Raw genomic sequence first — 57,369 nt, forward strand, 5'->3', positions numbered from 1 at the left:
CAGGGCACTCGAAGACTTCATTTGCCCATGTCACGCCCCTCGCCTTGACATCGATGTCCCCACCCAAAATCACCACGTCAAAGGCATTGGATATGGGTTGATAGGACGAAAACTCGTTATGCAGATCTGAGAGCACATGAAGCTTGATCAATGGCCTGATCTCGATTTACAGCTAAATTGAAGGAGCGGACACAGGGACGGGGCCGGATTTCGCAAGCCGTCAACGGATGCAGAGAACCGATACCGCCACCTATATAAATATATAGATTTGAGTGGCGGATGGCAAACGGGGCATACAACTCTGTTTTAACGGAACGGAAAAATGTCTGTGCGCACCGCCTTCGCCGCAGCGCTAAAGGTCTTGAGAAAAAAGCGAGGACTCACGCAGGTAGCATTGAGTGGAAATATCACTCAATCACATGTGAGCCAAATCGAAAATGGGAAAACCTCGCCCAGCCTTGCAGCCATCATCGAACTCGCAAGAGTGATGGAGCTCAGCCCTGTCGCGCTTATGGCCCTCGTGTGCGCGGCGCAGGATGAGCTGACGGCCAGCGAAGTCCTGGAGCTCGCCAAAGAAGATCTTCAGTCAATCTCACTACTCAACGCAGCCATTCCAATGGAGGTCGAGGCAAAACCGCACCCCGGTGTCACTGCAGCGGCAAAAACCCGAGAGAAAGTCCAAGCGTTGAAGAAAAAAGGTTTTTCGCAAGCGGATATCGCACGAGAACTGGAGATGGCGGAATCGACGGTTCGGCGCCATTGGCATCGTCAGAGCTGATCGCCCTCATCCAGGCATTACGAGGTGATTGTCGCTGCTTTCTAAGCATTGGGTACTCGGGATGCAGCACTTGGCCGCAGCCGGAGAGCGCTGCTTTAAAAATGAATTTGATTTGAACAGAGATGACTGCGACGCTTTTCTCAGGCATGGACAAGTGCTTTCGCGGACAGATGATGACGGAGATACGCTCGGCCTCCAGCGGTTACGGCATGAGTGCATTGGCTTGAAAGTTGACGGTCTATCCATGTCGCAAAATCACACAATCAAGATTGCTGTAATCTCGGATGGATTGCATTTGCCAGTGCTCACCCGCGCTCGGCCTAGGCGAGCTCAAGATCAGCGTCAGTAACCGATCTGAAATGCGTAGGCTCCATTTTTCTACAACAGCCTCCAATTACGGCCAATGAGCCTGACTTGGGAGAAAGGATTCAAAGGACTTATCAAGGTAGAGCATGAGAACGATTGAAGATCTGAAACTGGCCATTGCTATCCTCGCCCAAAATATTGCGACGAAGAAACCGCACGAAAGGCTCGTAAGTTCGACCTATCTTTTTATCGCATGGCAGACAGCGCCTGATGGAGCGTTTGTCACCACGCTCATAGATAGAATTGAACGCCCTTCCCTGATATCGCGATTCGACGCATTGCGTAACACGTGCAGCCAGACTGTGTTATTGGTCGAATCAGACACTGTCCGGGAGACCCTTGACACTCACTCTCTGAGCGACGGTGCTATCAGAATTTTGATAACAGAATCCGGCTTCAGAGGACTCATCACCCGTTCCACCCTTTCGCCTCCAGACCGCGCGCGCACCATCAAAAGGAATGGACGCTTAGAAGATACACGCTGGTGGTTACAAGAGCCTGGAGAGGCACATCCACGTCAGAAAGTTGTAACTCGGCGACCAACCATGGACTCAAGGGATCTGCCGGGCTCTCATTCCCCACCTGCCCCGCATAGGCGACACCCCGCGCTTGTTGACGACGAAGTGATTAGTTATCGGTTTGCCGAACGTAGAAATAACTCGTTCGAACTCGCCTCTCAAACACCTGAGAACAAGGCACCCATTCCCGAGGTAGAGAACTTCAAGAAACATGTTCTTCATTTCGGTACTGACCGATTAATCGAGATAGACGACGAAGGAGAAGTGGCATTCGGGGATCTCAGAGGCGAAGACAAGGTCACCTACGGCATGGCAAGCGTGTCAGTCCCTGACATACATGTGGAGGGCCAAATTGAGCGTCCTCGCTCCAAATGGTTGTTTTTCCGAACACCCGAGCAAGACCCCAACAAACATATCGTCATCCATAAACTTACGCCCTTGGATGTGAGTGACTGGATCCGCAACGCCCATATGGCTAAGGGTGAAGGCTTGCTGTTCATCCATGGGTTCAATGTGAGTTTCGAGGAGGCCCTTTGGCGCACAGCGCAGATTGGCCACGACCTTAAGTTTCCAGGCGTCAAGTTGTGTTATAGCTGGGCCTCTTGCGGCAAGGTTCAAAAATACCCGGAAGACGAGGAGACTGTAGATTGGTCTAAGGATCACTTACGTACTTTCCTGACCGAGGTCACCACGAAGCTTGGATTGAGCCGGCTGCATATCATCGCTCATAGCATGGGTAATCGCGCCCTGCTTGGCGTGCTTGAAACGTGGAACAGCGCGCCCGGTACTACGCCCATTAGCCAGATCGTCCTTGCCGCGCCAGACATAGACGCCGGCAGATTCAGGCAGATAGGTCGCATATTCAACAAGTACGACCAGGTGACCTTGTACGCGTCCAGAAAAGATAGAGCAATCATGCTTTCAAGGAAGCTCAAGACCTTGGCTCGCGCGGGTGACGCCTCTCCCCCGATAGTGATGCAAGACCTGTCCACCGTTGACGTTACGTCAGCGGGAGCTGAAATATTTGGTTTAGGACACAGTTACTTCGCGACGTCCTCAAAGGTATTTCGCGATCTGTATTACATCATTCAAGAACGCCTTACGCCCGATCGCCGGGCAGGAGTCAAAATAAACGAGCTCGGTCACTACGAACTGTCCTAACTTTAGATTTCAGCAGCTAGGCGTGACCGAAATTGTTGTCATCCAGGTAGGGAGTTTCAGTGATCGCAGGGTACTGGCCATGCAGACCGGCATCTGGTGTCGGGACGCGCCGTTATGGGATGGCTATCTCAGGCTGCCCTCGCCGCTTCATGCAGCTAAGCAGATCGCAAAAGATCATCCCGTGATTGAGCGCCGTAGGAAAAGCGTCTGATACTCACGCTCCTTCTCTGCACTTCCCCAGCGCTAGCCTGACGGCGACAGCATAGGCTGTGCAAGAATGCTGAAATTCAAAGCGTTAATGGAAGTGCTATGGAACAGTGCTGCGAGATTGAGGAACTGCAGGAAGACTTCCCAAGTGAGGGAAAGGCGTGGCATCAGGACGATAGTCTGGGCCCACAAAAACGAGGCCTTTGCGCTTTCGTGCATACGTCCTATGTGGGAGACCAGGAATGGAACTTTGCCTTTTCAATTGGAATGGCGACCAATGAAGAAAAGACACCGCTGATCCAGGAAATCGCCTCTGCCGGCAGCCCCCTCAATCCCAAATACTTCATCGATGCAGAAAATCTGGAGCTCTGGATCGAGAGCGAACTTGCAGGACTGTGCCGATACACGTTTTACAACGGCGATGATTCGGACGAAGAGCTTGAGTCCGTTGAGCCTTTTAGACTTGTGATATCCCTTAGCGCCGTGTTCATTCGGCCGCAGTATCACTCGTTGGGGTTCGGCGAACTTCTGAATGAGCAATTGGCCGAACTGATGGTAAGCGGGATACTCACACGCCTACTCCAGAGCAAAGCAGAATCCTCGGCTATGGATGTCCTGCTCACTGCAGACTTCGAATCCTCTCAAGGCGAAACGTTTTTCGACTATCTGACCGAGCAGCTTGAGTTCAAGCTTGAGCTCATCTCCACGCAATTCGGTGTACCCATCGAGCTTCATACGGATGCAGGCTACTGACTGCAAAGACCAAAAATTCTGAAGGCAGTGAAGGAGCGAACAGTCGATCCGCAAAAACCGACCGAGATACGCAAGGTGTCTAAGATGATCGGGGCGATCAGGCCATCAGTTGGTGCGTAGCCTGTCGCCCCTCGGTAGAACAATGAGATTACGAAGTGGCCAGTTTAGCGTCTGGCAATTCGGAAACCAGATCTGTGGCGCCGGCCAAAGTTGCGTTTGGCAATTCCGGAACCTGATTCGTAGCGCCGGCCAAGTTTATGTCTACTTGCTCCTCACGAGGTCTTGCCCCACCCAACTGGAATTTATCCCTTGAGAAAATGGACGCGATCTTCCTAATGGCATTTTTCAAATAGACCTCAGGCGTCGCATAGTCCCGGCTGTACCGACCCGACTCCGAGTTGACGAACCAGACTGCGCTCTTACCCTCACCTTCACACCACATCTCTCCAGCAATTCGTGCAGGGTGAAGTCCTGTCATGCTGGGATGGCCAAGCACTTTCGGCTTGGTGATGTCCTCGGCCACGAACAGGCTGCCGTCTTTTCCAATCGCCCAGATGAGATTGCGGAACTTGTCTTTGGCGCTTGCCGAGTACAACGTGCTGAGCTTTTTCAGCGACGGATCAAAGAATTGCTTGGTCGTACGATTGGTGCCCTCGCCGGTTTCCGAGACTTCATCGTCTTTCAGGTAGTTCGGTGCTCTTATTGCGCCATAAGTCTTTTGCAGGTGGCTTTCATAGTCTTCCTTGCGATCTTTCAGCGTTTTCAAGAACGCGTTGTAGAAATGCTGTTGATCCAGCTCGCCAGGTTTGGCTTGTTGCTCAATGAAGGCACCTAACGCCACAAAACTGTAAAGAAGGTCATAGAAGTAAAGGCCTGAAACCGCGTTACCCGCAGGAATGTCGGTAGCGTCCAGCAACAATGTAAAAATAGGCCGGCCAGCCCACGAAAAGTCGATCTGCCACTGCAGTCTGGCAAGATGGGTGGTGAGAAATTTGATCTTGTCTTGAGCCCAACGCTCCAGATCCTCGGCCTCCAGGGAGAATACAAATTCGCCCGCACCTAGCGTGTTACCTTCCTGGCAATGGGCTGTATGAGTCAGCACACTGGCGCGCACCTCGGCAACGCTGGCAAGCCGAATCTTAAAATCAAACGCCGCCTGCGAAATCTCAAGCAAAGGGCATATATTCGCCATCCACCGGTTGACCTCTTCGGCAATCCTCTGCGCGGTTTCGTAGGCGTAGACATAAGGAAGCCTGGCCTTTTTATCGGCCGGCGCGAAGGCGAAGTCGGGTACCAAAAACTCATGCGGTTTAGACCAGACGCCCTTGTCATTCCGTTTGGACACAGCCAAAGCCCAGTGAGCATCTATCGTCGAAGCGAGCTCTTCTCCGAGCAGCTTTTTCAGCGAAATCACCCGAGCCCGAGCGTATGGCCCTAAGCGGTCATCGTGCATGTAGACCCACTTGGCATTCTCTCGAAAATCATAACCAAGCACCGTGATGGCATGACCTGCCAAGCGAGTGACCTCGGTTTTCCGGGTCGGCTGCGTAACGCGCTTCAGGCTATAGACCATGCCGGTCAAAATCACTGGGAGATTGCTGTCGATGTGCGACGAGAGGTAGTCACAAAACCATTCTGGCGTGTGCGGGGAGAGGTTTGTGTTGTGGTAGCGAAGACCTTCCACATCAAGTGTGCGCTGGATCTGCTCGTTGCTGAGCTCTCCATTCGGGAAGCCATTGTTTGACCCAACCGCGAAGTTGAGAGCGGCGGTTGTGATCTCGCTGCACGACTTGATATTGCGGACATCCCGTCCCGGGAAACCATGCAAAGCTGTCCATACAGCGGTCGTAGCGCACGCCGCCACGACTTTGTCCTGCTCCTGGAACGCAATGGAGTCCACGTGGAGCTTGACGCCGAAAAGGTTCACATCGTAACGCTTCGAAATTTTCTTACGCAGGCCCGCTCCGCAATCTTCCTCCCCAATACGCCTCAAGCATGTTTTGCCTGCGGATTCCACGGCCATCCGGCCACCTATTCCATGAACATCCGGCCACTGATTCCACGGTGATCCGGCCACCCGTTCCACGCTCATCCGGCCACCCTTAAAGCAGGCAGCAACGCAGGATTAATTCACTACCATCGACCTCTTTTATCGAAGCAGAGAGGTCGTCGTGGAGCGGTTATCCATGCGTAAAATTAGGGAAGTGCTACGTCTCAAATTCGAGGTCGGCCTATCTGCCCGCCAGGTCGCTGTCAGCTTGCAAGTGGGTCGAGCCAGCGTCGGTGAGTACCTCAATCGCTTTGCTGCCAGCGGCCTGACTTGGCCCACGCAGTTGTCGGACGCCGAACTGGAGCGATGTCTATTCCCGCCAGCGCCGACGGTTCCCAGCGATCAACGTCCGATGCCGGACTGGGCTCATGTCCATGCCGAGTTACGTCGCCCCGGCGTCACCTTGGCCCTGCTCTGGCAAGAGTATCGGCTCACCCATCTGCAAGGCTTCCAGTACAGCTGGTTCTGCGAGCACTACCGCCTCTGGGCTGCCAAGGTCGACGTGGTCATGCGCCAGGAACACCGTGCCGGCGAAAAGCTGTTTGTCGATTACGCCGGCCAGACCGTGCCGGTCATTGATCGGCGAACCGGCGAGATCCGCCAGACGCAGATCTTCGTCGCCGTCCTCGGCGCGTCCAGCTACACCTTCGCCGAGGCCACCTGGTCGCAGAAACTGCCCGACTGGCTGGGCTCGCACGTACGCTGCTTCGCCTTTCTCGGCGGTACATCGCAGATTCTGGTACCGGACAATCTGCGCAGCGGCGTCACCAAGGCGCATCGCTACGAGCCGGATATCAACCCCAGTTACCGCGATCTCGCCGAGCATTACGGCGTAGCCGTGCTGCCCGCGCGCTCGCGTAAACCCAAGGACAAAGCCAAGGTTGAAGTCGGCGTACAGGTAGTCGAGCGGTGGATCCTGGCGGTGCTGCGCAACCGCCAGTTCTTCTCGCTGGGCGAACTCAACACAGCCATCGCGCTGCTGCTGGATCGCCTCAATCAGAAGCCCTTCAAGAAGCTGCCCGGCTCACGCCGGTCAGCCTTCGAGAGCATCGACCAACCGGCGCTGCAAGCGCTGCCGGAACACCCTTACGTCTACGCCGAATGGAAAAAGGTACGCGTCCACATCGACTACCACGTCGAGGTCGACGGCCATTACTACTCGGTGCCGTATCAGCTGGTGAAGCACCAACTCGAAGTGCGGCTGACTGCGCAGACCGTCGAGTGCTTCCACGCCAACCAGCGCGTGGCCAGCCACCTGCGCTCGCCGCATAAAGGCCGCCACACCACCCAAACCGAACACATGCCCAAGAGCCACCGCGAACACGCCGAATGGACGCCGCAGCGACTGATCCGCTGGGCAGAGCAGACGGGCCCAAATACGGCCGGCGTCATCGCCTACATCCTCGAACGCCGAATCCATCCGCAGCACGGCTTCCGCGCCTGCCTGGGCATCCTGCGCCTGAGCAAACAGCACGGCGAAGAGCGGCTGGAAGCCGCTTGTCAGCGTGCGCTGGCACTGGGCGCGTGCAGTTACAAAAGCCTCGAATCGATCCTGCGCCAAGGGCTGGAACGGCTACCGCTGGCCCAGCAAAACCTGCCGTTACTGCCCGAAGAACACATCAATCTGCGCGGCCCCGGCTACTACCACTGACCTGAAAAGGAGCACCAAAATGCTGCCCAACCCGACACTCGATAAGCTGCAAACCCTGAGACTGCACGGCATGATCAAGGCGCTTGGCGAACAACATGCAACGCCTGACATCAACGATCTCAGCTTCGACGAACGCCTCGGTCTGATGGTCGACCGCGAGCTGACCGAGCGCGAAGACGCACGCCTGACTACTCGCCTCAAGGCTGCACGACTGCGCCATAACGCCTGCCTGGAAGACATCGACTACCGCAGCCCGCGCGGTCTGGACAAGTCCCTGATCCTGCAACTGGGCAGCGGCCAGTGGCTGCGCGACGGCCTGAACCTGATCATCGGCGGCCCAACTGGCGTAGGCAAAACCTGGCTCGCCTGCGCGCTGGCTCATAAGGCCTGCCGCGACGGTTACAGCGTGCGTTATCTGCGCTTGCCGCGCTTGATGGAAGAACTAGGCCTGGCCCACGGCGACGGCCGCTTCGCGAAACTGATGGCGGGTTATGCCAAGACCGACTTGCTGATCCTGGACGACTGGGGCTTGGCGCCGTTTACCGCTGCGCAACGGCGCGACATGCTTGAACTGCTGGACGACCGTTACGGCAACCGCTCGACGCTGGTGACCAGCCAAATGCCGGTGGACAAATGGCATGCGCTGATCGGCGATCCAACCTTGGGCGATGCGATCCTCGACCGGCTGGTGCACAACGCTTATCGGATCGAACTGAAGGGCGAATCGATGCGCAGACGCGCAACGAAATTGACGGCGACAGAGACTTCAGACTAACAATGCAAACCTGCGTCGCTGCGCTCCGACTGCCCGGCCGGATGACCGTGGAATAGGTGGCCGGATGTTGGTGGACTGAGTGGCCGGATGGCGTGGAATGCCCATTTTGCCTACAAAAGTTTTGGTGATCGGTTTGATCACCATGAACCCGAGGTAGTGCTCCTGAAGCTTTTCAAATGTGAGATCACCTCCTGGCTCTCCCAGCAGGAGCTTATCCAGGCTTTGATGGCGAATTGGGCAACTGAAAAAATGCAACCGGGAGCAGACGTACCCGTCATTGCCAAAACGCTTAACGTAGTAGTTGGAGTAGTCCTCCAGAAACTCGCGGTCAATGTATTCGGGCTCAAGCAGTACAGCCTGAGCGCCTAGCGTGGTGAGGTAGTTGTAGATGTAAGAAACCTGAGGCTTGGAGAAGATATCCGAGAATTCGTCACCGAAGCACTCACGAATCAAGGCACTCAACGTTGCCTTTTCAAACTTGGAAACAAGGTATGGAGTCATTGTGATCGCGCAAAAAAAAGCAGCCGCGAGGGCTGCTTTTCGATGAAAAAAGAATTAGAGGCTGCAGGTCTTGGCTAGCAGCTCACGGGTGACCTGCTGAGCGGCGAAATCCTTCGCTGCACGTCGATTGAACTCTTCAGAACGCGCGCGCGCATCCTTCAGCCGCTCCTCGCGACTAGGCCCCATACGGTTACGTGCTTCCTCAAAAAGACGCTCCAAGCTCATTCCTGATCCCCTAGTTTGACAGTTCCACTGTGCATGTAGACTTGCCCAATGCGCGACCACTGACTTCATTTGGCTACAGCGCGACGCAAGATTCGCCCGTTAAAAACGGCGCGAATTATACGGCCACACCTTAGCGCATCCACAAGCGTTGCCTGATTACGTCCGACAGGTGGTATCAAGCACTGCAGTTAAGACCGAGCGAAAGCTTCAAGGTTCACGAACCACAGAGGTGCATTAATAGCCAATCGCTAAGTCAATTCAAATTGCACGGATCTTCGTCCGTGTGATCAGTTCGCGTCAATGGATGTGGAAGGAGCTCCCCTCTAGCTCGCTCCACGCAGCGGTGCTGCATTGGTTGAATCCAGTATGGCATATGGGCATCATCGATTGCGAGTGGAAATATTTAGCCCATTCACGGCGCACCATCACCTTTGTACTCCTCACTGCGGGGAGAATGTTCGCCCTCATCTTCCCATACCATCTCACGGTTTCTCGTTGCATCATTGGCCAGTTTTACCACATGTTCTCAGCACTCAACTCACCGTTGGTGTATAGACGGATCGCTGAAAATGGGTTCGGAACCTCCTAGCTCGTGAAGGAGTGTTGTTCGCCGAAGGCCGCACTTAACGTAGTTTAGCTATCAGGCAAAGCGGACATCGTTAGCCCAAGGGGACAGTTTGCTCCATCTGTCAGCTCTCTGATCCAGCAGTCACGATCCACTCAAGAAGCCTGTCATCAACAAGGAAGACAACGATGTCCATGCTCGACAACGCGGTTTCCTCCATTCGCCTCGGATTGGAGGATTTCAAAGCTGTTTCCACCGATGAGACCCGGGCGCTTTCCGCGATCCGTAACCTCACTGCAGGTCTGCTCCTCATGTTCAAGGTCAAGCTCCAGGAACTGAGTCCTCCAGACTCAAAGGAAGCTTTTCTCAAGCAAAACGTCATGCCCGCGCTAGATGTGACTGGGAAGCCAATCTGGATTGGTAAGGGCGGCAAAACGGTGGACGTCGAATCAATCATCACTCGCTTGGACGGCTTGGGAGTGAAGGGAATTGATTGGAACCTTCTAAGAAAGCTCACCGAGATGCGAAACGACGTTGAGCACTATTACACTCGCCTCCCGACCTCAGGCCTTCTGGAAGCCATGGCCGCCTCGTTTCATCTCATACAGCAGTTTGTGCCTACCTACCTCAATCGAACCCCTTTGCAACTGTTGGGTGAAGATGTTTGGGCGTACCTCACAGCACAGGAAACGTTCTACAAACGCGAGCACGAGATTTGCCAGAAGGCGAATAAAGCTGTGAGTTGGACGCACCCGTTACTCGCGAACTCGGCGACTCTCTTGCAATGCCCCGGGTGTCGTTCAGAGCTAATTAAACCGCGAGTCCCTGATACAGTCCCTCCAGAGACGTCCTTCGAGTGCACTTGTTGCGGGACTATTGCAAAGTATGAGGAGGCCGTGGAGGTCATCGTGACCATGCACCATTACGCAGACCTGTATTACGCTGCGACAAAGGGAGGCGAACCCCCCATATCCACCTGCACACGATGCACTCATTACACGTATCTGACTGAAGAAGCGTTTTGTGTGCTTTGTTTGGACAGCAGCCCTTCTCCCGCCTGCCTAGAATGTGGAGGGGAGCTGGATCAAGGTGAGATAGATGAGAATGATGACCTCACCAAACTCTGCGGCCACTGCCGTTATGTGACGGAGATGGACTAACACCTCAACCAGATCCCCCCTGTCGATTAGCAGATTCGAATGCCAGTTTCCGCGTCAACGGTATCCGGTAGATGTCGGCAGTCCACACAAGCGCAGCTCGTTAATCGCAGCTGCTATCGGTAAGTAAGCTAGAGAGCGAGAGTAGGCCTCGTCGAGTGATGAGGCCTCCAGGATCCTCTGACACCTGTTCGGCACAACTTCACCTTGGAAGCCCCAAGGCAATCAGAGAAGCTTCAGCACCTTGTCGAGTGCCTCAATCGTCCCAGGCTTGAAGACCGCACGACCCTTTTGGTCGAGCACCTCACCCCGCTTACCTCGCTCCAATTGGAAGTCATGCAAGAAGTCATCTGAGCGCAGATATTCCAGTGCCCTGCGCTCGAAGGAATTCAATTTGAAATCCGGTGATGCCCCAGTCCGATCATCCACCCTGATCGATGTTCCAGGTGGAATGATTTCTTTCAACGCTTGCTGTGCCTCTGCCAGCTCAGCGAGTGTTCTTTGTACAAGAATCCTTACCTGCGGATCCTTAATGTCGTCCGCCCAAGCGTCTCCCGCACGAGGCTTTGGCGGACGCTTTCGAGTGCCCTGAGCTGATGCAAAGCACTTGATCAGGGCCTGATAGTTTTCCCCAGTCTTGTTCGTAATACTTTGCGCCTTGGGCACCTTCTGATCAGCGCCACGACGAGCGACATTCGCATATGAAAAATCAGTACTGCCAAAGTCAGCTATCTCTTTACAGACTGCGTAGATCGCTTCGAGCGAAGGCTTCTGCTTGGGAGCTTTTTCGCACAAATGAACGAGCATTTCCTCTGGTGTCATTCAATTCTTCTCATGCCAGTACTGCGCATTACTGAGCGCGGTTTCTAAATTTACTAAGCCTGTTAATCGTTGGGGGCTTGATGCTGTCCCCCAAACCATCTCCATTCACATCTTACGTCATGCATTCAGCCTCGATCACTTCTCCGTCAGCAAAATCCTGTTGGAGCGCAACCGTTGAGTAGGTCGGCCGGGTTTCCAGCAGCTTGGTGAACTCAATTTTCGAAATTCGTTCGCTACCATGGAGGTCTTCCAATCGCAGCTCCCCAGAGATGATCTGGTCAACCCTTTCCCAGCTTTGCAAGCGAGTGAAAAAGAAGTCAGTAATCTGGTTGCCCAGTACCAATTGCTCTTCCTCAGTGAGGTTGAACATGTTGGGACGAACGTCGTTCATCATGGCCATTCGATCAATCATTTGAGAGCGTCGTGGGGTCGCTAACGTGGCCGATGCCGATTGGAAGATAGTGGCGTTTACGCAAACTTCGTTGAGATGCTGATACAGGGAGGTTTCCTCATACTCCACGTGCAACTCGCTCTGATCGCTTGCGATGAGTTGGAGCCCGCCGCTCTCAACGTTGGGGCCCTTTTCCACCTCGTTTTTTAGCACCACACGTGAGTCTTCGATAAGCTTGGTAATCGCTTGCATGTCATTCAGATACATGTCCATTTTAGTCGCCACGCCCTCCATCTCCGCATGAAGCTTGCGACTGGCTAACTCATGCTTGATGCGCTCGCTCTCATCAAAATCCTTTCCTGCTCCGACACACTCAACCTCTTCATAATCCAGCTCTAGAATTCTTGTGCGATGAATATTCTGCTGGCTTTCCAGGGAACTGTACTTCTCCCAAATCAGCGTCATATTCAGGCTGATTTCTGTCCATAACGCTGACAAGCCAGCAAGGAAAACGGGCCCGCTGATGAAGTGTCGGCAACGTGGACAATTCTGCATTCCCAAATAGCCTGCGGGCGCAGGTGCCCAGCTACTAGAATTCAAGGCAACACCACCATCGTCACATCTTGACCCCGCATACGGACAGACACCGTAATCACGCACCAGCTGCGTACCAGTCATGCCTGACATCAGCGCTGCCAATGCTTCCTCACTGTTGGCGACAAGCTGGTGCTGCAAAGCATCAAGTCGATTTTGCTCAATCATCAACTGCGCATGAGTGGCCTTGTTTAGCATTGCCCTTTTTTCTCCTTCGGCCATCTCGTGCCGCATTTTGGCTCCGCCGACCTTTGTGTAGTAAATGCTCATCACGATTGAGGCATGCCCCGCAAGCTTCATGATGATGTGCATCGGCATTCCAAACTCAGCCACGTACGCTGTAATTAAGCTCACCCTCATTGAATGAGGAGTGAAGCGTGACTCGTAGCGTGTCAACGCCGAAGGGCGGCTAGTGCTATCAAAGGTCGCCAATTCGAGATCGCTAGGCTGAGTGTGGTACAGCGAAGCCGCAAGCCGAGTCGTCAACGAAGGAGCAAACACGGCGGGCTGTTCCTCCCCAAAGCCTCGGAAGAGAAATGTGTTCGCCCCCTTTAACGCGAGTTTCTTTTTGCTGACGTTGCAACGCTTTGCGCAATCAGTCCATGGTGTGAGCCGATCTACGGGATTGTATTTACGCTGCCAATCTTTGAGCACTGTCATCCAGTAGATTAGCTTTTCAGGGATCCACGGAACGTGGTACCCAGCACCATCATATGACGTCTTGTTACTGGTGAAGTACATCCCCCATTCCTTATCAATCGAATGGGTTACGAAACCTTGCCTACGACGTAAAGTGGCAAGCGGGCCAGTGTTTTTAACCCACGTAGGTTTGCCTTCAACCAGTTCAACAATGTACTCGTCGGCCTCGCCCGAATCGTTGTACATAAGCTGACGTCCGCGAGCCGGCACAGAAACCAATCCATACAGTGCCATCCAAAAAATAGGAAACCAAATGTAATACTCACCACCAGATTCTCGATAAACACAATTCGGATCATCGAAATCGATCACCGACTTTTCTACCGGGTAGTAGTCGCTATCGAAATTATGGATATTCTTCAGATCACCAAATGTTTTGGCATCATCGGGTACAATCCAGTTACGAATGCCTTCGACATACTGATAAGCAAGCACAGGTTTAACTGACTCGGACGGAGTATTTCTGTACCCCTCGAACTCTACAGCAGCCAGTGGATTATTGGCTCCGGGTACCCGGTAAACGTTACCGTCTTCATCCTCCTCAGTGAAATGACGTTTCAAGGCGTCTTCCAGATATTTGTTTACTTCATACCAAATCCGGCGTCCGATGACTGGGTCTTTCTCAGCATGCAAAAACGCCAGATATTTTTTTGTATCCACCACTTTTTTTGTTAAAAACATTCGAACATCTGAACCCAAATCATTAGGCTCAATGTAATTTCGGATAAATTTACAAATAGAATGATCTAAGTTCCCTCTAACCTTGCTATTCTCAATAAAAAACTCTACATCAGAACGCCATCCTTGACTGGCCGGTGAGATTTGCTCCAATTTAAAAGGTAGGTCTAAGGCCAAGAACTCATAGAAATTCACCCATTCCTCATATACCTGCTCTGGATTATAAGGCATACAAGGATCGTTCAGTTCCTTAAAGAGTTTTCTATAATCACTTCGCGTTTTGCAATTGTGCCGAATCGCAAGTGCTTGAAGCTCTTCATACTCATAAGGTTCTGGCAAACCGAAGACCTCATACCAACTTACCCACTCGCTTTCAAAAGTGTTCTCTGGATTTTTTGGTAGCAAAGCCCAAGATAATTTCGCCTCATCATAAGCAGACTTACTGAAAACTTTGAGGATTTTCAGTACCCACTTAAGGTCGTCGAGGCACTTGCATTCATCCGGCAACAGGAAGCGCTCATATCCAGGAAAATCTCTAAATCGTTTCTTCGGATTGGAAGGAAGTCTCGCGTCAACGCTGTATCGTTTTTGATAATCAGACGCACCAACAAAACGATAAGGCATAGCAAGCTCCCGCGCTTGCTGCCAAGTTACGCAATAATATGATGTTTTTGCGTTCGTAACGGGAGACCATCCTGTCCAGTCCGCTACGTAGATATTTTCCGGGCGCGCAGGTAATAACGGATCAGCGTTGTACTTACTAGCGTAGTCTTCCTTGGTGACAACATCTAAGCGTTTTACTGCCTCAATGAATTCGGCATAGGTCGCATAGAAGCCTTGTGCAGCAGGGTCAGGGATGTGTTCTTCAGTCATACCCAAAAAACTGGCCCATGTTGTAAAGAACATTCCATAGGTCTTGCTTGGGCTCGGGGGAAGTTTAGGATCTTCCGAACGTTTTCTCCTGTAGTCATCGACGTGACGAATACCTAGTCTGGTGCAAGCTGCAGTGGCTTCTTCGATACTCTTATACGGTGGTTCTTCTTTGCCGAATACTACAGCGAAGCCAGGAAAATTCTTATAAACCAAAGAAGGAAACGCAGGTAGCTTCGGATCAAGTTCGCGAGCCTTATTATAGGCCCGCGTCGTATTGATTTTTAGACCTCGCACTACCGCCTCAAACTCTTCCAATGTTGCATATGGTTCAGGCTTACCAAAAAAACCATTCCAACTTACCCATTTATCTGCGTATACAGCCATCGGATGTTTCGGCAAATCGGTGCGCGACTCTTGAAACCTCTTGTATTGAACAACCTTAACAATACCACTGGTGACAATTAGTGCAGACGCCTCTTCATAACTTAGATATTCCACCGAAACAGAAAGAGGTCGGCGTGCCACGCTTCTAAAGTCTCGCGTGGGTCTGCGCTTAGACTCCTTAACGCCCTCCACTTCCTCTTCAACCGCCAGCGGTTCTTCCCGAGTATTATCTTCTGCTGCACTTTTTACTTCGCCCGCTCTTTCGCCTGATTTCAACACAACCAACCCGCAATGAAGTTAAACAGACTGCAAACGCTACAACAGTTTTCGCCGCGAAAAAAGAGGGCTCATTTTTGACTCTTTCCAATATCCTTAAAAATCGAAGATCCGATTATTTTGAATATTGACTTCAATTCAAAAACAGTGAGTGTTGATTTTAAATCGATGCTCGCAGTTTTAAAATCTGGCGACATCAGTGTTTCCGGAGTCCCGAGAATTGACGAGAGCGCATGCTGATTTTAAATGGAGCTGCGTTCGGTCTCAGTTGAAGAATTTATTTTAAAATGAACCCCCTGTAGAAACTGAAATATTTTGTTACATTTTCAGTGCTTTTTGGGGACAACGGCCGGCCACTTTATGGCTATTTTTTGAGCATCGCGCGGGCGTGCTTGTCTCGATAGGCAAAAAAGCTTCACAGGAAATGGTGTTTTCGGAGTGGATGCGTTCACCCCTGACCAACCTTCGTAAGGGCCTTGCTTCCTGATTCCTGATCTCGCTTGCACCTCCGCTTTCTGCAGAAGAAGCGTTGTGTACTTTGTGTGTTGTGGGGGGACGGCCTGGACGTGAAGGAATGGGCTGCTCTTGAGGCTTGTTAGGCTTTGGGAGGCTTAGAGAGCTGGAGAGAAGGAGGATCTGGAGGTCACAACTTGGCAGCTGAGTGCAGCTGCCAAGCCAAAAGTCTTAAACTGGTCAGGTCTTCGATTCAGCCGAAGTTCCCCGCCCCTCCTCAAGTGCCCGCCGCTTTTCAGCGAGCCGCTTTTCGCCCTTCTGCATTTCTAACCGCGCATCTTCATGAGTAGGTTGCTTGTAGACTTCCTGGGAACTTAGGTTTCTATGGTGCAGGGCCTTTTGAATAAATACTGGGGGCAAATCAGATTCACACAGCCGATATCCATAGGAATGGCGATGACCGTGCTCAGTTGTTCCGATCTCCTTGGCATGCGCAAGACCAATTCGATTCACAGCATCCCGGTGCTGACGGTTAAAGTTCTTCATCGTCTCAGGTTTCCCTTCTGTGTTAGTAAACGCATAAGGGTGATCATCATGGGGCGCTGGATCGACGCGCTGATACTTCAAATAGTTAATATAATTAAGTAAGAATAGCTTCGCTGTATCTAGAGGGTAGAAATAAACCTCCAAATATCCATCAGCCCCATCAGTTAACAGAGGCGACTTCCAACCGGCGTGCAACGAGTCACTTTTTAGATATTCGGTGCGGGGCTTTCGTCGATATCTTCTGTTCAGATAGTCACGACGGTTTGAATAGCCCTCTTCCTGCACCCGGCCCTGCGCGGGATGCCAAATTCGAACAATCGCTTCATTGCGTTTTCTATCAACGATTACATCCGATAGAAACATATGAAATATTTCGCTCTTACGCAGCCCAGCGTAGTGCATCAAGATTGTGATAGCCCGCCCTTTGTAATCGATGAAATCATGGGGCGTAGCGTCAGAACTCCCCACTCGGCGAATCCAACCGTTCTCAAGCAAATTGACGATTTCGCTTTCAGGGAATCGCTTAGTCGGCCTTTTATTGAAAGACGGCACCTCTGATGTCTGAATCCTGCGCACCCTGGCATTTTGCGCAACGGCGTCCACAGGCTTGTTCAGATGGCATAGGAAAACGTTGGCCTGCTTGTGGTAGTAAGCGCACCAATTCATACGCTCCTCAACCGATGTAGCCTTTTGGAAGGGGTTCGCTCGTGACGTTTGATAAGCAGGCTGCTCCGCGAGCCAGTCTGTATAGGCCGTGATGTGATTGAGGATCGTACGGGCGTCCTCAGCTTTGCGTGGAGTCCAGTAGAGTCCACTCGGATCACGCTGACTCTCAATGTTGATCGTCCCGTATTCGAGCGCGGCTGCAAATCCTTCTAACAGCTCAGAGGTCTTCTTGAACCGCCCCTCGTTGGCACGAATGTACGAAAGCACAAGCTTCACCGAAAACACATTCCGCTCCCTCCACGACGCGCTCTTCTTCAGGTAGCGCGAGGAAGCTAGAAACCGTAGATGTGAAAGTAGAATTCCGTCCTTCGTAAAAATCCCTGGGAGCTCCATTTCACGACCTGTGTCGTCGTTGACGTAACGCGTGTTGATCTTGATAGCTGATGCCATGCCTGGGGCTCCTGGGTCTTTTCTTTAACCTGCGGCATGGTGTGTCTATCAGGCCTGGGTTAGTAGTATATAGTATATAGTTTGTGGCGATTGCCTATTGTGAACATGGAGCTGAGGGGAAAGCAATGGGTCGAGGCAGTCAAGGTTGGATGATTTTTGGAGGTTTTGAGGGGGGAACCGCGTGGAAATCTCCAGCGATAGTATAAATCTTTTACCGGTGATAATGGCGCGGCATGCAGCAATCTGGTGGGCGTCGGATCAAGCGCAGCCTGTTCATCGACGCCAGCGGCGTGCGGTTTGTGCGTGATGACGAAGAGTCAAAACTGGCCCAGGTACACTTGCTGACCGACTATATCAGCCGCAAGCAGGCTGAACTCAAGGCCTGGAACGAAGCCCAGGGCAATGTGGCGGCGATGTCGGCCAACCGTCGGCGGATGACCAATATCGGGACTTTCCGCGCCTATGCGCTGGCGTATTTGAAGAGTCACCCGGAGGTCCAGCCGAACATGACCTGCATGGTTCGGCAAATGCAGGCCACGGCCCAGGGTATTCCGCTGGAAATTTACTGCTTTACTCGCACTACGGCGTGGGCCGATTACGAGCGGATTCAGGGGGATATTTTTGATTACTTGCTGGCGGTGTTGCCGGAGTTTGGCTTGAGCCTTTATCAGCAACCGAGCGGCGGTGACCTGAGGGCCGGGTTGCTTCCGGCAGTGCTCGGCGCGAGCCACATCCCTGAACCCGAAAAACACATCATGTAGCACCACATATCCCTGTAGGAGCGAGGCTTGCCCGCGAAGGCGGTGTGTCAGGCAACATCGTCGCCGACTGACACACCGCCTTCGCGGGCAAGCCTCGCTCCTACAGGGGTTTAGTGTGTGGTTATCGATTGGCGTACACCCAACCGGCTGATCCACACGGCCATCAGAATCACCACCCCACCCAGGAACAACCGCCCCAGCGCTTCATGCTGATTCCAGATCAGCAGATTGATGAGCAATCCCACCGGCACATGCAGGTTGTTCATCACCGCGAGCGTCCCGCCATTCACCAGGCACGCGCCCTTGTTCCACCAGTACAACCCGAGCGCAGTCGAGACCAGGCCGAGGAACACCAGCACGCCCCATTGCAGCGGTGCTTCGGGCAGGAAGTTCTGTTTGCCGAACAGCAGAAACGCTGGCAACGCCACTGCCAATGCGCCGAGATAGAAGTAACCGAAGCGCCGATAATGCGGTAGATCGCTCGGATGACGGGCGACCAGATGCTTGTAGAGCACCTGCCCGGCGGCGTAGGTGAAGTTGGCCAGTTGCAGCAGCAGAAACCCCATGAAGAAATCCGGGTTGATCCGGTCATAGCGAATCACCGCCGCGCCCATCACCGCCACCAATGCGGCGATCAATGCCCATGGGTTGAAGCGCCGGTTCAGCGCGTCTTCGATCAAGGTCACGTGCAGCGGCGTGAGGATGGTGAACAGCAACACCTCCGGCACTGTCAGCACCCGAAAGCTCAGGTACAGGCAGACGTACGTCACGCCGAACTGCAACGCGCCGATCAGCAGCATGCCGCGCATGAATGCCGGTTCAACCGAACGCCAGCGAGTCAACGGAATGAACACCAGCCCCGCCAGCACCACTCGCACCAGCACCGCAAAGTAACTGTCGACATGACCGGCCAGGTATTCGCCGATCAGACTGAAGGAAAACGCCTGAATCAGCGTGACAAAAAGTAGATAGCCCATGCTCGCCTCATTTCGAATGGCGGCGACGATAGCGGTTTTTGCTAGCCATCACTAAATCCCAGGCAAAAAAAAGCCCGATCTCGCTAAAGCGTTCAATCGGGCTACAGCACTCAGGAGCAACAAGTGCAAAGGGAGGTTCGATGCGCGTAAAGCCTTGAAGAGGTTCGCCAGGTCACTTGAACATCAAGGGATTATCTGGCGATTAAAGCCTCAGGCGACCTGGGCCAGCTTGGCGTTGGCCTGGCTCAGTCCCTTCTCCTGGAAGTCGCCGCCCAGGTTCATGCCTTCGGCGTGAATAAAGGTCACGTCGTGGATCCCGATGAAGCCCATGACCTGACGCAGGTACGGTTCCTGGTGATCCGCGGTGCTGCCGGCGTAGATCCCGCCGCGAGCAGTCAACACATAGGCACGCTTGCCGCTGAGCAGACCTTGTGGGCCGGTGTCGGTGTACTTGAAGGTGACGCCGGCACGCAGCACGTGATCGAGCCAGGCTTTCAACGTGCTTGGGATCGCGAAGTTGTACATCGGCGCAGCCATGACCAGCACGTCGGCGGCCAGCAGTTCGTCGGTCAGCTGGTTGGAGCGTTCCAGGGAAGCCTGTTCGATGTCATTGCGTTGTTCAGCAGGTTTCATCCAGCCGCCCAGCAGGTTGATGTCCAGGTGCGGCACCGGGTTGACGGCCAGGTCACGCACGGTGATCGGGTCGGCCGGGTGAGCGGCTTTCCACTGGCTGATGAAGGTCTGGGTCAGTTGACGGGAAACCGAGTCTTGCTGACGGGCGCTGCTTTCGATGATCAGAACACGTGACATGGGATGTAGGCTCCATCTGAGAATGCTGTAAGGCGATGGAGTGAAGGTTAAACAGAACTATATCGATGAAAAAGCGCAAGTAACTGCTATAAATCATCGATAAATTTGTTTATAAGCGGAGCGTACCCGGCGAGTGTGCTCCGCGTTGTGTCATTTTGGGGTGCAGGTCAGTTTGATACGCATCTTGATGATGGTCCGGGTGAACTTGGCGGTGGCATTTTTGTGTTTGCCTGCGGCCACTTCAATCTTGCGGGTGCGCGGTGCTTCCGGGCCGTTGTTGAAAACCACCGTACAAGACGCATCGGTGGTGCCGTAGTTGTTCACCTGAATGGAAGCAATGTCGCTATCTGTGTCATACGCGTTGTAGTCGATGCTCAAGCCATTCAGCTGTTTTTGAACATCGATTGGATAGGCAAAGGCCGTCAGCGGCAACATCACCAGCAGCACACAACCCGACACCACACAACAAAGCTTTTTCATTCAGCAGTCTCCAATAAGGACTGCCAGCTTAGACAAGAGGAGCTATTCATGAAAGCGCCCCGCGTGACCCTTGATCAATGGCGAACGTTACAGGCCGTGGTCGACCACGGCGGTTTCGCCCAGGCCGCCGAAGCGCTGCACCGCTCGCAATCGTCGGTGAGCTACACCGTGGCGCGCATGCAGGACCAGCTCGGCGTGCCGCTGTTGCGCATCGACGGCCGCAAAGCGGTGCTGACCGAAGCCGGCGGGGTGCTGCTGCGCCGTTCCCGGCAACTGGTGAAACAGGCCAGTCAGCTGGAAGACCTGGCCCATCACATGGAACAAGGCTGGGAAGCGGAAGTGCGGCTGGTAGTCGACGCTGCGTACCCGAGCGCCCGCCTCGTCCGCGCCTTGACCGCGTTCATGCCGCAAAGCCGTGGCTGCCGGGTGCGTCTGCGTGAAGAGGTGTTGTCGGGCGTTGAAGAAGTACTGCTCGAAGGCGTGGCCGACCTGGCCATCAGTGGTTTCAGCATCCCGGGTTACCTGGGCGCGGAATTGAGCGACGTCGAGTTCGTCGCGGTCGCCCATCCCGAGCATCCCTTGCATCGCCTTAATCGCGAACTGAATTTCCAGGACCTGGAAAGCCAGTTGCAAGTGGTCATCCGCGACTCCGGTCGCCAGCAGCCACGGGACGTTGGCTGGCTCGGCGCGGAACAGCGCTGGACCGTCGGCAGCCTCGCCACCGCCGCGACTTTTGTCAGCAGCGGCCTGGGTTTCGCCTGGTTGCCTCGGCACATGATCGAACGAGAACTCAAGGAAGGTCTGCTCAAGCTGCTACCGTTGGACCAGGGTGGCAGCCGCAACCCGAGCTTCTACCTGTACTCAAACAAGGACAAACCCTTGGGTCCGGCCACGCAGATTCTCATCGAACTGCTGCGCACTTTCGACACCGCGCCGCTGGATGCACCGTTCGCCGCCCCTGAACAAGCCTGACACGGAGTGTAAACATGGCCTATTTCGAACATGAAGGTTGCAACCTGCACTATGAGGAATATGGCCACGGCACGCCGTTGCTGTTGGTTCACGGGCTGGGTTCCAGCACCCTGGACTGGGAACAGCAGATCCCGGCGCTGTCGGCCCGCTACCGGGTGATCGTCCCGGATGTGCGTGGCCACGGTCGCTCCGACAAACCCCGTGAGCGCTACAGCATCGCCGGGTTCAGCGCCGACCTGATCGCCCTGATCGAACATCTGAACCTGGGCCCCACTCATTACGTGGGCTTGTCCATGGGCGGCATGATCGGTTTTCAACTGGCCGTGGATCAGCCGCAACTGCTCAAAAGCCTGTGCATCGTCAACAGCGCGCCCGAGGTCAAACTGCGCAGCCGCGACGACTATTGGCAGTGGTTCAAGCGCTGGAGCCTGATGCGCGTCCTCAGCCTAGGCGCTATCGGCAAGGCTCTGGGCGCCAAGCTGTTCCCTAAACCGGAACAGGCTGATTTGCGACAAAAGATGGCCGAGCGCTGGGCAAAAAACGACAAACATGCTTATCTCGCCAGCTTCGACGCGATCGTTGGTTGGGGTGTTCAGGAACGACTTTCGAAGGTCTCCTGTCCAACCCTTATCGTCAGCGCCGACCGTGACTACACACCGGTCTCGCTGAAAGAGGCCTACATAAAACTGCTGCCCGATGCGCGGCTGGTGGTGATCGCCGATTCGCGCCACGCCACCCCGCTCGATCAACCCGAACGCTTCAACCAAACCCTGCTCGAGTTTCTCACCGCAGTCGACACCACCCCACTCAGGATCACTGACCCATGCTGAAAAAAATCGCCCTCGTCGCTGGCACCGTTCTGTTTGCCGCCAACCTGATGGCCGCAACGCCCGCCAAGGCGCCGCACGTGTTGCTGGAAACCACCAACGGCCAGATCGAAATCGAACTGGACCCGGTCAAGGCCCCGATCAGTACCAAGAACTTCCTTGATTACGTCAACAGCGGCTTCTACAACAACACGATTTTCCACCGTGTAATTCCTGGCTTCATGGTCCAGGGCGGCGGTTTTACTCAACAAATGCAGCAGAAAGAAACCAAGGCACCGATCAAGAACGAGTCCAAAAACGGTCTGCATAACGTCCGTGGCACGCTGTCCATGGCCCGCACCTCTAACCCTGATTCGGCCACGAGCCAGTTCTTCGTCAACGTCAAAGACAACGACTTCCTCGACCAGGGCGACGGCTATGCCGTGTTCGGTAAAGTCGTGAAAGGCATGGACGTGGTGGACGTCATCGTCAACTCTCAAACCACCACCCGTGGCGGCATGAAAGATGTGCCGGCCGACCCTGTGTTCATCAAGTCGGCCAAAGTCATCGACTAAGCTAAACAGGAAGTCATGAGCGGCTGCCGGAGCGCGCCGCTCACACTGTTCAAAGGAGAGCCCGTGCGCGGGCGGAGAACTGATGCTTTATCGCCGTTTTGAGAAACTGATCGACATTTTCCGCGATGCCCCGACGGCCGCTCCGCCGGATCGGGTTCTGCCTTTCTATACCTATTACCTGAAGCAGGTCTGGCCGAGTTTCGCCGTCCTGCTGTTCGTCGGTCTGATCGGTGCGCTGATCGAAGTGGCGCTGTTCAGTTACCTGAGTCGCATCATCGACCTGACCCAAGGCACGCCTAACGTCGATTTCTTCAAGGAACACGGCATCGAGCTGGCCTGGATGGCGGTGGTAGCCCTGGTTTTTCGGCCGATTTTTGTTGGCCTGCATGACCTGCTGGTGCACCAGACCCTGAGCCCCAGCATGACCAGCCTGATCCGCTGGCAGAACCACAGTTATGTGCTCAAACAGAGCCTGAATTTTTTCCAGAACGACTTCGCCGGGCGCATCGCCCAACGCATCATGCAGACCGGCAACTCGCTGCGCGATTCCGCCGTGCAAGCGGTGGACGCGCTGTGGCATGTGCTGATCTACGCGATCAGTTCGCTGGTGCTATTCGCCGAAGCCGACTGGCGCCTGATGATCCCGCTACTGACCTGGATCGTCGCCTTCATCAGTGCCCTTTACTACTTCGTGCCACGGGTCAAGGAGCGCTCGGTCGTGTCCTCCGATGCGCGCTCAAAACTCATGGGGCGGATTGTCGATGGCTATACCAACATCACCACGCTGAAGCTGTTCGCCCACACCAATTTCGAGCAGCAATACGCTCGCGAAGCGATCAAGGAACAAACCGAAAAAGCCCAACTGGCCGGCCGCGTGGTCACCAGCATGGACGTGGTCATCACCAGCATGAACGGCTTGCTGATCGTCGGCACCACCGGCCTGGCCCTGTGGCTGTGGACGCAATCGATGATCACCGTAGGCGCGATTGCCCTGGCCACCGGCCTGGTGATCCGCATCGTCAACATGTCCGGCTGGATCATGTGGGTGGTCACCGGGATTTTCGAAAACATCGGCATGGTCCAGGACGGTTTGCAGACCATTTCTCAACCAGTCAGCGTCACCGATCGCGAACAGGCCAAACCGCTGGCGGTCACCCGTGGCGAAGTGCGTTTCGAGCACGTGGATTTCCACTACGGCAAGAAGAGCGGGATCATCGGCGACCTCAATCTGACCATCAAGCCTGGCGAGAAAATCGGCCTGATCGGTCCTTCCGGTGCCGGCAAATCGACCCTGGTCAACCTGCTGCTGCGCCTCTATGACGTGGAGGGCGGTGGCATCCTCATCGACGGGCAGAACATTGCTGAAGTCGGCCAGGAAAGCCTGCGCGAGCGCATCGGCATGATCACCCAGGACACGTCCCTGCTGCATCGCTCGATCCGCGACAATTTGCTTTACGGCAAACCCGACGCCACCGACGCCGAACTTTGGGAAGCGGCACACAAGGCCCGAGCCGACGCGTTCATCCCGTTGTTGTCGGACGCCGAAGGCCGCACCGGTTTCGATGCCCATGTCGGTGAACGCGGCGTGAAACTCTCCGGCGGCCAGCGCCAGCGGATTGCGATTGCTCGCGTGCTGCTCAAGGACGCGCCGATCCTGATCATGGACGAGGCGACCTCGGCGCTGGACTCGGAGGTCGAAGCGGCGATCCAGGAAAGCCTCGAAACCCTGATGCAGGGCAAAACCGTGATCGCCATCGCCCACCGGCTCTCGACCATCGCCCGGATGGACCGACTGGTAGTGCTGGAAAACGGCAAGATCGCAGAAACCGGCAGCCACGCCGAACTGCTGGCCCATGGCGGGTTGTATGCGCGGTTGTGGCAGCATCAAACCGGTGGATTTGTCGGGATCGACTAAATTTGTCGGTCGCCGAGATCCTTGTAGCAGCTGGCGCAGCCTGCGTTCGGCTGCGAAGCAGTCGCAAAATCCTATAACGCGGTGTTTCAGGCATAACGCATCTGCTGAATTAACGACTGCTGCGCAGCCGAACGCAGGCTGCGCCAGCGGCTACATGGAGTTACTTCATTGGGAGGTTGCGGCAGTGCGGTCCTGGCCACGTCTTCTCCGCTGGGGATGCTAAAACCCGGAGCAAGGCTCAGTCTTGCCGGTAAGGCAAGGCCATCCTCGCTTCCTCGGCATACGCCAGCACGCCAACACGCTCTTGGTGCAGGAAGTCTTTGACGGCGGCTTTCAGACCAGGATGACGCAAGTAGTGCCATGAATGAGTGATCACGGGTTCAAACCCGCGAATCAACTTGTGCTCGCCCTGAGCACCGGCATCGAATCGCTGGAAGCCGTTGGCAATCGCGTAGTCCATGCCTTGATAGAAACAGGTCTCAAAATGCAGACGGTCGAACTCTGCCAGGCAGCCCCAGTAACGACCATAAAAACTGTCGCCACCCACCAGACTGAAAGCCATCGCGACTGGGCGTGAACCTTGTTTGGCCAACACCACACGAATCGACTCCGGCATGCGCTCGGCCAGCAGACTGAAAAACTCCCGCGTCAGATAGGGCACTTGCCGACGCACTGCATAGGTGTTGGCGTAGCAGGCGTAGACAAAATCCCACTGCGCCTGATCGAGTTGCCGACCTTCAAGCCATTCGAAATCAATGCCCTGCCCCGCCACTTGTTCGCGCTCCTTACGCATCTGCTTGCGCTTGCGCGAACTGAGGACGTCGAGGAAGTCTTGAAAATCCCGATACCCGCGATTCTGCCAGTGGTACTGGCAGCCGATTCGTTGCAACCAGCCTGGCTGTTCGGCCAATGCTGCGTCGGTGAAAGGATCCGTGAAGTTGATGTGGGCGCTGGAAAGTTGTTCGATCTCAAGGTAGCCGGGCAGGCTTTTCAACAGTTCGAATCCGTCCTCGAGAGTAGCTGCCAGCAAACGCGGGCCACTGACCGGACTGAACGGCACGGCCGTCAACAGTTTGGGGTAGTAATCGATACCGGCACGCTCACACGCATCAGCCCAGGAATGATCGAACACGTATTCGCCGTAGGAATGCCATTTGCGGTAACTGGGCAGCGCGGCGATCAGACGATCACCTTCGATGTGCAGCAAATGCTCGGGCTGCCATCCGGAATGGGGGCTAATGCTGGCGCTGTCTTCCAGCGCGCTCAGAAAAGCGTGACGCAAAAATGGCTGAGTATCGGGGACCAACGCATCCCACGTGTGCGGGGCGATTTCCGACAGGCTTTGCAGACGTTGCAACGGCATCACCATCCTCACTCTTCATGGCATGAAAGCACCGCGAGTATCGCTTATCGCTCTGCATTGCACATGAGCAATTCGACGACAGCGCTCTAGCTCAATAGTTCGTGACGACTTTATATCGTCATCGAGCTGCCATCACATTGCCACTGCTCTGTCACAAACCATCGCGATACTGGCGCCTGTTTTTAGAGTGTCGGGTTCTAGCCCGGCCACTGTTTCCGCCCGTCAACGGTCGGTTGTGTCCTGGATGGCTCAGTCATCCCCTCTCATCTTCGGAGATTGATATGCGTCTTGCTTCCACGAAAACTGCGGCGGCCTTGTGTGGTGGCCTGCTGCTGGCCATGAGCGTTCCGGCCAGCGCCGCAGTCGACGCCAAACTGCTCGACATGCTCAAGGCAAACGGCTCGATTTCGCCTGCGCAGTACACCGAACTGCAAGCCGAGCTGGCCAGGGATCAGAAAGACCAGCAAATCGCCCGTCAGGCTCAGCGAGAGAGCAACGAGCAGATCGCGGCGACCGCGAAGAAAACCAATGAACTGAGCACCTTCGACCAGAAACTGGCGTGGGCTGCCAAGACCCAGTTCAAGGGCGATGTTCGTTTCCGTCAGGAAACAGTCAAGAACGATGGTGTTTCCAACACTGGCGACCAGGACCGTCAACGCATTCGTGTGCGCCTGGGTGCCTACACCGAAATCAACCCGCAAGTCGACACCGGTATCCGGATCGCCACGGGCAGCGACAACGATTCGCGCTCCACCAACCAGAGCCTGGACAACAACTTCACCAAGAAGGATATCTGGCTGGACCAGGGCTACGTGGATTACCACCCGACGGCCATCAAGGACCTGCACTTGATCGGCGGCAAGATGCCGCAACCGTGGGTGAGCACCGGCGACATCATCTGGGATAGCGACATCAGCCCTGAAGGTCTGGCAGCAACCTACAAGCACGCGCTGGGCCCTGTCGAGATGTTCGGTAGCGCCGGTCACTACACGCTCAAGGACAACGTCGACGGCGAAGGCAAACAGTTCCGTCATGACCTGCGTCTGTACGCGGGCCAGTTGGGCGCGCGTTTCGCGATCACCGACAACTTGAAAATGACTCTGGGCGGCAGTCTCTACGCTTACGACAACGACAACGACATCAACAATACGTGTGCCGCGGCAACATGCCGACTGGCCGTCAACGGCAACACCGCGAACGAACAGTTCAAACTGTACGAAGGCTTTGGTCAGCTCGACATCGGCGGCCTGCCAATGCCGCTGTCGCTTTACGGTCAAATCGTCACCAACGACGATGCCAGCAACGATCAGGACATGGGCTGGCTGGCTGGCGTCAAGACCAAGTTCTACGGCTTCGGAGTTGACTACAACTACCGCGACGTACAGCGTAACGCGGTGGTCGGCGCCTTCACCGACTCCGACTTCGCCAACGGTTTCACCGGTTCGCGCGGCAGCAAGCTGAAAGTGAGCTACGAGATCGACAAGAACTTCTCCCTCGGCGCGACGTACTTAATGGCTGACTCCGACTACACCAACGCCACCCTGCGGGATTCGAAAATCAACACCCTGCAACTGGATGCTGAAGCCAAGTTCTGATCCACGCTACACGGCTCGGGCAAGGAAGCCTGAGCTGCTTTACCAAACTCGCGTTGCTGTATCGGTCCCCATCATCCGTCCGATACAGCAACGCGAGTTTTTTTGTCTGCGCAAAAAAATCGTCCGAACTCGGACGATCTTTTTTGACGAACTCAGCGCTTGCGCAGAATCACGCTACCAATCGAGTAACCGGCGCCGAACGAGCTGAGTACGGCCAGCGATCCGGCGGCCAAATCATCCTGATATTTGTGAAACGCAATCACGGAACCGGCGGAGCTGGTGTTGGCGTAGGTGTCGAGAATCACCGGAGCTTCTTCTTCAGTGGCTTCACGGCCCAGCAGTTTCTTGACGATCAGGTGGTTCATGCTGAGGTTGGCCTGATGCAGCCAGAAGCGTTTCACGTCGCTGATGTTGAGCGCGTTCTCTTCCAGGTGCGTTGCGATCAGCTCGGCGACCATCGGGCAGACATCGCGGAATACCTTGCGACCTTCCTGCACGAACAGTTTGTCCTTGGCACCGATGCCCTCTTCCGCCGCGCGATTAAGGAAGCCGAAGTTGTTGCGGATGTTGTTGGAGAACTTGGTCAGCAGCTTGGTGCTGACGACATCGAACTGGTGCTTGGACGTCGCCAGGTCGGCGCGTTCGATGACCACGGCAGTCGCGGCGTCACCGAAGATGAAGTGGCTGTCGCGGTCGCGGAAGTTCAGATGACCGGTGCAGACTTCCGGGTTGACCATCAGGATCGCCCGGGCCTGGCCCAGTTGCACGCTGTTGGCGGCGGCCTGAATGCCGAAGGTTGCCGAGGAGCAGGCGACGTTCATGTCGAAACCGAACCCCTGAATGCCCAAGGCTTCTTGAACTTCGATGGCGATGGCCGGATAGGCCCGCTGCAGGTTGGAGCAGGCGACGATCACGCCGTCGATGTCCGTGGCGGTCTTGCCGGCGCGCTGCAAGGCTTGCTCGGCGGCACCGATGGCCATTTGGCAAAGCACCGACCACTCGTCATTCGAGCGTTCCGGCAGGCAAGGCGCCATGCGTTGCGGATCGAGAATGCCGTCCTTGTCCATGACAAAGCGGCTTTTGATGCCAGACGCTTTTTCGATAAACGCCGCGCTGGACTCGGTCAACGCTTCGATTTCGCCGCGCGCGATGGCGTCGGCATTGTCGGCGTTGAATTGCGCGACGTAAGCATTGAAAGACTGCACCAGCTCTTCGTTGGAGATGCTGTTGGCCGGGGTGTACAAGCCGGTGCCGCTGATGACGACGTTATGCATGGTCGTTTCTCTAATCTGTTCAGGCAGAAAGTATTGGCACCGACGTACCAACACACAAAGAGTCTGTTCCCGTCACGGAAAGCAAACGTGGCATCGCTTTATTCCGATCCGCCCTGGCCTGTGAAGGCTCAAAACTGCGGGGCCGGCGTTTATAGGCGCGAAGTTTGCCATAAACGCTGGGGTTTGGCCCCTTTTGCGAGATCGAAAACTACGGCTCGACTTGTGTCCATTGTTTGTTCAAACGCTTATCGGAGATTGGCACCTTGGTCCCCAATTGCTGGGCGAACAGCGAAACCCGGTATTCCTCAAGCCACCAGCGATAGAGTTCCAGCTGCGGATCGCGTTTGCCTTCCTGGGCCTGTTTGTTGGCGCGGGTCTGGTATTGCGTCCACAGGCCGGACAATTCGCCACTCCAGACCCGATCCCGTTGCACCTGAGCGCCGATTTTCTCGAAGCGCTGCTCGACCGCTTTCAGATAGCGCGGCAGCTCCTTGAGCCACTGCATCGGGGTTTCCCGTACAAAACCCGGATACACCAAATGACTGAGTTGCTGCTTGATGTCGTTCAAGGCCACGGCTTGCGCCAGGTCGATCTTGCCCTTGAAGCGCTTTTGCAGGCCGTGCCAGAGCTTGAGAATCTCCAGCGTCAGCTTCGCCAGACGTTCGGCGTGCTCCGTCCAGCCGCCGCGCTTGCGTTCGGCCAGTGACGCCAACCCGGCGCCATCCCGTGGCAGCGGGTCTTCACCGTCGAGAATGCAGCTATCGAGGCTGGCCAGCAGGATGTCTTCCACCAAGGCATCGGTGCGCCCCAATTCGCGGTACATCAAGCCCAGTTCGGTCAGCCCCGGCAACTTGCCGCGCAGGAACTTCGCTGGCTCGGCCAACTGCTGCATCAGTAGGCGCTGCAAGGCACGGCGATGCTGGAACTCGGCCTCGGCCGGGGTCGAGAAACGCCCTTCCTTGACCGTGCCGCTCTCTTCCACCAGCGCCGGATAGACCGTCATCGACAACCCGGCGATCTTTTGCTGGGTTTTCTCGGCGACAGCGGCGAAGACTTTCGGCTCGACCGGCTGCTGGTTTTTTGCGGTTTGCGGTACGGCCAGCGCAGCCTGACTGGCTTCGGCAAAGCGTGCCGTCAGTTCCGCCAGATCACGTCCCTCACCGAGGAACTTACCCTGGCCGTCGACGATTTCCAGGTTCATCCGCAGATGACTGTCGACCTGTTGCGACGCTTGCGCCCAGGCTTCATCGCTGACCCGCGCACCGGTCATGCGCAACAGTTCACGGCCCAACGCCTGCGGCAACGAGCCCTCGGCGAAGGTCATGCGCTGCAACGCGGCTTTGACGAAGTCCGGCACCGGCACGAAGTTCTTGCGCAGGGCTTTGGGCAGGTTGCGCACCAGCGCGATGCACTTGGCCTCGATGACGCCCGGCACCAGCCATTCCAGACGCTCCGGCGGCAGCATCGGCAACAACGGCGCCGGCACTCGCAGGGTCACGCCATCGCGCGGGTGATTGGGTTCGAAGTGGTAACTCAGCGCCAACTCCAGATCACCGATGTGCAAGGTGTCCGGGTAATGCAAGGCGGTGACTTCACTGGCCTCGCGAGCCAGTACGTCTTCTTCGCGCATGATCAGCAGTTGCGGGTCTTTCTGGCTGTTGATTCGGTACCAGCTGTCGAACGTGGCGGTCTGGTGAATCTCTGCCGGCAGTCGCGCGTCGTAGAAGGCGAACAGCGTTTCTTCGTCGGCCAGAATGTCGCGACGACGGGCCTTGGCTTCCAGTTCGTCGAGTTGCTCCAGCAGCTGCGCATTGGCCGTCAGGCACTTGGCCTTGGACTGAATCTCGCCGCGCACCAGGCCTTCGCGAATGAAAAACTCACGAGACACCAAAGGGTCGATCGGCCCGTAATGCACCGGCCGGCGACCGACCACGATCAGCCCGAACAAGGTGATTTGCTCGAAGGCCACGACCTGACCGCGCTTCTTCTCCCAATGGGGTTCGAAGTGGTTTTTCTTGATCAGGTGCCCAGCCAACGGCTCGATCCAGTCGGCGTCGATCTTGGCGACCATCCGCGCGTAAAGCTTGGTGGTTTCCACCAGCTCGGCAGCCATCAGCCATTGCGGGCGTTTCTTGCCGAGACCCGATGACGGGTGAATCCAGAAGCGCCGCTGACGGGCGCCGAGGTAGTCGCCGTCTTCGGTTTTCTGGCCGATCTGGCTGAGCAGCCCCGAGAGCACGGCTTTGTGCAGTTTCGGGTAATCCGCCGGCTCTTTGTTGAGGCTCAACTGCATGTCGCGGCAGATCAGGCTCAACTGGCGATGAGAGTCGCGCCATTCGCGCAGACGCAGGTAATTCAGGAAGTTCTTACGGCACCAATTACGCAGCGGACTGGCGGTCAGGGCCTGGCGCTGTTCTTCGAAACCACGCCACAGATTGACCAGCCCGGCGAAGTCCGAGTCCACGTCTTTCCACTGAGCGTGCGCCTGATCCGCCGCTTGCTGACGCTCCGGCGGACGTTCGCGCGGGTCTTGAATCGACATGGCGCTGGCGACGATCAGCACTTCCTGCAAGCTGCCGAGTTTCGCCGCTTCCAGCAACATGCGGCCCATGCGCGGGTCCACCGGCAACCGCGCCAACTGCCGACCCAGCGGGGTCAGCTGGCTGTTGCGGTCGACCGCCGAGAGTTCTTGCAGCAGGTTGAAACCGTCGCTGATGGCCTTGCCATCCGGCGGCTCGATAAACGGGAAATCGGTGATCTCGCCGAGGCGCAGATGCAGCATCTGCAAAATCACCGCCGCGAGGTTGGTCCGCAGGATTTCCGGGTCGGTAAACTCCGGGCGACCGATGAAATCTTCCTCGCCATAGAGGCGGATGCAAATGCCCGGTTCAACCCGCCCGCAGCGACCTTTACGCTGGTTGGCGCTGGCCTGGGAAATCGCTTCGATGGGCAGACGCTGGACCTTGGCGCGGTAGCTGTAGCGGCTGATGCGCGCGGTGCCACTGTCGATCACGTAACGAATACCCGGCACCGTCAGCGAGGTTTCCGCGACGTTGGTCGCCAGGACCACGCGACGGCCTGGGTGCGACTGGAAAATCCGCTGCTGTTCGGCCGGCGACAAGCGTGCGTACAGCGGCAGAATCTCGGTGTGCTTGAGCTGAGCCTTGCGCAGCATGTCGGCGGCGTCGCGAATTTCGCGCTCGCCGGGCAGGAACACCAGCACATCGCCGGGGCTCTTGCGCTCGCTGCGTTCGAACGCGGCGATTTCGTCGAGGGTGGCGAGAATCGCCTGATCCACCGTCAAGTCATCCTCGACGCGGTTGCCCTCTTCGTCCTGCTCCAGGGTCAGCGGGCGATACCAGGTGTCCACCGGGAAGGTGCGGCCGGAGACTTCGACAATCGGCGCATCGTCGAAGTGCTTGGAAAAGCGCTCCAGGTCGATGGTCGCCGAGGTGATGATGACTTTCAGGTCCGGACGACGCGGCAGCAGGGTTTTCAGGTAACCGAGCAGGAAGTCGATGTTGAGGCTGCGCTCGTGGGCTTCGTCGACGATGATCGTGTCGTAGCGTTCGAGGTAGCGGTCGTTCTGGGTTTCCGCCAGCAGGATGCCGTCGGTCATCAGTTTGATCAGGGTGTTGGAATCGCTCTGGTCCTCGAACCGCACCTGGTAGCCGACCAGCGCGCCCAACGGCGTTGCCAGTTCTTCGGCAACCCGGCTGGCCACGCTGCGGGCGGCGATTCGACGCGGCTGGGTGTGGCCGATCAGGCCATGCTGGCCGCGACCGATTTCCAGGCAGATCTTCGGCAACTGGGTGGTTTTACCCGAACCGGTTTCACCGGCAATGATCAGCACCTGATGCTTGAGCAGTGCTTCTTTGATTTCGGCGCGTTTGGCGGCGATCGGCAGGCTGTCGTCGTATCGAATCACCGGCAGGCTGGCACGCCGCGCCAACACCTGATCACAGGACGCCTGCATGCGTGTCACCCACTGGGCCAGCTTGGCCTCATCAGGTTTTTTGCGCAGCTCAAGCAACTGCCGCCGCAGCCGGTGGCGGTCGGCGAGCATGGCGTGATCGAGGTTTTTCAGCAGTTTGTCGATTGAAGGCGATTCGTCAGTCATCTGGTACGCAATAAGTTGTCTGGTGGCGCAGGGGGCGGATTGTCGCAGATTTAAAGAACGAACGAGATCCCTGTAGCAGCTGTCGAGCCCCAGCGAGGCTGCGTTGGCCCCGACGCAGCCTCGCTGGGGCTCGACAGCTGCTACGACGTCGTGCAATTGCGACTATTCGTTATCCAGGCCCTTACGCCGATACGGAAACACATCAATCACCTTCCCCGCCCGAATCGCCTCCTGCAGGCTCTTCCAGTAATCAGCGTTGTACAACTCACCATGCAACTGATCAAACAACTTGCGCTGTCCGGAATCGGCAAACAAAAACGGCGGAAACTCCTCAGGAAACACATCCAGCGGCCCAATCGAATACCACGGCTCGGACGCCATCTCATCTTCCGGCGTACGCGGTAGCGGGATGTGACGGAAGTTGGCCTCAGTCAGGAAGCAGATCTCGTCATAGTCATAAAACACCACCCGCCCATGACGAGTGACGCCAAAGTTCTTCAGCAGCATGTCACCGGGAAAGATGTTTGCTGCCGCCAGTTGCTTGATCGCCAGACCGTAATCTTCCAGCGCCTCTCGGACCTGAGCGTCGTTGGCGTTCTCCAGATAAAGGTTCAACGGCGTCATCCGCCGTTCGGTCCAGCAATGGCGGATCAGCACGGTGTCGTCCTCAACCGACACCGTGGACGCGGCCACCTCAAGCAGCTCTTCCAGGCACGCCGGGTCGAATTTGCTCAATGGGAAACGGAAGTCGGCAAATTCCTGGGTGTCGGCCAGGCGTCCGACCCGGTCGACGCTCTTCACCAAACGGTACTTCTCGATCACCGTGGCGCGGTCGACGTTCTTCGACGGCGAGAAGCGGTCTTTGATGATTTTGAATACGGTGTTGAAACCCGGCAGGGTGAACACGCTCATCACCATGCCACGCACGCCAGGGGCCATGATGAACTGGTCGTCGGTGTTGGCCAGGTGATTGATCAGCGCCCGGTAGAACTCGGACTTGCCGTGCTTGTAGAAACCGATCGAGGTGTACAGCTCGGCAATGTGCTTGCCCGGCAGGATGCGTTTGAGGAAACCGATGAACTCCGCCGGTACCGGCACGTCGACCATGAAATACGAACGGGTGAACGAGAAGATGATCGACACGTCCGCTTCATCGGTGATCAGCGCATCGATCTGAATCCCGCGGCCTTCGCGGTGCAGCAGCGGAATCACCAGCGGCCATTGTTCGTCCTGGGTGTAGATGCGCCCCACCAGGTACGCGCCCTTGTTGCGGTAAAGCACCGAGGAAAACAGTTCGACGCTCAACTCCGGATCCTTGCAGACCCAGTCCGGCAGGTTCTCACGCAATTGCCCTTCGAGTCGAGACAGGTCGCCCGCCAGGTTGGCGTAATCCTCGCTGAAGCGGTAGTCGGCAAAAATGCTCGCCAGCATCCCGGACAGTTGGCCCTGGGGCTTGTACGTGCGGGTTTGCGCGGCACGGGCCCGGCGCAGGCTCGGCCGGGTGGTGTGGATGAACATGCAGCCGTCGCTGATCAGGTCATGGCTGAACAGCCCGCAGAAGATCGAGTTGTACCAGGTCTCGGACAGCTCATCGTCGAAGCGCAGGTCGATCAAGGTGATGTAAGCGCTTTTGACCAGCGGCCAGCAACTGACATCCAGCGTGTCGGCGTCGAAAGCGATGCGCAGCCGTTCCACTGTTTCGCCGACTTTTTCTTCGTACAGATTGATCCGCGCCGCCGACGCCGATTGCGTCTCCTGCCACTTGGCCTGCTCGAAGCGGGCTCGGGCGCCGTCGGTGATCTGGCGGAAATGCTCGCGATAATCGTCAAAGCCATCGAGGATCATTCGGGCGATGTCGGCGGCGGGCCATTGCTGCGGCATAGGTAAAACCTCGGCGGCTGAATCTTATCGTTGGGGCCTGAGCTTAGTGGCCCTTTGTTACGCAACGCAACCATTGCCTTGCGTCCTGACTGGCGCGACACTTGCGCGCCAATCAAGGAAGGAATGTGCTGTGAACCCCGTCGATACTCTGCGTTTGCTGTCGCTTGCCGCCATTTGGGGCGCGAGTTTTCTGTTCATGCGCATCATCGCCCCGGTGATTGGCACAATCCCCACTGCCTTTTTCCGCGTGTCGATTGCCGCGGTCGGCCTGTTGGTGATCCTCGGGCTGATGCGCATCAGCTGGGATTTCAAAGGCAAGCTCAAAACCGTGATGCTGCTCGGGGTGATCAACTCAGGGATTCCGGCGACCCTGTATTCGGTCGCCGCGCAAGTGCTGCCGGCCGGTTACTCGGCCATCTTCAACGCCACCACGCCGCTGATGGGTGTGCTGATCGGCGGTCTGTTCTTTCATGAAAGGCTCACCGCCGCCAAGCTTGGCGGGGTGTTTCTCGGGCTGTTTGGCGTTGGAGTCCTAACGCGTGCGGGTCCGGTGGCGTTCGACATGGAACTGCTGACGGGCGCCCTCGCCTGCCTGCTCGCCACGACCTGCTACGGTTTCGCCGGGTTCCTCGCGCGCCGTTGGCTTGATCAGGCCGGTGGTCTCGACAGCCGACTGTCGGCGTTGGGCAGCATGCTGGGCGCGACGTTGTTTCTGTTGCCACTGTTTGGTTACAGCGTGATCAGCCAGCCACCGGCGAGCTGGGGCGGCTGGAGTGTCTGGTTGTCATTGCTCGGGTTGGGGCTGGTGTGCACCGCGTTTGCGTACATTATTTACTTCCGTTTGCTCAGCTCGGTTGGCCCGGTGAAGTCGATGACCGTGACCTTCATGATCCCGCCGTTCGGAGTGTTGTGGGGGGCGTTGTTGCTGGATGAGCCGCTGTCGATGGCGCACATTTATGGCGGGGTGTTGATCGCGGCGGCGTTGTGGTTGGTGTTGAAGCCGGCGGTGGTGAAGAAGAGTGAAGTGGTTGCCCGGTAATATGTGCCGTTATTGAAATTGCCATCGCGAGCAGGCTCGCTCCCACAGGGATCGCATATAACCTGGGGGAGCGAGCCTGCTCGCGATATAGGCGTCGGCTCGGTTCAGGCTGATTGACGGAAAACGAACACCAGACCGACGATGATCAGCAGCATGCCGAGCATGCTCAATGCCGCCAGCCGGTTGCCGAAAATCAGGTAGTCCATGACCGCCGTCACCGCTGGCACCAGGTAAAACAGACTGGTGACATTGACCAGGTTGCCCCGGGCGATCAAGCGATACAGCAGCAAGGTCGCCAGCACCGACACGACCAATCCCATCCACAACACCGGCACGATGAAACCGCTGCCGTGTTCGAAATGAAAAGGTTGGAATGGCACGAAGATCCCGCAGAGCAACAGTCCCGCCAGGTATTGCACTGGCAGTGTGCCGAGGGGATTTTCGGTGATGCGTTTCTGCATGATCGAACCGAACGTCATGCTCGCCAGCGCCAGCAATCCGAAGAGCATGCCGGCCAACGACATGCCGGCCAGACCGATGCCCTGATAGACCACCATGATCAACCCCGCCAGCCCCAGCGCCAGGCCGAACATCCGGCTCCAGGAACGCTGCCGCTCCATCAACACCACCGTGAGGATCGGCTGCACGCCCATGATCGTCGCCATGACCCCCGGCGTGACGTTCAGGTCCAGGGCCAGCAGATAGAAAATCTGGTAGGCCCCCAGCAACACCACGCCCGTGGCCATTGCATACAACATCGGCTTGCCACCCTTGGGCAGTTTGAGCTTGAGCAACGGCACCAGCAGCACCAGACCGCACAGCGCGATGGCGAAACGAAACAGCAAAAAGGCAAACGGTGACGCGTGGGCCAGGCCCCATTTGGAGAAGATCGCCCCGCTGCTCCACAGCAAAACGAACAGGCTCGTGGACGCCGCCGCGAGCGCGGATTTTTTCGAAAGGACAAACATGAATACCACCTGTAGTCAGGCAAAAAGCCAACTCAGCCGAAGCTGAAATTCAGTAGTTGTTTTCAAGCGGGCGCTTTTTCAGACGGGCATGGGAACAGCAGAAAAAAGCTGATCAGCCCGAAAAGCCAACGCCCGGCGGTGATACGACTGCGCACACCGGCGTGCTACTGACAGGTGGGGGGTAATGACTGATCTGCGCAGGCTGCTGATTCCCGCACGGCACGACGCCAGCGTTGACCGCTGAATCGACTACCGCGTTGAAGAGGGAAGCAGGCATGGGCTGATCTTTTTTGATGGGTTGGAAGGTGGGTTAGTAAACCACCGCGCGCCGACTATAACCAGCGCGTGACAGGTATTGCAATGGCTTCGCAGGTAAACAAAACAACAGTGGTTTACACCGCCGCCCTCACCACAAGACCGGGCTAACTTAAAAAAACTGCTCCCAAGGAGCGGTTTTTCATTTCGTGATCGGCCTCAACCAAACAACCAATACCCCAACAGCGCCGACACCACCAACGCCAACACCGGTCGCAGCACACGGTAGGCCTTGGGATTACGACGCTTCCACTGTTTGATCACACCACTGAACTTGTCGCTGGAATTCTTGCTCCAGGCATAAACCTGGTTAATTCCGCCAACACGTTCATCACCCAGGTTCTGCGGCGCAGTGGCGCGGCCCAGGAATCCGCTGATCCAGCGGTTGATGCGGGTCATGAGGCGGTTGCTCAGCGGTCGTTCGATGTCGCAGAACAGGATGAGCCGAGTCTTGTCGGTTTCGTTCTTGACCCAATGCACGTAGGTTTCGTCGAACATCACGTCTTCGCCATCACGCCAAGCGTAGACCTGACCGTCGACGAAGATCCGGCAATCGTCGGAATTCGGTGTCGACAACCCCAGGTGATAACGCAGGGAACCGGCAAACGGATCACGGTGCGGGTTGAGGTGACTGCCACCGGGTAGTAACGCGAACATGGCGCCTTTGACGTTGGGAATGCTGCTGACCAGTGCCACGGTTTTCGGGCACAGGGCTTGCGCCGATGGCAGCGGTTTGTCGTACCACTTGAGGTAGAAGCGCTTCCAGCCTTTCTTGAAAAACGAACCAAATCCGGCGTCGTTGTTTTTTTCGGCGACGCGGATGTAACCCTCGTCGATCAGGTGCATCGCTTCGTCGCGGATGACTTCCCAGTTGTCCTTGAGCACGTCCAGCTCCGGGAACTTGCTGCGGTCCAGATAGGGTTTGGAGGGCACGCTTGAGAACAGGTACATCAAGGCGTTATAGGGCGCAAACAATGCCGAATGGTTGACGAACTGACGCAAGACCGGCAAACGCGCCTTGCCGCGTAAATGCACATAGAGAGTGCTGCCGAGGAACAGCAGCAACAGCGACGCCTTCGCGGCAATGGAAAAGGTCATCAACAACTCCTTGATAGTAGACAACTCTGTACAACGCCATTTACCCAACGTGGCAGTCGGCCATGATCAACATTACCGGCCTCGGGAACAACCCGACTCTCTCAACATTCAGTATTAAGGATCGCGCAATAAAGCACTTCTTAACCTAAGGTGCCTGAACAGGGGCTGACCTGAATCAACCCTCGCCATTCGCTCAAACAATCCAAGCCTTTTGCAGTGTTATTGCTGATTCTCCTGTTCGGTAAACAGATCACTGAACAGCATGCTCGACAGGTAGCGCTCGCCGGAGTCCGGCAAGATCACCACGATGGTCTTGCCCTGCATTTCCGGGGTTTCCGCCAGACGGACAGCCACAGCCATGGCGGCGCCACAGGAAATGCCGCTCAAAATCCCTTCTTCCTGCATCAAGCGCAGGGCCATGGCCTTGGATTCGTCATCGCTGACCAACTCCACCCGATCGACCATCGACAGATCAAGATTCTTCGGCACAAAACCGGCACCAATACCCTGGATCTTGTGAGGGCTGGGCTTGATCTCTTCACCGGCCATTGCCTGAGTGATGACCGGCGACACCGCGGGTTCCACCGCCACCGAGATGATCGGTTTGCCCTGGGTATTCTTGATATACCGCGAAACCCCGGTGATGGTTCCACCCGTTCCGACGCCTGCCACCAATACGTCGACTGCACCGTCGGTGTCGTTCCAGATTTCCGGACCGGTCGTTTTTTCGTGGATGGCCGGGTTGGCCGGGTTGTCGAATTGCGCTGGCATGAAGTACTTGGACGGGTCACTGGCGAGGATTTCAGTCGCTTTTTCAATCGCTCCTTTCATGCCCTTGGCCGGTTCGGTCAGCACCAGTTCGGCCCCCAGTGCCTTGAGCACTTTGCGTCGCTCGATACTCATGGACGCCGGCATGGTCAGCATCAGCTTGTAACCGCGAGCCGCGGCAACGAACGCCAGGCCGATACCGGTATTGCCCGAAGTCGGTTCGACGATGGTCATGCCAGGCTTTAATTTGCCGGTGCTTTCGGCGTCCCAGATCATGTTCGCACCAATCCGGCACTTGACCGAGTAACCGGGGTTACGCCCTTCGATCTTGGCCAGAATGGTCACCCCTCGCGGAGCGATACGGTTGATCTGCACCAGCGGCGTATTACCGATGGAGTGGGCGTTGTCAGCGTAGATACGGCTCATGGCTGGGTCCTTGTACAGCGTTGAATAAGCTCTCCAAGGTATGCCTGTTGCCCGTGGTCGTCCAGTCAGTCGAACGTCCTGTAACCGCCGCAGTCAATGGTTTTACATCGCCAGAGATTTGCCATCATGAAACGCAGATACAGTTGGCCCCTGTGGACCCTCGCCGGCCTCGTTGTGCTGCTGGTTGCGCTGCACATCGCCCTGCCCTACATAGTGCGCGACTACCTGAATGACAAACTGGCGGACATGGGCGACTACCGTGGCCAGATCGCCGATGTGGACTTGGCCCTGTGGCGCGGCGCCTACAAAATCAACGGGCTGAAAATCGTCAAGGTCGACGGCAAGGTCCCGGTGCCTTTCGTCAACGCGCCGCTGATCGACCTTTCCGTCAGTTGGCACTCGCTCTGGTCCGACCACGCCGTCGTGGCCGAGGTGCAGTTCTTCAACCCCGAGGTAAACTTCGTCGACGGCGGCGCCAACAAGAAAAACTCTCAAACCGGTCAGGGCACCGACTGGCGTGCGCAGTTGAGTAAACTGGCGCCGATCACCTTGAACGAAGTGCGGATCAACGATGGCAAGATCACTTTCCGCAACTTCAATTCCAAGCCCCCCGTGAACATGAACGCCACTCAGGTCAACGCCAGCTTTTACAACCTGACCAACGTGGTCGACACCAAAGGCAAACGAGACGCTCGCTTCGAAGGCAAGGCGCTGCTGCTAGGGCACGCGCCCCTGGAAACCACCGCAACCTTCGACCCTTTGAGCAATTTCGAAGACTTCGAATTCCGCCTGCGAGCCAGGGACATCCAACTCAAACGCATGAACGACTTCGCCTCGGCCTATGGCAAATTCGACTTCAATGCAGGTCACGGTGATGTGGTCATTGAAGCGCAGGCTAAAAAAGCTCAATTAACGGGTTACATCAAACCGCTGCTGAAGGATGTCGACGTGTTCAATTGGCAGCAGGACGTAGAGAACAAGGACAAAGGGCTTTTCCGCTCCATCTGGGAGGCCATCGTTGGTGGCTCCGAAAACGTACTGAAAAACCAGGGCAAGAACCAATTTGCGACTCGCGTCGAACTGAGAGGCAATGTACATCGCCAAAATATCAGCGCGTTTCAGGCGTTTTTGCAGATTTTACGCAATGGCTTCATTCAGGCGTTCAATGCCCGGTATGAACGGCCGAAGCCGGATGCCGGTTAAGACTTGCGTGTGATGGTATAGCGACCGGTTTCTTCAGCCGCCCGCGCCGGGTTCGATTGCTGTTGTAAGAAGTCCCAACCCAGGCACGCCAGAGCCAATGATCGGGGTACCGCTTCACGACCGCTGCTGTAACGAGTGATGCTACGGGCACTGACTCCCAGCGCTTCGGCCGCCTGATTCAGCGGCAACCCAGTTCGAGCGCGCCAGTCGATGAAGATCCGGGTGTTTTCGTCCGATGCGTTTTGCGCGAGCGCATCCAGATAAAGCGTGTCTGCGCCGATCTGAATGTCCAATTCAGGCCATTCAACGCTCCAGCCATCATCGCCCAGGGTTGCACCGTCGAAAGCGCCAGCCTCCAGCAATGGTTGCAACCCTGGATAGCCACGCAGGTCTCGACTCAAATCGAGGTTCAGTTGCTGACCGTCGATAAAGGTCAGCGCCAGTTGGTGATCCGGCAACGCCTGCACAGACGACAGCCGTGGTCGTTTCATGGGTAACATCGTTTCCAATCCTCCAGCAATTGCACCTGATGGGCCCTGACCCACTCCAGCGCTTCCTTGATAATCAGCGGCGGCGCCTTGCCCACCATCACTTCGACGGTTTCAAGGCTGAGCATCACATCGAGCCCGCCACCAGTCAGGTGGACATGGGGCGGCGGATGATCCTTCTCGCGCAACTGAATGCGGTATGTATCGCGAAATCGATATTTAGTAGACATACCCCGCAAGCTATCGCCAAAATGGCGATAGCTCAATACTGGCTAGCAGCCGAGACTAAGTCAAGATGTGACGCCCCATTCAGAGACTGAATAAGCCGTCTGCGTTCACAGTCGACCGGGCACCGCGTTATAGTCGGGTACTACAATTATTGCGCCCCGCCCTGCCTCGTTCAGGTCGGCGTTACCGTTCGAGGATTAGCAGATGAAGTTCGAAGGCACCCCGGCCTACGTCGCCACCGATGACCTGAAGCTGGCGGTCAACGCCGCCATCACCCTGGAGCGCCCGCTGCTGGTCAAGGGCGAGCCGGGCACCGGCAAAACCATGCTCGCCGAGCAACTGGCCGAATCCTTCGGCGCCAAGCTGATCACCTGGCACATCAAGTCCACCACCAAGGCGCATCAGGGCTTGTACGAGTACGACGCGGTCAGCCGCCTGCGGGACTCGCAGCTGGGCACGGAAAAGGTCCACGACGTTCGCAACTACCTGAAAAAGGGCAAGCTCTGGGAAGCCTTCGAGTCCGAAGAACGGGTGATCCTGCTGATCGACGAAATCGACAAGGCCGACATCGAGTTCCCGAACGACCTGCTGCAAGAACTCGACAAGATGGAGTTCTACGTTTACGAGATCGACGAGACCATCAAGGCCAAGAAGCGTCCGATCATCATCATTACCTCCAACAACGAGAAAGAGCTGCCGGACGCCTTCCTGCGCCGCTGCTTTTTCCACTACATCGCTTTCCCCGATCGCGTCACGCTGCAGAAGATCGTCGATGTGCACTACCCGAATATCAAGAAGGACCTGGTCAGCGAAGCGCTGGACGTGTTCTTCGACGTGCGTAAGGTGCCGGGCCTGAAGAAGAAACCATCGACCTCCGAGCTGGTGGACTGGCTGAAGCTGCTGATGGCCGACAACATCGGCGAAGCGGTACTGCGCGAACGCGATCCGACCAAGGCCATTCCGCCGCTGGCAGGCGCCCTGGTGAAGAACGAACAGGACGTGCAATTGCTTGAGCGTCTGGCGTTCATGACCCGTCGCGGCACTCGCTGATCCCTCTGTTTAACAAGATAGAGGGCGATAGCCATGCTGCTTAACCTGTTCAATGAAATGCGTGCAGCCAAAGTGCCGGTCTCGGTACGGGAGCTGCTGGACCTGATCAACGCGCTGAAACAGCGCGTGACCTTCGCCGACATGGACGAGTTTTACTATTTGTCCCGGGCGATTCTGGTGAAAGACGAAAAGCATTTCGACAAGTTCGACCGGGCCTTCGGTGCCTATTTCAATGGCCTGGAAAAACTCGACGATCACCTTCAGGCATTGATCCCGGAAGACTGGCTGCGCAAGGAGTTCGAGCGTTCCCTGTCCGACGAAGAGCGAGCCGCGATCCAGTCCCTCGGCGGCCTGGACAAGCTGATCGAAGCGTTCAAGAAGCGCCTCGAAGAACAGAAAGAACGCCATGCCGGCGGTAACAAATGGATCGGCACGGGCGGCACCAGCCCGTTTGGCTCCGGTGGTTTCAACCCGGAAGGTATTCGGGTCGGCGATGCCGGCAAGCGCCAGGGCAAAGCGGTCAAGGTCTGGGATCAGCGCGAGTACAAGAACCTCGACGATTCGGTGGAGCTGGGCACGCGCAACATCAAGGTCGCCCTGCGCCGGTTGCGCAAATTCGCGCGTCAGGGCGCGGCGGAAGAGCTGGACATCGATGGCACCATCGACCACACCGCGCGTGATGCCGGCCTGCTGAACATCCAGATGCGGCCGGAGCGGCGCAACACCGTCAAGCTGTTGCTGCTGTTCGACATCGGCGGCTCGATGGACGCCCACGTAAAGATCTGCGAAGAGCTATTCTCGGCCTGCAAGACCGAGTTCAAGCACCTGGAGTACTTCTACTTCCACAACTTCGTTTATGAATCGGTGTGGAAGAACAACATGCGCCGTACTTCCGAGCGTACCTCGACCCAGGACCTGTTGCACAAGTACGGTGCTGACTACAAAGTGATCTTCATCGGCGACGCCGCCATGGCGCCGTATGAAATCACCCAGGCCGGCGGCAGCGTCGAGCACTGGAATGAAGAAGCGGGTTATGTGTGGATGCAGCGGTTCATGGAGAAGTACAAGAAGGTCATCTGGATCAACCCGTATCCGAAAGATACGTGGGGCTATACGTCTTCGACCAACATCGTGCGGGACTTGATCAACGACCAGATGTATCCGTTGACGTTGCGGGGACTGGAGGAAGGGATGCGGTTTCTTTCCAAATAATTGTGTTGTCTGGGCGGTCGCCTTCGCGGGCAAGCCTCGCTCCTACAATTGGAATGCATTTCCCTGTAGATACTCTGTTCACGGTCAAGCTTTCGCGAGATGTTTTTCGCTAAAAAGCTTGGCCGTATCAAATTCTTCGCCGGAGCGCATGCAAGCCCATAAACCCGTCAGGTACTTGCGCATCACCGCTCCAATGGCCTGCATTTTCTTCTTGCCCCGGGCCACCAGAGCTTCGTAGAAGGCTTTCACGTTCTCATCGCAACGGATTGCCGTCATTGCCGGCATGAACATCGCTGCGCGTAAGTAGGCGTTGCCACATTTCGACATTCGGCCAGGGCGGTTCACACTTGTTCCTGACTGGGTCAATCTCACGTCCAGCCCCGCATAACGGCTCACCTGTGCCGATTTGAGCGTTACAGGTAGCGTCGTCAACTCAGCCAGTGCAGCAATCGCTGAAGCCTCTCCCACGCCGGGTGCCGCCATCATGCAGCGAAACTGCAAGGTCAGGTTCGGGCACTTGGCGATGGCGTCGCGCGCAGCCTTTTTCAAACGGTCAACGCGTATATCCAATGCAGCAATCGCGTCTTTCTCATCTGCGATTAGCAACTCAATACTCGTATCTGTCGCTTGTAGCGCATGCAGCTCATTCTTGGCTCTGGTCCGATGGCCAATCAGTCGATTGATATGACGGCCAATCGCACGCAGCATCATTTGATCCGCCGTAGGCGGGACCCAAAGCCTGGGTGCCATGCGCTCGCCATATTCAGCCAGCAACTGCGCATCGATCTGGTCAGTCTTGCTGTTTTGCAACATCAACTTGGCAAAGTTGTGGAAGCTTTTTGGGTTGATCACCGAGACCGGTAAGCCCGCGGCATGCAACTCCAACGCAAGATCCAGGTAGTAAATACCGGTGGCCTCCATGACCACGCTCAGCGGTTTGAGGCCCATCATCTTATTCACCGCGGCCTTACGACCCTTGGGCGTGTGCTGAATGTCCCACTGGCCGACTGTTTTGCCGTTCTGCCGCCATCCCATGGCAGACGTTTTGGCACCAATGTCTATGCCGACATGAGTATTCATGCTTTTCACTTCCCTGACTTTAGGTAAGATTGCTTCCGGTTCCCCCGACCTCGAACTTCATGCCACTGCAACCTTGTAATGCGAAGTCCGACTTGTCGGCTTCTCGATACTCTTCGTGGTGGGCAATGAGGCGGGGGGGCCTCTCTACAGACAAGGTCAGGAGCAAATCCTGCCTTCAGGAGCGATCGGCCTCCCCCAGAAACGCACTTGCTGTTGAATGAATCCTTGAGCGTAACCTCTCTCGCTGGAGTCAGGGTCAACATACAAGGAGCGAGGCTTGCCCGCGAAGCTTTTAGCGATTTATGAAGCGCCGTAGATATTGGACCTGCTCCCGATGCGCCACATCTTGCATCACCGGCCGCAACCGCACCGTTGCCCCCGGCAGACACTGCGCCAGCTGTGCCAATGCCAACGGCGTCAAGGCGCCCAATCGCGGATAACCACCCATGGTCTGTCGATCATTGAGCAATACAATCGGCTGCCCGTCTGGCGGCACCTGAACCGCACCCAGCGGGATGCCTTCCGAAATCATCGGCTTACCCTGATACTGCAACGCCGTTCCCAGCAAGCGGATGCCCATCCGGTCGGCACGGCTGTCGAGGGTCCAGACGCTGTTGAACGCATCAAACAAACTCTGCCCGCTGAACTCGCCAATCTGTGCACCGAGCACCAGGTCCAGCGGCGAGTTGAGTTTGAAATCCGGCACCTGTTCGCGCGCCAACTCCCGCAGCAGGAGCCGTGAGCACCCCGAAAAACTCAACTGCGCATCTTTGGCCAACGCCCGGCCCATGCCATCCAGCCCGCCGAGCTCCTCACGGACCACCGTTGCGCTACTGCCCAACACTGCTGGCGCATCAAATCCGCCCGGCGCCGCCAAATAAGCCCGAGCGCCAAGCAGCGGCTGAGTGAATTGCAACTGCTGATCTTTGTTCAGCCTGAAACTGCGCCACGGTGCCAACGCCTCGCCATCCAACCGCGCCCCCAGATCCGCCCCGGCCAAGGCCAGCACGCAATCCTCTTCGGCAACGACGGTGAACCCGCCGAGGGTGATTTCAATCACCGGTGCCTCCAGCTCATTACCCAGCAGCCAGTTAGCCCACAACATCGATCGCCAATCCGCCGCCCCGCCCTGGGTCACGCCCAGATGCCGCACACCGAATCGCCCGGCGTCCTGTAACAGGCACAGCGGCGTACTCGCTTCTATTGATAAACGACTCATGCCTGCGCCTCCAACGGCGTGTCGTCACCGCCGAGATTGATGAATTCTGCATGGCTGACGGCTTCGAAACGCACCGTGTCGCCGGGTTGCATCAGGCTGTAGCCGTCGCGTTCGCGGTCGAACAATTTGGCCGGGGTGCGACCGATCAGATTCCAGCCACCCGGGGACACCACCGGGTAAGCGGCCGTTTGGCGTTCGGCGATGCCGACACTGCCGGCGGCTACCTTTTTACGCGGAGTGTTCAGACGCGGCGCCGCCAGCGCTTCTTCCACCAATCCCATGAAGGCGAAACCCGGTGCGAAACCCAAGGCGAACACCTGATATTCACGCTCGCAGTGGCGGCGGATCACTTCATCCACCGCCAGCCCGCTGCGCTGGGACAACAGGTTCAATTCGGGGCCAACGCTCACGTCATACCAGACCGGTAGCACATGACATTTGCCGCGAGTGCAGGCGTTGGGCGACAGATCGATCAAGGCCTCGGCGATCAGCTCCCGAGCCTGAGCGGGACTCAACGCGGTCAGATCGTAATGCACCATCAACGTCGTATAGGACGGCACCAGATCGATCAGATGCCCGGCGAACGCAGCACGCAATCCTTCGCTGGCAGCGAGCATCCACGGCATGTTGGCCTCGCTGATCTCATCAAAGAGACGCACCATCAGGCAATCCAGCGCCGCCACTTCCACCCGAAATTTCATGGTGCACTCTGTTGAACAAGGGCTTCGCGAATGCGTCGCACGGCGGCCACTGAACTGGCGTTGTCGCCGTGTACGCAGAGGGTGTTGGCCTGCAAGTGCAACGCACTGCCATCGCTGGCCGTGAGGTTGCCACCACGGGCAATGATCAGCGCCTGTTTGATGATTGTCTCGGGATCGTGATGCACCGCGCCCGGCAATTGCCGCGAAACCAGCATTCCCGCGCTGTCGTAAGCGCGATCGGCAAAGGCTTCGAACCACAGGGTCACGCCGTATTCATCGCCCAATTGCTGTGCGGCGCGGTTGTCGCGAGTGGCCATCAACATCAGCGGCAACTGGCGATCATAGGACGCTACCGCCTGAAGAACGGCGCGCAATTGCGCCGGGTTGGCCATCATGTCGTTGTACATCGCACCGTGGGGTTTGACGTAACTCACCCGCCCGCCCTGGGCCCGGCAGATGCCGTCGAGGGCGCCGATCTGGTAGTGCAAAATGTCCTGAAGTGCCTGGGCGGTGTAGGCCATGGAGCGGCGGCCGAAGCCGACCAGATCCTGATACGCCGGATGCGCGCCAATCTGTACGCCGTTGCTCAGGGCGAGGCTGACGGTCTTGCGCATGATGCTCGGGTCGCCGGCATGGAAGCCGCAGGCGATGTTGGCGCAATCGATGAAGGGCATGACTTCGGCGTCCAGACCCATGGTCCAGTTGCCGAAACTCTCGCCGATGTCGCAGTTCAATAGCAGGCGGTTCACGGTGAACACTCCTGTAGGTTTGATTCATTTTAGCTGTAGGCATTTGCCCGCAGATTATCAGCTACTCCGCTTCAAGTTGCTTGCCACGGGTTTCCGGCAGGCTCAGGGCCGCAAGGATCACCACCCCGTAGGACACCGCCGCAAAAGCACCGATGCCTACGCTCAATGGCACCGTCTGGCTCATCAAGCCGATCAACAGCGGGAACAACGCCGCCAGCGCCCGGCCAATGTTGTAGCAAAAGCCCTGACCCGAACCGCGAATCCGCGTTGGAAACAGCTCGGTCAGAAACGCGCCCATTCCGCTGAAAATCCCCGAGGCGAAGAAGCCCAACGGAAAGCTCAGCCACAGCATGACGCCATTGCTGACCGGCAATTGGGTGTAGAGCAGAACAATGGTGAATGAGCCGACCGCGAACAGAATGAAGTTCTTTTTACGCCCGAGGATGTCAGTCAAATACGCGCTGATGACATAGCCGACGTAGGATCCGACGATCACCATCGCCAGATAGCCACCGGTGCCGAGTACGCTCAAACCGCGCTCATTCTTCAGAAATGTCGGCAACCAGGAGGTGATTGCGTAGTAACCGCCCAGAGCACCGGTGGTCAGCACCGAAGCACGAATCGTAGTGAAGAGGATGCCAGGGGCGAAGATCTCGTAGAACTTTGCCGGGTTGCTCGGTTCCTGCTTGGCTTTGGCTTCCCGGTAGATTTCCGGGTCCTTGACCAAACGGCGGACGAAGATCACAAAAATCGCCGGCACGATGCCGAGGATGAACAGTGCGCGCCAAGCGTCTTCCGGCGGCAGCACCGAGAACAGCAACGCATACAAGATCGCCGTCATTCCCCAACCCAGCGCCCAGCCGGATTGCACCATGCCCACGGCCTTGCCGCGGTCCTTGGCACGAATCACTTCACCCATCAGCACGGCGCCGGCGGTCCATTCGCCACCGAAACCGAAGCCCATCAGGGTGCGACTGATCAGTAGTTGCTCGTAGTTCTGGGCGAAACCGCAAAGGAAGGTGAAGAAGGCAAACCACAGAACCGTCAGTTGCAGGGTACGTACGCGACCGATGCGGTCGGAGAGAATCCCCGCCACCCAACCGCCGATGGCCGAGGCGATCAGGGTGCTGGTGTGAATCAGCCCTGCCTCGCCGGTGGTGATGCCCCACATCGCAATCAGGGTCGGCACCACGAAGCTGAGCATCTGGGTGTCCATGCCGTCCAGGCCATAGCCGATCTTGCAGCTCCAGAAGGTGCGGCGTTCCTGCTGATTGATGTTGCGGTACCAGTCGAAAGGTCCCGGGCGAACCGTGGCTTTGGGGATGTCGAGCGTGTCGGGCGCACTCATGGCAAATCTCCGCGCTAATTTTATTGGTATTGTTCTGAGCCCCGACGACGCCTATCGTGGGAACCGGATGGCCTGATTTTTGAGTGCCTTGCCCTGTTAAGTCCAACTAATAAAACCCCGCCCTAGACATAAGAAAACCTTATCCAACAAGCGGGTCGCACGAGCTGATCCCATGAACCTGAAGTTTCTCGAGACCTTTGTCTGGGTCGCCCGACTCAAGAGTTTTCGCCTGACGGCAGACAAACTTTTCACCACCCAGGCGTCGATATCCAGCCGCATTGCAGTGCTCGAAGGCGAGCTCGGGGTGAAGCTGTTCCTGCGCGATTCACGCGGCGTGAGCCTGACGCCCGAAGGCTTGAAAGTGCTCGAATACGCCGAGCAAATGATGGACACCATGCAGGCGCTCAAACAGTCGATCGAGACCCGTTCGAGCAAGGTCGGTCGGGTTCGCATCGGCGTGATGGACACGGTCATCCATACTTGGCTGAGCCCGTTGGTGGCACAAATGATGGATCACTATCCGCGGGTGGAAATCGAGCTGGTGGCCGATACCGCGCTCAACCTCTGTGATCAGCTGCAAAAAGGTTTTCTCGATCTGATCCTGCAGACCGACCTGTTGCGACAGGAAAGTGTGCGCAGCCTTGAGCTGGCCAGCCACCCGATGGGGTGGATTGTGGCCAGCAATTCGATCTACAACCGTGAGTATTCAAGCGTTGCCGATCTGGCACGCGAGCGCATCATTACTTACTCGAAAAACTCACACCCGCATCAGGACATCCTGAGTTTGATGCAGGCCAATGGCGTCATGGCGCCACGGCTCAACTGCGTGAACTCGGTATCGGCGATTACCCGTCTGCTGCGCGATGGCTTCGGCATTGGCGCGTTGCCGCCGGTGCTGGTGGCCGAAGAACTGGCACGGGGTGAACTGACCTTGCTGACCATCGAGCAACGGCCGCCGAATTTGCAGGTGGTGGTGTCGTGGCGGGTTGGCGTGGAGTGGGTCGAGGAGATTGTTGCGTTGTGTCAGCAGGTGCTGGACAGGTATGCGCGCAAGGTGGGTGAGGATTACATAGTTCTCGCACGCTAGCCTTGTAGCAGCTGGCGAAGCCTGCGTTCGGTTCGGGCCGCGTTCGGACGTAGCAGTCGTCAATCCAGCCAACTCGGTTTGCCTGAAACACTGCGGTGCCTGATTTCGCGACTGCTTCGTCCGAACGCGGCCCGAACCGAACGCAGGCTTCGCCAGCTGCTACAGGGTCTGCGCCGTTGCTGATTACAACCCCCGCACATCCCGATCTTCGATCGGCCGGCTCTGGCGCAGGCGTTTGCCGCCCAGCACCACCCAGTCGATCAGCCGGAACAGGCATTCAATGCCGAACGACAACAGCAACGCCCCGCTCATGCCCCAGATCATCGCTTCCGGCGTCAGCAGAATCTGGTAGCTGTAGCCGTTCCAGGTTTCCTTGCGAATATCCGGGTCGGCCGCCAGCGCAACCTGCAGGAAGCGGATGTACCACGGGCCCTGCATGGCCTGGAACTGTTTATCAAGGGCCAGTTGACGGGTCAGCAAGGTGCTCAGGCTGTCGGCATCGCTGCGAAAAATCGGGTCTTCGCTCGCGCGGTAATGGGCCACCAGCGCCTGCATGTCACCTTTGAAGAACTGATTGGCAGTGCCCTGAAAACCGCTTAAACCGGTCTGCGCCTCTATCAGATGCGCTTCGACCCGCTTGGCGTAATCGCTGATAAACCCCGGCACCTGGACACCGATCAACAGGCCCGCCGCGAACAACACCAGCCGTAGATAACTGAGCAACATGAGGGGCAATCCTTATTCGGTCTTGCCTTGGCTGACGCATTCACCGCGTCGCCAGAGGCTCCATTGGCCCGGTTCGTAGCGGGTCCAGGTTTCGTTTTCGGTCAAGGGTTCGGTGGCGATCACCGTGACCACGTCGTTGGGTGTGGTTTCGGCCTGGAAGTCGACGATCACATCGACGTCCTTCAAGCGCGCCGGGCCGAATGGCGCGCGACGGGTGATTTGCGCCAGCTTGGTCGAGCAATAGCAGAACAACCAATCGCCGTCGCTGAGCAGGCAGTTGAACACGCCTTTGCTGCGGTATTCGGCGCAGGCGGCTACCAGGTCTGGCAGCAGTTCTTCGACCTCTACCGGTTCCGGGAACGCCGCGCGCACGCGGTTAAGCACATCGCAGAACGCCGCTTCGCTGTCGGTATCGCCGACCGGGCGGTAAAAACTCTTGATCGGTTGAAACTCCGCGAGCTGACCGTTGTGGGCGAAACACCAATTGCGCCCCCACAGTTCACGCACGAACGGATGGGTGTTGGACAGGCAAACCTTGCCAACATTGGCCTGACGGATGTGCCCGATCACTACTTCGCTCTTGATCGGATAGCGCTGCACCAGGTTGGCGACTTCGGACTCACTGCTTGCCGCCGGGTCCTGAAACAGGCGCAGGCCACGGCCCTCGTAAAAGGCGATGCCCCAACCGTCACGGTGCGGACCGGTGCGGCCGCCGCGCTGCATCAGCCCGGTGAAACTGAACACGATATCGGTCGGCACATTGGCGCTCATGCCCAATAACTCACACATGCTCGGATTCTCGCTGAAAGGCAGGGGCAAGGTTACAGACGTGGTTCAACCCGCAAACGCTGAGGGTTGCTCGGTACCGGTGGACGACCGTAACGATCATCGCCCGCACCGCCGAAATACTGATCCTCTTCAGGGTCATCGGCCCGGGTCGCAGCCTTGGCAGCGGCAGCCTGTTCCTTGCGAGCGTTGGACGCACGTTCGATAGGGAAACGGATCGCCACAAATACCAGGTAAATGCCGAAGACGATCATGCCGTACATGAACAGGTCGGAAACCGCCCGCCAGGCGTTGTTGCCGACCTTGAACATTAGATCAAGGGCAGTAATGGCGATGGCCGGAGCGACCTTTTCCTTCACCGGGTCGATGATGGTGGGGCTGAACAGCAACACGGCAACCAGCAGCCGCAGCGGCTCACGCAGCCAGCGCCACATCCAGCGGGTCAAGCGCATCCACACCAACAGGCAGCCCAAAGCGGCAAAGGCGTAGAGGCCCCAAGCGATCAGATAGTCGTTCTCGGTCATGGTGTCCATGGCAAGGCAGGCAAAGAGGCGCTTATAGTAACGACTTTTCGCACGTCAGGCTTGCCCGCCGTCTGCGAGACCCCTTTTCGTAAACCGCTCGAGAGTCCTTCATGCCCTTATCCGTCAACGTTTGCGACGCTCCCATTGCCCACAAGGCCGAAGGCGACGACCCGTATGCCTGGCTGCAGGAACGCGACACCGACGCTGTGCTCGACTACCTGAAAGCGGAAAACAGCTATCAAGAGGCGCAAACCGCCGATCAGGCCGGGCTGCGTGAAACCCTGTTCCAGGAGATCAAGGGCCGAATTCTCGAAACCGACCTGTCCTTGCCCTCCCCTTGGGGTCCATACCTGTATTACACGCGCACCACGGCGGGTGATGAATACGCCCGTCACTACCGCTGCCCGCGCCCGGCCGATGACAGCCTGCAGCTCGACGAAAGCCAGGAACAGCTGCTGTTGGACCCGAATGCGTTGGCCAAAGGCGGCTTCTTTTCCTTGGGCGCGTTCAGTATCAGCCCGGACCACCAGCGCCTGGCCTACAGCATCGACGCCACGGGCGATGAGATTTACACGCTGTTCGTGAAGGAGTTGTCCAACGGCCGTGTCAGTGAACTGGAATTCCAGGACTGCGACGGCAGCATGACCTGGGCCAACGACAGCCTGACCTTGTTCTTCGGCGAGCTGGACGAGACCCATCGCCCGCACAAACTGTTCCGCTATCGGCTGGACGGTACAGCGGCTGAAGAAGTGTTCCATGAGCAGGACGGTCGATTCTTCATGCATTGCTACCGCTCGAGCTCCGAGCAGCAATTGCTGCTGTCCCTGGGCAGCAAGACCACCAGCGAAGTCTGGGTGCTCGACGCGTTCCAGCCGCAGCAAGCTTTTACCTGTATCGCACCGAGGGTTGAAGACCATGAGTACGACGTCGACCACGGCGCGCTCGACGGTCAATGGACCTGGTTCATTCGCACCAACCGCGACGGTATCAACTTTGCCCTGTACCACGCCGTCGACACCGGCGTGGCGCCGACCGAGGCCGACTGGCAAAACCTGATCCCGCACAGCGACACGGTGATGATCGACGGCATGAGCCTCAACGCCGGGGCCATGACCCTGAGCCTGCGGGTCGGCGGCTTACCGATCATCGAAGTTCATCCGCAAGACCTGCCCAGCTACCGTGTGCAACTACCGGATGCGGCCTACAGCCTTCACGTGCAAAACAGCCTGGAATTCGTCAGCGACAGGATCCGTCTGCGCTACGAAGCGTTGAACCGTCCGGCGCAAATCCGCCAGCTTGAGCTGGGCAGCGGCGAGCAGAAAGTCCTCAAGGAAACCCCGGTGCTCGGGCCGTTCGACGCCGATGCCTACGTCAGTCAGCGTCTGTGGGCGACGGCACCGGACGGTACGAAAGTGCCGATCAGCTTCGTCGTCAAACGCGAAGCACTTGGCAAGCCGACGCCGCTTTATCTGTACGGCTATGGCGCCTACGGTGAAAGCCTCGACCCGTGGTTCTCCCACGCGCGTTTGAGTCTGCTGGATCGTGGCGTGGCATTCGCCATCGCTCACGTGCGGGGCGGCGGTGAACTGGGCGAAGCCTGGTATCGTGCTGGCAAGCAGGAACACAAACACAACACCTTCAGCGACTTCATCGCCTGCGCCGAACACCTGATCGCCGAGGGCTTCACCACATCACAGCAATTGGCGATCAGCGGCGGCAGTGCCGGCGGCCTGCTGATCGGCGCGGTGCTCAATCAACGGCCAGAGCTGTTCGGCGTAGCGATCGCCGAAGTACCGTTCGTCGACGTGCTGAACACCATGCTCGACCCGGATCTGCCGTTAACCGTCACCGAATACGACGAGTGGGGCAATCCTGAAGAGCCAGAGGTCTATGAGCGAATCAAGGCCTACGCCCCGTACGAAAATGTCACCGCGCAAGCCTATCCGGCGACCCTGGTGATCGCCGGCTACAACGATAGCCGCGTGCAGTACTGGGAAGCAGCCAAGTGGGTGGCAAAATTACGCGCGACCAAAACCGACACCCATCCCCTGCTGCTCAGGACCGAATTGGGTGCCGGGCATGGCGGGATGAGCGGTCGTTATCAGGGATTGCGTGACGTAGCACTCGAATACGCATTTGTTTTCAAGGTTTTGGGCATCGCCTGAGGAACTCCGTTCGGCGTGCCGGTCTTAACACCAGTACGCCGGGCCCTGCCTACACGCTATCCATGTAGCAGCTGGCGAAGCCTGCGTTCGGCTGCGCAGCAGTCGTAAAATCAGACGCCGCGGTGTTTCATTTAATCCGCGGTATCCGCATTTACGACTGCTGCGCAGCCGAACGCAGGCTTCGCCAGCTGCTACAAGGGATCGTGGGTGGCCAGTATCATTGACCTTAGCCAGGCCCGGACCAGCAACAGACACACGAAAAAGACCGTGACGACATGTCAGAACCGACCTTACTGAACAACGAAATTCGTGACTGGCTGATGGACTGTGGCCTGTTCGATCAACTGCTGCCGGCGGACTTCGCCGCTGCCTCGGGTTACTTCAGCATCAGCACCATTGCTCAGGGCGAAGAGATTTTCCATGAGGGCGATGCCGGCAGCTTCATGTGCATCATCCACACCGGCCAGGTGGCGGTGCAGAAAACCAACAGCGACGGGCAACGGGTGACCATGGCAACGTTGCGCAGTGGTCGGGCGTTCGGCGAAATGGCCGTACTTGACGGCGAACGACGTTCAGCCAGTTGCGTGGCCGCGAGCAATTGCCAGTTGCTCAATCTGGGTAAGGACTCGTTGGAAAAGATGCTCAACGATGCACCGAAAATCGCCGCCAAAGTCATCCGCGCCCTTGCCGTTTCCCTCTCCAAACGCCTGCGCATGGCCGACGGACAACTGCTCTCGCAGCAGGTTTAACCGCCGGGTGATTTGGTTTTCGACGAGTTTTGCTCCAGCCCCGGCAGCGGCTGGTCCTTGGTGGGCGGGCTAGGCATTTCAATGGGCACCAACGGCGGACCGCCACTGCCCGGGCCAACCTTGGGCACGCTGGTCGGAGTGATTTGCGGGTACGGTGTCGGGGTCGCAGTGCCGGGCGAACCGGGCAGGGGTGCGGGGTTGGTGGGAATGGTTTGCAGCGCCTGGGCCTGCACTGCAGTTATCGAGAGCGCGGCCAAGGCAATGACCGTTAGAATGGTGCGCTTCATCAATGGCTCCGTTGGCCTTGGTGTCTTTTTGCAGGCTACTCCCAACGGCGCGTGTTTGCCTTCCTCCTCTTTTGCCAACTTCTCCTCAAGTGAGTCCCATGAAACGTTTCGTTCTGCTCGACACCACTCCAATACCTGAAAATGGCGGTGCCTTGTGCCTGTTCGAATACGGTGAGGATTTTGTCATCAAGATCCAGGGCGGCGACGGCGGGCAACTGATGAACACCCGCATGCACGGCTCCGAAGATGCGCTGGCGGAGATCCCGTGCCGTAAAGTGGCCGGCCGGCCGAATTCGCGCGTGCTGATCGGCGGCCTGGGCATGGGCTTCACCCTCGCCTCGGCCCTCAAGCACCTGGGCAAGACCGCTGAAGTGGTCGTCGCCGAACTGGTGCCGGGGGTGGTGGAGTGGAACCGTGGACCGCTGGGCGAGAAAGCCGGGAACCCGCTGCTCGACCCGCGTACGGTCATTCGCATGGAAGACGTGGCCAACGTGCTGCAAGCCGAGCCACAAGGTTTCGACGCGATCATGCTCGACGTCGACAACGGCCCCGAAGGCCTGACCCAGAAGGCCAACAGCTGGCTCTACTCCGCTGGTGGCCTGAGCGCCTGCGCCAAGGCCCTGCGGCCCAAAGGTGTGCTGGCCGTATGGTCCGCGAGCGCTGACCGACAGTTTTCCGACAAACTGAAGAAGGCCGGCTTCAAGGCCGAGGAAGTCCAAGTCTTCGCCCACGGCAACAAAGGTACCCGTCACACCATCTGGATTGCCGAGAAGCTCAAGGGCTGAGCTAAACTGCGTTTATTACCGTCATTAGTCTTTTACAAAGGTGAACCCATGAGTTCGTCAACGCCTCCGTCCAACACGTCGAAGCTGGACCGCATCCTTGCTGACAACCAGCGCGACAAGGAAATGGGTTACCGCGACAAGGCCCTGAAAATGTACCCGCACGTGTGCGGTCGCTGCGCCCGTGAGTTTTCCGGCAAGCGCCTGAGCGAACTGACCGTGCACCACCGCGACCACAACCACGACAACAACCCTCAGGACGGCTCGAACTGGGAGCTGTTGTGCCTGTATTGCCACGACAACGAACACTCGCGGTACACCGACCAGCAGTATTTTGGTGAAGGCTCGCTGAGCTCGCCGAAAATCGCCAAAGCGACGCATAACCCGTTTGCGGCGTTGGCGGGGTTGATGAAGAAAGAAGACTGAGCCCCGCATGATCGTTCCCACCAGAGCGTGGGAGCGATCACCGAACACCCCTCCCCCAATCCCCGTATAATCGCCGTTTTTTCCCCGAAGGCACCCGCTCGTGGCAGACAAACGGTACAGCTGCATTGGTTTGTATAACCCCAAATCACCGGAGAACGTCGGTTCGGTGATGCGCGCCGCTGGCTGTTATGGCGTGGCGTCCGTGTTCTACACCGGCAAGCGCTATGAACGCGCCGCCGACTTCGTCACCGACACCAAGCGAGTCCACTACGACATTCCGCTGATCGGCATCGACGACCTGAAAAAAATCCTGCCGCTGGGCTGCGTCCCGGTCGCTGTGGAATTGGTGGACGGCGCCCGTTCGCTGCCGGAATACACGCACCCGGACCGCGCGCTGTACATTTTTGGCCCGGAAGACGGCTCGCTGGATAAAGAGATTCGTGACTGGTGCGAAGACGTGGTCTACATCCCGACCACCGGCTGCATGAACCTGGCGGCCACCGTCAACGTCGTGCTCTATGACCGCCTGTCCAAGGGACTCAACACCCGTTCCGGGGCGAAGTTTCGCTGACTCACCGAACATCCGATGGAACAAGCCGCCCACCTCGGCAGTCAGCTTAATTATCTATTGTTGAAGCAGCTATTCCAGCCAGGAGACAGATCATGAGCGATCTCAAACGCGTAGAACGCATCGAATCCACCCCGTTCCAGACTCACACTGACCAGAACGTTGAGGGTTGGGAACGCATTGCTTCCCTGGCCGGCGGTGTGGTGATGGTCGGCAAGGGCCTGCGTCGCGGCGGCGTTTTCGGGTTGATTCAAGTGGCGATCGGCGGTGTGGCCCTGGCGCGTGGGATTACCGGGCACAGTTCGGTGA

Annotated in this window: 50 protein-coding genes and 2 pseudogenes (2 of these 52 running past the window's edge); 24 read left to right on the forward strand and 28 right to left on the reverse strand. The window is 57.0% G+C overall.

Annotation, left to right across the window (positions count from 1 at the left end; genetic code table 11):
* Positions 1–148, reverse strand: partial view of a metallophosphoesterase gene (locus ACYZT3_RS21600; RefSeq protein ID WP_462032409.1) — the 5' end (the start) only. Its footprint begins 584 nt before the window's first position; the window shows 148 of its 732 coding nt (coding positions 1–148); it begins with the start codon at positions 146–148; its stop codon lies beyond the left edge, outside the window.
* 174 nt (positions 149–322) lie between these two features.
* On the opposite strand from ACYZT3_RS21600, the gene ACYZT3_RS21605 reads away from it, so the two are divergent.
* The 4 genes from ACYZT3_RS21605 (at position 323) to ACYZT3_RS21620 (ending at position 3,783) form a co-directional block, all read left to right on the forward strand.
* Positions 323–778: a helix-turn-helix domain-containing protein gene (locus ACYZT3_RS21605; RefSeq protein WP_462030723.1), complete on the forward strand. Its 456-nt coding sequence runs from the start codon at positions 323–325 to the stop codon at positions 776–778.
* Positions 779–1,230: 452 nt separating this feature from the next.
* Complete coding sequence (locus ACYZT3_RS21610) at positions 1,231–2,823, forward strand: alpha/beta hydrolase (protein WP_462030724.1); 1,593 nt, start codon at positions 1,231–1,233, stop codon at positions 2,821–2,823.
* A 22-nt stretch (positions 2,824–2,845) separates the two neighbouring features.
* On the forward strand, positions 2,846–3,034 hold the full coding sequence (locus tag ACYZT3_RS21615; RefSeq protein WP_462030725.1) for an RNaseH domain-containing protein: 189 nt from the start codon (positions 2,846–2,848) through the stop codon (positions 3,032–3,034).
* A 98-nt stretch (positions 3,035–3,132) separates the two neighbouring features.
* A complete protein-coding gene (locus tag ACYZT3_RS21620; RefSeq protein WP_462030726.1) occupies positions 3,133–3,783 on the forward strand; it encodes a hypothetical protein in 651 nt (216 codons plus the stop codon).
* 148 nt (positions 3,784–3,931) lie between these two features.
* Here ACYZT3_RS21620 and ACYZT3_RS21625 read toward each other — a convergent pair whose 3' ends face one another.
* Positions 3,932–5,875, reverse strand: a complete 1,944-nt coding sequence (locus ACYZT3_RS21625) for a hypothetical protein (RefSeq protein ID WP_462030727.1) — start codon at positions 5,873–5,875, stop codon at positions 3,932–3,934.
* 94 nt (positions 5,876–5,969) lie between these two features.
* Between ACYZT3_RS21625 and istA the strand changes: the two genes are divergently transcribed.
* Complete coding sequence (gene istA / locus ACYZT3_RS21630) at positions 5,970–7,484, forward strand: IS21 family transposase (RefSeq protein ID WP_462030624.1); 1,515 nt, start codon at positions 5,970–5,972, stop codon at positions 7,482–7,484.
* Positions 7,485–7,503: 19 nt separating this feature from the next.
* The gene (gene istB, locus ACYZT3_RS21635; protein WP_025163932.1) at positions 7,504–8,259 is read left to right on the forward strand and encodes an IS21-like element ISPsy14 family helper ATPase IstB; all 756 of its coding nucleotides are present in this window, start codon (positions 7,504–7,506) and stop codon (positions 8,257–8,259) included.
* Here istB and ACYZT3_RS21640 read toward each other — a convergent pair.
* The gene (locus ACYZT3_RS21640) at positions 8,251–8,760 is read right to left on the reverse strand and encodes a hypothetical protein (protein ID WP_462030728.1); all 510 of its coding nucleotides are present in this window, start codon (positions 8,758–8,760) and stop codon (positions 8,251–8,253) included. The genes istB and ACYZT3_RS21640 overlap by 9 nt on opposite strands.
* A gap of 54 nt (positions 8,761–8,814) precedes the next feature.
* Positions 8,815–8,985: a hypothetical protein gene (locus tag ACYZT3_RS21645; protein ID WP_462030729.1), complete on the reverse strand. Its 171-nt coding sequence runs from the start codon at positions 8,983–8,985 to the stop codon at positions 8,815–8,817.
* Positions 8,986–9,738: 753 nt separating this feature from the next.
* On the opposite strand from ACYZT3_RS21645, the gene ACYZT3_RS21650 reads away from it, so the two are divergent.
* Positions 9,739–10,710 (forward strand): hypothetical protein, encoded by a 972-nt coding sequence (locus ACYZT3_RS21650; protein WP_462030730.1) that lies wholly within the window; start codon positions 9,739–9,741, stop codon positions 10,708–10,710.
* Positions 10,711–10,932: 222 nt separating this feature from the next.
* On the opposite strand, the gene gmtX is transcribed toward ACYZT3_RS21650, so the two are convergent.
* From gmtX to gmtY, 3 genes are all read right to left on the reverse strand, one after another.
* Entirely contained in the window at positions 10,933–11,529 is a 597-nt protein-coding gene (gene gmtX / locus ACYZT3_RS21655) for a gamma-mobile-trio protein GmtX (protein WP_462030731.1), read from the reverse strand.
* Between the two features lie 112 nt (positions 11,530–11,641).
* On the reverse strand, positions 11,642–15,424 hold the full coding sequence (gmtZ, locus tag ACYZT3_RS21660) for a gamma-mobile-trio integrase GmtZ (RefSeq protein ID WP_462030732.1): 3,783 nt from the start codon (positions 15,422–15,424) through the stop codon (positions 11,642–11,644).
* A 693-nt stretch (positions 15,425–16,117) separates the two neighbouring features.
* Positions 16,118–17,539 (reverse strand): gamma-mobile-trio recombinase GmtY, encoded by a 1,422-nt coding sequence (gene gmtY / locus ACYZT3_RS21665; protein ID WP_462030733.1) that lies wholly within the window; start codon positions 17,537–17,539, stop codon positions 16,118–16,120.
* Positions 17,540–17,763: 224 nt separating this feature from the next.
* Here gmtY and ACYZT3_RS21670 point away from each other — a divergent pair.
* Positions 17,764–18,300 (forward strand): annotated as a pseudogene (locus tag ACYZT3_RS21670) (mechanosensitive ion channel family protein); the annotation flags it as partial.
* A gap of 110 nt (positions 18,301–18,410) precedes the next feature.
* Here the strand turns inward: ACYZT3_RS21670 and ACYZT3_RS21675 are convergent.
* The 3 genes from ACYZT3_RS21675 to ACYZT3_RS21685 form a co-directional block, all read right to left on the reverse strand.
* On the reverse strand, positions 18,411–19,277 hold the full coding sequence (locus ACYZT3_RS21675; RefSeq protein WP_282377083.1) for a carboxylate/amino acid/amine transporter: 867 nt from the start codon (positions 19,275–19,277) through the stop codon (positions 18,411–18,413).
* A 210-nt stretch (positions 19,278–19,487) separates the two neighbouring features.
* Entirely contained in the window at positions 19,488–20,087 is a 600-nt protein-coding gene (locus tag ACYZT3_RS21680; protein WP_282377085.1) for an FMN-dependent NADH-azoreductase, read from the reverse strand.
* Between the two features lie 150 nt (positions 20,088–20,237).
* A complete protein-coding gene (locus ACYZT3_RS21685; protein ID WP_282377086.1) occupies positions 20,238–20,567 on the reverse strand; it encodes a 3-phosphoglycerate kinase in 330 nt (109 codons plus the stop codon).
* A gap of 48 nt (positions 20,568–20,615) precedes the next feature.
* Here ACYZT3_RS21685 and ACYZT3_RS21690 point away from each other — a divergent pair, with 48 nt between their 5' ends.
* The 4 genes and pseudogenes from ACYZT3_RS21690 to ACYZT3_RS21705 all read left to right on the forward strand — a co-directional run bounded on the left by ACYZT3_RS21690 (position 20,616) and on the right by ACYZT3_RS21705 (position 24,835).
* Positions 20,616–21,539, forward strand: a complete 924-nt coding sequence (locus tag ACYZT3_RS21690; protein WP_033056127.1) for a LysR family transcriptional regulator — start codon at positions 20,616–20,618, stop codon at positions 21,537–21,539.
* A 14-nt stretch (positions 21,540–21,553) separates the two neighbouring features.
* Positions 21,554–22,359, forward strand: a pseudogene (locus ACYZT3_RS21695) (alpha/beta fold hydrolase).
* A 3-nt stretch (positions 22,360–22,362) separates the two neighbouring features.
* Positions 22,363–22,920, forward strand: a complete 558-nt coding sequence (locus ACYZT3_RS21700; RefSeq protein WP_282377088.1) for a peptidylprolyl isomerase — start codon at positions 22,363–22,365, stop codon at positions 22,918–22,920.
* A gap of 82 nt (positions 22,921–23,002) precedes the next feature.
* Positions 23,003–24,835 (forward strand): ABC transporter ATP-binding protein, encoded by a 1,833-nt coding sequence (locus ACYZT3_RS21705; RefSeq protein WP_462030734.1) that lies wholly within the window; start codon positions 23,003–23,005, stop codon positions 24,833–24,835.
* A gap of 238 nt (positions 24,836–25,073) precedes the next feature.
* Here ACYZT3_RS21705 and ACYZT3_RS21710 read toward each other — a convergent pair whose 3' ends face one another.
* Positions 25,074–26,198: a GNAT family N-acetyltransferase gene (locus tag ACYZT3_RS21710; protein WP_462030735.1), complete on the reverse strand. Its 1,125-nt coding sequence runs from the start codon at positions 26,196–26,198 to the stop codon at positions 25,074–25,076.
* A gap of 281 nt (positions 26,199–26,479) precedes the next feature.
* Between ACYZT3_RS21710 and ACYZT3_RS21715 the strand changes: the two genes are divergently transcribed.
* Entirely contained in the window at positions 26,480–27,793 is a 1,314-nt protein-coding gene (locus ACYZT3_RS21715; RefSeq protein ID WP_462030736.1) for a putative porin, read from the forward strand.
* 152 nt (positions 27,794–27,945) lie between these two features.
* Here ACYZT3_RS21715 and ACYZT3_RS21720 read toward each other — a convergent pair whose 3' ends face one another.
* From ACYZT3_RS21720 to aceK, 3 genes are all read right to left on the reverse strand, one after another.
* Positions 27,946–29,067: a beta-ketoacyl-ACP synthase III gene (locus ACYZT3_RS21720; protein WP_462030737.1), complete on the reverse strand. Its 1,122-nt coding sequence runs from the start codon at positions 29,065–29,067 to the stop codon at positions 27,946–27,948.
* A 208-nt stretch (positions 29,068–29,275) separates the two neighbouring features.
* A complete protein-coding gene (gene hrpA, locus ACYZT3_RS21725; RefSeq protein WP_462030738.1) occupies positions 29,276–33,187 on the reverse strand; it encodes an ATP-dependent RNA helicase HrpA in 3,912 nt (1,303 codons plus the stop codon).
* A gap of 162 nt (positions 33,188–33,349) precedes the next feature.
* Entirely contained in the window at positions 33,350–35,068 is a 1,719-nt protein-coding gene (gene aceK, locus ACYZT3_RS21730; protein ID WP_282377100.1) for a bifunctional isocitrate dehydrogenase kinase/phosphatase, read from the reverse strand.
* Between the two features lie 130 nt (positions 35,069–35,198).
* Between aceK and ACYZT3_RS21735 the strand changes: the two genes are divergently transcribed.
* Positions 35,199–36,107 (forward strand): DMT family transporter, encoded by a 909-nt coding sequence (locus ACYZT3_RS21735; protein ID WP_282377102.1) that lies wholly within the window; start codon positions 35,199–35,201, stop codon positions 36,105–36,107.
* Positions 36,108–36,211: 104 nt separating this feature from the next.
* Here ACYZT3_RS21735 and ACYZT3_RS21740 read toward each other — a convergent pair whose 3' ends face one another.
* The 3 genes from ACYZT3_RS21740 to cysK form a co-directional block, all read right to left on the reverse strand.
* Complete coding sequence (locus tag ACYZT3_RS21740) at positions 36,212–37,075, reverse strand: DMT family transporter (protein WP_462030739.1); 864 nt, start codon at positions 37,073–37,075, stop codon at positions 36,212–36,214.
* A gap of 474 nt (positions 37,076–37,549) precedes the next feature.
* Entirely contained in the window at positions 37,550–38,488 is a 939-nt protein-coding gene (locus ACYZT3_RS21745; protein WP_462030740.1) for an aspartyl/asparaginyl beta-hydroxylase domain-containing protein, read from the reverse strand.
* 219 nt (positions 38,489–38,707) lie between these two features.
* A complete protein-coding gene (cysK, locus tag ACYZT3_RS21750) occupies positions 38,708–39,682 on the reverse strand; it encodes a cysteine synthase A (RefSeq protein WP_462030741.1) in 975 nt (324 codons plus the stop codon).
* Between the two features lie 126 nt (positions 39,683–39,808).
* Here cysK and ACYZT3_RS21755 point away from each other — a divergent pair, with 126 nt between their 5' ends.
* Positions 39,809–40,885 (forward strand): DUF748 domain-containing protein, encoded by a 1,077-nt coding sequence (locus tag ACYZT3_RS21755; protein WP_462030742.1) that lies wholly within the window; start codon positions 39,809–39,811, stop codon positions 40,883–40,885.
* Here ACYZT3_RS21755 and ACYZT3_RS21760 read toward each other — a convergent pair.
* A complete protein-coding gene (locus ACYZT3_RS21760) occupies positions 40,882–41,385 on the reverse strand; it encodes a DUF2442 domain-containing protein (RefSeq protein WP_449642495.1) in 504 nt (167 codons plus the stop codon). The genes ACYZT3_RS21755 and ACYZT3_RS21760 overlap by 4 nt on opposite strands.
* Positions 41,373–41,603 (reverse strand): DUF4160 domain-containing protein, encoded by a 231-nt coding sequence (locus ACYZT3_RS21765; RefSeq protein ID WP_033047627.1) that lies wholly within the window; start codon positions 41,601–41,603, stop codon positions 41,373–41,375. Before ACYZT3_RS21765 ends, ACYZT3_RS21760 begins: the two co-directional genes overlap by 13 nt.
* 202 nt (positions 41,604–41,805) lie before the next feature.
* Between ACYZT3_RS21765 and ACYZT3_RS21770 the strand changes: the two genes are divergently transcribed.
* Positions 41,806–42,651 carry an AAA family ATPase gene (locus ACYZT3_RS21770; RefSeq protein ID WP_462030743.1) on the forward strand — a complete coding sequence of 282 codons (846 nt, stop codon included), beginning with the start codon at positions 41,806–41,808 and terminating at the stop codon, positions 42,649–42,651.
* Positions 42,652–42,684: 33 nt separating this feature from the next.
* Complete coding sequence (locus tag ACYZT3_RS21775) at positions 42,685–43,863, forward strand: vWA domain-containing protein (RefSeq protein WP_282377115.1); 1,179 nt, start codon at positions 42,685–42,687, stop codon at positions 43,861–43,863.
* An 84-nt stretch (positions 43,864–43,947) separates the two neighbouring features.
* Here the strand turns inward: ACYZT3_RS21775 and ACYZT3_RS21780 are convergent, their stop codons facing one another.
* From ACYZT3_RS21780 to ACYZT3_RS21800, 5 genes are all read right to left on the reverse strand, one after another.
* Entirely contained in the window at positions 43,948–44,943 is a 996-nt protein-coding gene (locus ACYZT3_RS21780; RefSeq protein ID WP_462030744.1) for an IS110 family RNA-guided transposase, read from the reverse strand.
* Positions 44,944–45,235: 292 nt separating this feature from the next.
* Positions 45,236–46,162 carry a 5-oxoprolinase subunit C family protein gene (locus ACYZT3_RS21785; RefSeq protein WP_282377118.1) on the reverse strand — a complete coding sequence of 309 codons (927 nt, stop codon included), beginning with the start codon at positions 46,160–46,162 and terminating at the stop codon, positions 45,236–45,238.
* Positions 46,159–46,863, reverse strand: a complete 705-nt coding sequence (locus tag ACYZT3_RS21790) for a 5-oxoprolinase subunit B family protein (protein ID WP_462030745.1) — start codon at positions 46,861–46,863, stop codon at positions 46,159–46,161. The genes ACYZT3_RS21785 and ACYZT3_RS21790 overlap by 4 nt, the downstream gene beginning before the upstream one ends.
* Positions 46,860–47,612 carry a 5-oxoprolinase subunit PxpA gene (locus ACYZT3_RS21795; protein WP_462030746.1) on the reverse strand — a complete coding sequence of 251 codons (753 nt, stop codon included), beginning with the start codon at positions 47,610–47,612 and terminating at the stop codon, positions 46,860–46,862. Before ACYZT3_RS21795 ends, ACYZT3_RS21790 begins: the two co-directional genes overlap by 4 nt.
* Positions 47,613–47,673: 61 nt before the next feature.
* Positions 47,674–48,960 carry an MFS transporter gene (locus tag ACYZT3_RS21800; protein ID WP_462030747.1) on the reverse strand — a complete coding sequence of 429 codons (1,287 nt, stop codon included), beginning with the start codon at positions 48,958–48,960 and terminating at the stop codon, positions 47,674–47,676.
* Positions 48,961–49,132: 172 nt separating this feature from the next.
* Here ACYZT3_RS21800 and ACYZT3_RS21805 point away from each other — a divergent pair, with 172 nt between their 5' ends.
* The gene (locus ACYZT3_RS21805; RefSeq protein ID WP_282377124.1) at positions 49,133–50,047 is read left to right on the forward strand and encodes a LysR family transcriptional regulator; all 915 of its coding nucleotides are present in this window, start codon (positions 49,133–49,135) and stop codon (positions 50,045–50,047) included.
* Positions 50,048–50,230: 183 nt separating this feature from the next.
* Here ACYZT3_RS21805 and ACYZT3_RS21810 read toward each other — a convergent pair whose 3' ends face one another.
* The 3 genes from ACYZT3_RS21810 to ACYZT3_RS21820 are packed head-to-tail and all read right to left on the reverse strand — an operon-like array spanning position 50,231 to position 52,092.
* Positions 50,231–50,773, reverse strand: a complete 543-nt coding sequence (locus ACYZT3_RS21810; protein ID WP_123366761.1) for a DUF2937 family protein — start codon at positions 50,771–50,773, stop codon at positions 50,231–50,233.
* Positions 50,774–50,785: 12 nt separating this feature from the next.
* Positions 50,786–51,562, reverse strand: a complete 777-nt coding sequence (locus tag ACYZT3_RS21815; protein ID WP_282377125.1) for a class II glutamine amidotransferase — start codon at positions 51,560–51,562, stop codon at positions 50,786–50,788.
* A gap of 32 nt (positions 51,563–51,594) precedes the next feature.
* Positions 51,595–52,092: an MFS transporter gene (locus ACYZT3_RS21820; protein WP_462030748.1), complete on the reverse strand. Its 498-nt coding sequence runs from the start codon at positions 52,090–52,092 to the stop codon at positions 51,595–51,597.
* A gap of 101 nt (positions 52,093–52,193) precedes the next feature.
* On the opposite strand from ACYZT3_RS21820, the gene ACYZT3_RS21825 reads away from it, so the two are divergent.
* A complete protein-coding gene (locus tag ACYZT3_RS21825; protein ID WP_462030749.1) occupies positions 52,194–54,248 on the forward strand; it encodes a S9 family peptidase in 2,055 nt (684 codons plus the stop codon).
* A gap of 275 nt (positions 54,249–54,523) precedes the next feature.
* Positions 54,524–54,997: a cyclic nucleotide-binding domain-containing protein gene (locus ACYZT3_RS21830; RefSeq protein ID WP_462030750.1), complete on the forward strand. Its 474-nt coding sequence runs from the start codon at positions 54,524–54,526 to the stop codon at positions 54,995–54,997.
* Here the strand turns inward: ACYZT3_RS21830 and ACYZT3_RS21835 are convergent.
* Positions 54,994–55,284, reverse strand: a complete 291-nt coding sequence (locus ACYZT3_RS21835) for a hypothetical protein (protein ID WP_282377133.1) — start codon at positions 55,282–55,284, stop codon at positions 54,994–54,996. The two genes, ACYZT3_RS21830 and ACYZT3_RS21835, sit on opposite strands and share 4 nt — an antisense overlap.
* A gap of 98 nt (positions 55,285–55,382) precedes the next feature.
* On the opposite strand from ACYZT3_RS21835, the gene ACYZT3_RS21840 reads away from it, so the two are divergent.
* The 4 genes from ACYZT3_RS21840 to ACYZT3_RS21855 form a co-directional block, all read left to right on the forward strand.
* Positions 55,383–56,069 (forward strand): spermidine synthase, encoded by a 687-nt coding sequence (locus ACYZT3_RS21840; RefSeq protein ID WP_076030084.1) that lies wholly within the window; start codon positions 55,383–55,385, stop codon positions 56,067–56,069.
* A 48-nt stretch (positions 56,070–56,117) separates the two neighbouring features.
* Positions 56,118–56,492: a YajD family HNH nuclease gene (locus ACYZT3_RS21845; protein ID WP_282377139.1), complete on the forward strand. Its 375-nt coding sequence runs from the start codon at positions 56,118–56,120 to the stop codon at positions 56,490–56,492.
* A 100-nt stretch (positions 56,493–56,592) separates the two neighbouring features.
* Positions 56,593–57,063: an RNA methyltransferase gene (locus ACYZT3_RS21850; protein ID WP_129441984.1), complete on the forward strand. Its 471-nt coding sequence runs from the start codon at positions 56,593–56,595 to the stop codon at positions 57,061–57,063.
* A gap of 92 nt (positions 57,064–57,155) precedes the next feature.
* Positions 57,156–57,369, forward strand: the 5' portion of a protein-coding gene (locus tag ACYZT3_RS21855; protein WP_282377142.1) for a YgaP family membrane protein. The gene runs 164 nt beyond the window's last position; the window shows 214 of its 378 coding nt (coding positions 1–214); it begins with the start codon at positions 57,156–57,158; its stop codon lies beyond the right edge, outside the window.

The organism is Pseudomonas sp. MDT1-16 (genome assembly GCF_054898115.1).

Bases quoted from the DNA above. Each gene is read 5' to 3' on its own strand.
- ACYZT3_RS21605 (WP_462030723.1), top strand. From the start codon at position 323: ATGTCTGTGCGCACCGCCTTCGCCGCAGCGCTAAAGGTCTTGAGAAAA.
- ACYZT3_RS21610 (WP_462030724.1), top strand. From the start codon at position 1,231: ATGAGAACGATTGAAGATCTGAAACTGGCCATTGCTATCCTCGCCCAA.
- ACYZT3_RS21620 (WP_462030726.1), top strand. From the start codon at position 3,133: ATGGAACAGTGCTGCGAGATTGAGGAACTGCAGGAAGACTTCCCAAGT.
- ACYZT3_RS21625 (WP_462030727.1), bottom strand. From the start codon at position 5,875: ATGAGCGTGGAACGGGTGGCCGGATCACCGTGGAATCAGTGGCCGGAT.
- istA (WP_462030624.1), top strand. From the start codon at position 5,970: ATGCGTAAAATTAGGGAAGTGCTACGTCTCAAATTCGAGGTCGGCCTA.
- istB (WP_025163932.1), top strand. From the start codon at position 7,504: ATGCTGCCCAACCCGACACTCGATAAGCTGCAAACCCTGAGACTGCAC.
- ACYZT3_RS21640 (WP_462030728.1), bottom strand. From the start codon at position 8,760: ATGACTCCATACCTTGTTTCCAAGTTTGAAAAGGCAACGTTGAGTGCC.
- ACYZT3_RS21645 (WP_462030729.1), bottom strand. From the start codon at position 8,985: ATGAGCTTGGAGCGTCTTTTTGAGGAAGCACGTAACCGTATGGGGCCT.
- ACYZT3_RS21650 (WP_462030730.1), top strand. From the start codon at position 9,739: ATGTCCATGCTCGACAACGCGGTTTCCTCCATTCGCCTCGGATTGGAG.
- gmtX (WP_462030731.1), bottom strand. From the start codon at position 11,529: ATGACACCAGAGGAAATGCTCGTTCATTTGTGCGAAAAAGCTCCCAAG.
- gmtY (WP_462030733.1), bottom strand. From the start codon at position 17,539: ATGGCATCAGCTATCAAGATCAACACGCGTTACGTCAACGACGACACA.
- ACYZT3_RS21675 (WP_282377083.1), bottom strand. From the start codon at position 19,277: ATGGGCTATCTACTTTTTGTCACGCTGATTCAGGCGTTTTCCTTCAGT.
- ACYZT3_RS21680 (WP_282377085.1), bottom strand. From the start codon at position 20,087: ATGTCACGTGTTCTGATCATCGAAAGCAGCGCCCGTCAGCAAGACTCG.
- ACYZT3_RS21685 (WP_282377086.1), bottom strand. From the start codon at position 20,567: ATGAAAAAGCTTTGTTGTGTGGTGTCGGGTTGTGTGCTGCTGGTGATG.
- ACYZT3_RS21690 (WP_033056127.1), top strand. From the start codon at position 20,616: ATGAAAGCGCCCCGCGTGACCCTTGATCAATGGCGAACGTTACAGGCC.
- ACYZT3_RS21700 (WP_282377088.1), top strand. From the start codon at position 22,363: ATGCTGAAAAAAATCGCCCTCGTCGCTGGCACCGTTCTGTTTGCCGCC.
- ACYZT3_RS21705 (WP_462030734.1), top strand. From the start codon at position 23,003: ATGCTTTATCGCCGTTTTGAGAAACTGATCGACATTTTCCGCGATGCC.
- ACYZT3_RS21710 (WP_462030735.1), bottom strand. From the start codon at position 26,198: ATGCCGTTGCAACGTCTGCAAAGCCTGTCGGAAATCGCCCCGCACACG.
- ACYZT3_RS21715 (WP_462030736.1), top strand. From the start codon at position 26,480: ATGCGTCTTGCTTCCACGAAAACTGCGGCGGCCTTGTGTGGTGGCCTG.
- ACYZT3_RS21720 (WP_462030737.1), bottom strand. From the start codon at position 29,067: ATGCATAACGTCGTCATCAGCGGCACCGGCTTGTACACCCCGGCCAAC.
- hrpA (WP_462030738.1), bottom strand. From the start codon at position 33,187: ATGACTGACGAATCGCCTTCAATCGACAAACTGCTGAAAAACCTCGAT.
- aceK (WP_282377100.1), bottom strand. From the start codon at position 35,068: ATGCCGCAGCAATGGCCCGCCGCCGACATCGCCCGAATGATCCTCGAT.
- ACYZT3_RS21740 (WP_462030739.1), bottom strand. From the start codon at position 37,075: ATGTTTGTCCTTTCGAAAAAATCCGCGCTCGCGGCGGCGTCCACGAGC.
- ACYZT3_RS21745 (WP_462030740.1), bottom strand. From the start codon at position 38,488: ATGACCTTTTCCATTGCCGCGAAGGCGTCGCTGTTGCTGCTGTTCCTC.
- cysK (WP_462030741.1), bottom strand. From the start codon at position 39,682: ATGAGCCGTATCTACGCTGACAACGCCCACTCCATCGGTAATACGCCG.
- ACYZT3_RS21755 (WP_462030742.1), top strand. From the start codon at position 39,809: ATGAAACGCAGATACAGTTGGCCCCTGTGGACCCTCGCCGGCCTCGTT.
- ACYZT3_RS21760 (WP_449642495.1), bottom strand. From the start codon at position 41,385: ATGTTACCCATGAAACGACCACGGCTGTCGTCTGTGCAGGCGTTGCCG.
- ACYZT3_RS21765 (WP_033047627.1), bottom strand. From the start codon at position 41,603: ATGTCTACTAAATATCGATTTCGCGATACATACCGCATTCAGTTGCGC.
- ACYZT3_RS21770 (WP_462030743.1), top strand. From the start codon at position 41,806: ATGAAGTTCGAAGGCACCCCGGCCTACGTCGCCACCGATGACCTGAAG.
- ACYZT3_RS21775 (WP_282377115.1), top strand. From the start codon at position 42,685: ATGCTGCTTAACCTGTTCAATGAAATGCGTGCAGCCAAAGTGCCGGTC.
- ACYZT3_RS21780 (WP_462030744.1), bottom strand. From the start codon at position 44,943: ATGAATACTCATGTCGGCATAGACATTGGTGCCAAAACGTCTGCCATG.
- ACYZT3_RS21785 (WP_282377118.1), bottom strand. From the start codon at position 46,162: ATGAGTCGTTTATCAATAGAAGCGAGTACGCCGCTGTGCCTGTTACAG.
- ACYZT3_RS21790 (WP_462030745.1), bottom strand. From the start codon at position 46,863: ATGAAATTTCGGGTGGAAGTGGCGGCGCTGGATTGCCTGATGGTGCGT.
- ACYZT3_RS21800 (WP_462030747.1), bottom strand. From the start codon at position 48,960: ATGAGTGCGCCCGACACGCTCGACATCCCCAAAGCCACGGTTCGCCCG.
- ACYZT3_RS21805 (WP_282377124.1), top strand. From the start codon at position 49,133: ATGAACCTGAAGTTTCTCGAGACCTTTGTCTGGGTCGCCCGACTCAAG.
- ACYZT3_RS21810 (WP_123366761.1), bottom strand. From the start codon at position 50,773: ATGTTGCTCAGTTATCTACGGCTGGTGTTGTTCGCGGCGGGCCTGTTG.
- ACYZT3_RS21815 (WP_282377125.1), bottom strand. From the start codon at position 51,562: ATGTGTGAGTTATTGGGCATGAGCGCCAATGTGCCGACCGATATCGTG.
- ACYZT3_RS21820 (WP_462030748.1), bottom strand. From the start codon at position 52,092: ATGGACACCATGACCGAGAACGACTATCTGATCGCTTGGGGCCTCTAC.
- ACYZT3_RS21825 (WP_462030749.1), top strand. From the start codon at position 52,194: ATGCCCTTATCCGTCAACGTTTGCGACGCTCCCATTGCCCACAAGGCC.
- ACYZT3_RS21830 (WP_462030750.1), top strand. From the start codon at position 54,524: ATGTCAGAACCGACCTTACTGAACAACGAAATTCGTGACTGGCTGATG.
- ACYZT3_RS21835 (WP_282377133.1), bottom strand. From the start codon at position 55,284: ATGAAGCGCACCATTCTAACGGTCATTGCCTTGGCCGCGCTCTCGATA.
- ACYZT3_RS21840 (WP_076030084.1), top strand. From the start codon at position 55,383: ATGAAACGTTTCGTTCTGCTCGACACCACTCCAATACCTGAAAATGGC.
- ACYZT3_RS21845 (WP_282377139.1), top strand. From the start codon at position 56,118: ATGAGTTCGTCAACGCCTCCGTCCAACACGTCGAAGCTGGACCGCATC.